The 57,671-nt window shown below is 32.4% G+C and carries 51 protein-coding genes and 1 pseudogene (2 of these 52 cut by a window edge); 19 read left to right on the top strand and 33 right to left on the bottom strand.

Translation table 11 applies throughout. From position 1 onward, the window contains the following. On the top strand, positions 1–1,030 hold the 3' portion of the coding sequence (gene hutI / locus AC3IPI_RS14300) for an imidazolonepropionase (RefSeq protein WP_489153519.1). It extends 209 nt beyond the left edge of the window; 1,030 of the gene's 1,239 nt are visible here — the last part of the coding sequence; the start codon falls outside the window, past its left edge; the stop codon is at positions 1,028–1,030. A gap of 619 nt (positions 1,031–1,649) precedes the next feature. On the opposite strand, the gene AC3IPI_RS14295 is transcribed toward hutI, so the two are convergent. Next, positions 1,650–2,528, bottom strand: a complete 879-nt coding sequence (locus AC3IPI_RS14295) for a hypothetical protein (RefSeq protein WP_039112765.1) — start codon at positions 2,526–2,528, stop codon at positions 1,650–1,652. Between the two features lie 95 nt (positions 2,529–2,623). On the opposite strand from AC3IPI_RS14295, the gene AC3IPI_RS14290 reads away from it, so the two are divergent. Together AC3IPI_RS14290 and AC3IPI_RS14285 are read left to right on the top strand one after the other, a co-directional pair. Continuing rightward, entirely contained in the window at positions 2,624–3,685 is a 1,062-nt protein-coding gene (locus tag AC3IPI_RS14290) for a formimidoylglutamase (RefSeq protein ID WP_086893911.1), read from the top strand. A gap of 87 nt (positions 3,686–3,772) precedes the next feature. Then, entirely contained in the window at positions 3,773–5,026 is a 1,254-nt protein-coding gene (locus AC3IPI_RS14285; protein WP_039112767.1) for a DEAD/DEAH box helicase, read from the top strand. A gap of 83 nt (positions 5,027–5,109) precedes the next feature. Here AC3IPI_RS14285 and AC3IPI_RS14280 read toward each other — a convergent pair whose 3' ends face one another. The 3 genes from AC3IPI_RS14280 to aroC form a co-directional block, all read right to left on the bottom strand. Further along, positions 5,110–7,293: a response regulator gene (locus AC3IPI_RS14280; protein ID WP_489153516.1), complete on the bottom strand. Its 2,184-nt coding sequence runs from the start codon at positions 7,291–7,293 to the stop codon at positions 5,110–5,112. A gap of 200 nt (positions 7,294–7,493) precedes the next feature. Beyond that, positions 7,494–8,786 carry a dicarboxylate/amino acid:cation symporter gene (locus AC3IPI_RS14275; RefSeq protein ID WP_039117399.1) on the bottom strand — a complete coding sequence of 431 codons (1,293 nt, stop codon included), beginning with the start codon at positions 8,784–8,786 and terminating at the stop codon, positions 7,494–7,496. Positions 8,787–8,844: 58 nt separating this feature from the next. Next, the gene (aroC, locus tag AC3IPI_RS14270; protein WP_039112770.1) at positions 8,845–9,903 is read right to left on the bottom strand and encodes a chorismate synthase; all 1,059 of its coding nucleotides are present in this window, start codon (positions 9,901–9,903) and stop codon (positions 8,845–8,847) included. A gap of 189 nt (positions 9,904–10,092) precedes the next feature. On the opposite strand from aroC, the gene AC3IPI_RS14265 reads away from it, so the two are divergent. From AC3IPI_RS14265 to AC3IPI_RS14255, 3 genes are all read left to right on the top strand, one after another. Beyond that, positions 10,093–10,917, top strand: coding sequence for a UDP-2,3-diacylglucosamine diphosphatase (locus AC3IPI_RS14265; RefSeq protein ID WP_039112771.1), 825 nt, complete (start codon positions 10,093–10,095; stop codon positions 10,915–10,917). A gap of 127 nt (positions 10,918–11,044) precedes the next feature. After that, entirely contained in the window at positions 11,045–11,530 is a 486-nt protein-coding gene (locus tag AC3IPI_RS14260; protein WP_039112772.1) for a hypothetical protein, read from the top strand. A 148-nt stretch (positions 11,531–11,678) separates the two neighbouring features. Continuing rightward, positions 11,679–13,124 (top strand): IS1182 family transposase, encoded by a 1,446-nt coding sequence (locus tag AC3IPI_RS14255; RefSeq protein WP_489153512.1) that lies wholly within the window; start codon positions 11,679–11,681, stop codon positions 13,122–13,124. Between the two features lie 213 nt (positions 13,125–13,337). Here the strand turns inward: AC3IPI_RS14255 and AC3IPI_RS14250 are convergent, their stop codons facing one another. The 8 genes from AC3IPI_RS14250 to AC3IPI_RS14215 all read right to left on the bottom strand — a co-directional run bounded on the left by AC3IPI_RS14250 (position 13,338) and on the right by AC3IPI_RS14215 (position 20,861). Beyond that, positions 13,338–13,763, bottom strand: coding sequence for a protease complex subunit PrcB family protein (locus AC3IPI_RS14250; RefSeq protein WP_489153510.1), 426 nt, complete (start codon positions 13,761–13,763; stop codon positions 13,338–13,340). A 23-nt stretch (positions 13,764–13,786) separates the two neighbouring features. Further along, positions 13,787–14,938 (bottom strand): N-acetyl-alpha-D-glucosaminyl L-malate synthase BshA, encoded by a 1,152-nt coding sequence (gene bshA, locus AC3IPI_RS14245; protein ID WP_039112774.1) that lies wholly within the window; start codon positions 14,936–14,938, stop codon positions 13,787–13,789. A 289-nt stretch (positions 14,939–15,227) separates the two neighbouring features. Then, on the bottom strand, positions 15,228–15,674 hold the full coding sequence (locus AC3IPI_RS14240) for a hypothetical protein (protein WP_489153508.1): 447 nt from the start codon (positions 15,672–15,674) through the stop codon (positions 15,228–15,230). 147 nt (positions 15,675–15,821) lie between these two features. Next, complete coding sequence (locus AC3IPI_RS14235) at positions 15,822–16,304, bottom strand: hypothetical protein (protein ID WP_039112776.1); 483 nt, start codon at positions 16,302–16,304, stop codon at positions 15,822–15,824. Between the two features lie 116 nt (positions 16,305–16,420). Continuing rightward, entirely contained in the window at positions 16,421–17,212 is a 792-nt protein-coding gene (locus AC3IPI_RS14230; protein ID WP_035620482.1) for a (Fe-S)-binding protein, read from the bottom strand. Positions 17,213–17,351: 139 nt separating this feature from the next. Then, the gene (locus AC3IPI_RS14225) at positions 17,352–18,686 is read right to left on the bottom strand and encodes a 4Fe-4S dicluster domain-containing protein (RefSeq protein ID WP_086893913.1); all 1,335 of its coding nucleotides are present in this window, start codon (positions 18,684–18,686) and stop codon (positions 17,352–17,354) included. A 9-nt stretch (positions 18,687–18,695) separates the two neighbouring features. Further along, positions 18,696–19,655, bottom strand: a complete 960-nt coding sequence (locus tag AC3IPI_RS14220) for an MlaD family protein (RefSeq protein ID WP_489153505.1) — start codon at positions 19,653–19,655, stop codon at positions 18,696–18,698. A gap of 51 nt (positions 19,656–19,706) precedes the next feature. Next, positions 19,707–20,861 (bottom strand): N-acetylmuramoyl-L-alanine amidase family protein, encoded by a 1,155-nt coding sequence (locus AC3IPI_RS14215; RefSeq protein WP_039117401.1) that lies wholly within the window; start codon positions 20,859–20,861, stop codon positions 19,707–19,709. 82 nt (positions 20,862–20,943) lie between these two features. Here AC3IPI_RS14215 and AC3IPI_RS14210 point away from each other — a divergent pair, with 82 nt between their 5' ends. Together AC3IPI_RS14210 and AC3IPI_RS14205 are read left to right on the top strand one after the other, a co-directional pair. Beyond that, positions 20,944–23,649, top strand: coding sequence for a putative LPS assembly protein LptD (locus AC3IPI_RS14210; protein ID WP_489153502.1), 2,706 nt, complete (start codon positions 20,944–20,946; stop codon positions 23,647–23,649). Between the two features lie 49 nt (positions 23,650–23,698). Continuing rightward, entirely contained in the window at positions 23,699–24,079 is a 381-nt protein-coding gene (locus AC3IPI_RS14205; RefSeq protein ID WP_489153500.1) for a RidA family protein, read from the top strand. On the opposite strand, the gene AC3IPI_RS14200 is transcribed toward AC3IPI_RS14205, so the two are convergent. From AC3IPI_RS14200 to AC3IPI_RS14175, 6 genes and pseudogenes are all read right to left on the bottom strand, one after another. Next, on the bottom strand, positions 24,060–24,434 hold the full coding sequence (locus AC3IPI_RS14200) for a methylglyoxal synthase (RefSeq protein ID WP_489159236.1): 375 nt from the start codon (positions 24,432–24,434) through the stop codon (positions 24,060–24,062). The two genes, AC3IPI_RS14205 and AC3IPI_RS14200, sit on opposite strands and share 20 nt — an antisense overlap. A 163-nt stretch (positions 24,435–24,597) precedes the next feature. Continuing rightward, positions 24,598–24,972, bottom strand: a pseudogene (locus tag AC3IPI_RS14195) (methylglyoxal synthase). A 14-nt stretch (positions 24,973–24,986) separates the two neighbouring features. After that, positions 24,987–25,838, bottom strand: coding sequence for an N-acetylglucosamine kinase (locus AC3IPI_RS14190; RefSeq protein ID WP_039117402.1), 852 nt, complete (start codon positions 25,836–25,838; stop codon positions 24,987–24,989). 136 nt (positions 25,839–25,974) lie between these two features. After that, entirely contained in the window at positions 25,975–26,979 is a 1,005-nt protein-coding gene (gene gap / locus AC3IPI_RS14185) for a type I glyceraldehyde-3-phosphate dehydrogenase (protein WP_039112782.1), read from the bottom strand. A gap of 91 nt (positions 26,980–27,070) precedes the next feature. Then, complete coding sequence (gene pfkA, locus AC3IPI_RS14180; RefSeq protein ID WP_039112783.1) at positions 27,071–28,057, bottom strand: 6-phosphofructokinase; 987 nt, start codon at positions 28,055–28,057, stop codon at positions 27,071–27,073. A gap of 291 nt (positions 28,058–28,348) precedes the next feature. Further along, positions 28,349–32,788 (bottom strand): translocation/assembly module TamB domain-containing protein, encoded by a 4,440-nt coding sequence (locus AC3IPI_RS14175; protein WP_489153497.1) that lies wholly within the window; start codon positions 32,786–32,788, stop codon positions 28,349–28,351. Positions 32,789–33,015: 227 nt separating this feature from the next. Here AC3IPI_RS14175 and tsaD point away from each other — a divergent pair, with 227 nt between their 5' ends. The 8 genes from tsaD (at position 33,016) to AC3IPI_RS14135 (ending at position 40,151) form a co-directional block, all read left to right on the top strand. Continuing rightward, positions 33,016–34,038 carry a tRNA (adenosine(37)-N6)-threonylcarbamoyltransferase complex transferase subunit TsaD gene (gene tsaD, locus AC3IPI_RS14170; protein WP_489153495.1) on the top strand — a complete coding sequence of 341 codons (1,023 nt, stop codon included), beginning with the start codon at positions 33,016–33,018 and terminating at the stop codon, positions 34,036–34,038. 3 nt (positions 34,039–34,041) lie between these two features. Continuing rightward, positions 34,042–34,755: a 16S rRNA (uracil(1498)-N(3))-methyltransferase gene (locus tag AC3IPI_RS14165; RefSeq protein ID WP_489153493.1), complete on the top strand. Its 714-nt coding sequence runs from the start codon at positions 34,042–34,044 to the stop codon at positions 34,753–34,755. Between the two features lie 161 nt (positions 34,756–34,916). Further along, positions 34,917–35,555 carry a DUF4159 domain-containing protein gene (locus AC3IPI_RS14160; protein ID WP_489153491.1) on the top strand — a complete coding sequence of 213 codons (639 nt, stop codon included), beginning with the start codon at positions 34,917–34,919 and terminating at the stop codon, positions 35,553–35,555. Positions 35,556–35,565: 10 nt separating this feature from the next. Next, complete coding sequence (locus AC3IPI_RS14155; RefSeq protein ID WP_489153489.1) at positions 35,566–36,063, top strand: TrmH family RNA methyltransferase; 498 nt, start codon at positions 35,566–35,568, stop codon at positions 36,061–36,063. 158 nt (positions 36,064–36,221) lie between these two features. Continuing rightward, complete coding sequence (locus tag AC3IPI_RS14150) at positions 36,222–37,178, top strand: zinc metalloprotease (protein ID WP_489153487.1); 957 nt, start codon at positions 36,222–36,224, stop codon at positions 37,176–37,178. Positions 37,179–37,307: 129 nt separating this feature from the next. Continuing rightward, complete coding sequence (locus tag AC3IPI_RS14145) at positions 37,308–38,399, top strand: AI-2E family transporter (protein ID WP_489153485.1); 1,092 nt, start codon at positions 37,308–37,310, stop codon at positions 38,397–38,399. Between the two features lie 2 nt (positions 38,400–38,401). Continuing rightward, positions 38,402–39,580, top strand: coding sequence for a THUMP-like domain-containing protein (locus AC3IPI_RS14140; RefSeq protein ID WP_489153483.1), 1,179 nt, complete (start codon positions 38,402–38,404; stop codon positions 39,578–39,580). 4 nt (positions 39,581–39,584) lie between these two features. Then, a complete protein-coding gene (locus AC3IPI_RS14135; protein ID WP_039112794.1) occupies positions 39,585–40,151 on the top strand; it encodes a hypothetical protein in 567 nt (188 codons plus the stop codon). 1 nt (position 40,152) lies between these two features. Here the strand turns inward: AC3IPI_RS14135 and AC3IPI_RS14130 are convergent, their stop codons facing one another. The 15 genes from AC3IPI_RS14130 to AC3IPI_RS14060 form a co-directional block, all read right to left on the bottom strand. Continuing rightward, the gene (locus AC3IPI_RS14130; protein ID WP_489153481.1) at positions 40,153–40,818 is read right to left on the bottom strand and encodes a M15 family metallopeptidase; all 666 of its coding nucleotides are present in this window, start codon (positions 40,816–40,818) and stop codon (positions 40,153–40,155) included. A 127-nt stretch (positions 40,819–40,945) separates the two neighbouring features. Beyond that, positions 40,946–41,410 (bottom strand): SRPBCC family protein, encoded by a 465-nt coding sequence (locus AC3IPI_RS14125; RefSeq protein ID WP_489153479.1) that lies wholly within the window; start codon positions 41,408–41,410, stop codon positions 40,946–40,948. A gap of 4 nt (positions 41,411–41,414) precedes the next feature. Beyond that, entirely contained in the window at positions 41,415–41,891 is a 477-nt protein-coding gene (locus AC3IPI_RS14120; protein ID WP_489153477.1) for an SRPBCC family protein, read from the bottom strand. Positions 41,892–42,131: 240 nt separating this feature from the next. Continuing rightward, positions 42,132–42,434: a hypothetical protein gene (locus AC3IPI_RS14115; RefSeq protein ID WP_039112800.1), complete on the bottom strand. Its 303-nt coding sequence runs from the start codon at positions 42,432–42,434 to the stop codon at positions 42,132–42,134. Positions 42,435–42,542: 108 nt separating this feature from the next. Next, positions 42,543–43,181, bottom strand: a complete 639-nt coding sequence (locus tag AC3IPI_RS14110) for a hydrolase (protein ID WP_086893924.1) — start codon at positions 43,179–43,181, stop codon at positions 42,543–42,545. A 55-nt stretch (positions 43,182–43,236) separates the two neighbouring features. Further along, a complete protein-coding gene (locus tag AC3IPI_RS14105; RefSeq protein WP_489153474.1) occupies positions 43,237–43,875 on the bottom strand; it encodes an isochorismatase family protein in 639 nt (212 codons plus the stop codon). Positions 43,876–43,915: 40 nt separating this feature from the next. After that, positions 43,916–44,440, bottom strand: coding sequence for a YceI family protein (locus AC3IPI_RS14100; protein ID WP_489153472.1), 525 nt, complete (start codon positions 44,438–44,440; stop codon positions 43,916–43,918). 30 nt (positions 44,441–44,470) lie between these two features. Continuing rightward, positions 44,471–45,346 (bottom strand): pirin family protein, encoded by an 876-nt coding sequence (locus AC3IPI_RS14095; protein WP_489153470.1) that lies wholly within the window; start codon positions 45,344–45,346, stop codon positions 44,471–44,473. A 7-nt stretch (positions 45,347–45,353) separates the two neighbouring features. Continuing rightward, on the bottom strand, positions 45,354–45,644 hold the full coding sequence (locus AC3IPI_RS14090) for a GNAT family N-acetyltransferase (RefSeq protein ID WP_039112804.1): 291 nt from the start codon (positions 45,642–45,644) through the stop codon (positions 45,354–45,356). A 262-nt stretch (positions 45,645–45,906) separates the two neighbouring features. Next, on the bottom strand, positions 45,907–46,497 hold the full coding sequence (locus tag AC3IPI_RS14085; RefSeq protein WP_039112805.1) for a Crp/Fnr family transcriptional regulator: 591 nt from the start codon (positions 46,495–46,497) through the stop codon (positions 45,907–45,909). Positions 46,498–46,762: 265 nt separating this feature from the next. After that, positions 46,763–47,794 (bottom strand): NHL repeat-containing protein, encoded by a 1,032-nt coding sequence (locus AC3IPI_RS14080; RefSeq protein WP_489153467.1) that lies wholly within the window; start codon positions 47,792–47,794, stop codon positions 46,763–46,765. After that, complete coding sequence (locus AC3IPI_RS14075) at positions 47,785–49,023, bottom strand: hypothetical protein (RefSeq protein ID WP_489153465.1); 1,239 nt, start codon at positions 49,021–49,023, stop codon at positions 47,785–47,787. Before AC3IPI_RS14075 ends, AC3IPI_RS14080 begins: the two co-directional genes overlap by 10 nt. A 241-nt stretch (positions 49,024–49,264) precedes the next feature. Further along, a complete protein-coding gene (locus AC3IPI_RS14070; RefSeq protein ID WP_489153463.1) occupies positions 49,265–50,671 on the bottom strand; it encodes an efflux transporter outer membrane subunit in 1,407 nt (468 codons plus the stop codon). Between the two features lie 20 nt (positions 50,672–50,691). After that, on the bottom strand, positions 50,692–53,856 hold the full coding sequence (locus AC3IPI_RS14065; protein WP_489153461.1) for an efflux RND transporter permease subunit: 3,165 nt from the start codon (positions 53,854–53,856) through the stop codon (positions 50,692–50,694). Positions 53,857–53,862: 6 nt separating this feature from the next. After that, positions 53,863–55,026 (bottom strand): efflux RND transporter periplasmic adaptor subunit, encoded by a 1,164-nt coding sequence (locus AC3IPI_RS14060; RefSeq protein WP_489153459.1) that lies wholly within the window; start codon positions 55,024–55,026, stop codon positions 53,863–53,865. Between the two features lie 263 nt (positions 55,027–55,289). Between AC3IPI_RS14060 and AC3IPI_RS14055 the strand changes: the two genes are divergently transcribed. From AC3IPI_RS14055 to AC3IPI_RS14045, 3 genes are all read left to right on the top strand, one after another. Then, the gene (locus AC3IPI_RS14055; protein WP_489153457.1) at positions 55,290–56,342 is read left to right on the top strand and encodes a sensor histidine kinase; all 1,053 of its coding nucleotides are present in this window, start codon (positions 55,290–55,292) and stop codon (positions 56,340–56,342) included. Next, positions 56,339–57,070, top strand: a complete 732-nt coding sequence (locus AC3IPI_RS14050; RefSeq protein WP_489153455.1) for a LytR/AlgR family response regulator transcription factor — start codon at positions 56,339–56,341, stop codon at positions 57,068–57,070. The genes AC3IPI_RS14055 and AC3IPI_RS14050 overlap by 4 nt, the downstream gene beginning before the upstream one ends. A 208-nt stretch (positions 57,071–57,278) precedes the next feature. Then, positions 57,279–57,671, top strand: the start of a protein-coding gene (locus AC3IPI_RS14045; protein ID WP_489153453.1) for an oleate hydratase. It continues 1,548 nt past the right edge of the window; 393 of the gene's 1,941 nt are visible here — the first part of the coding sequence; it begins with the start codon at positions 57,279–57,281; the stop codon falls past the right edge of the window.

The raw sequence follows: 57,671 nt of genomic DNA, 5'->3' as shown, positions 1-57,671 counted from the left end.
TCTTCCCTCTTGGTGCGACAGCCATACACATATTGTATATGCTGGCAACAGAGAACAAGAATTTGTAGATAGAATAAATGGACTCTCTTACGAGGAAATCGCTAATCGCGGTGGTGGAATTCTAAATTCTGCAAAAAAGCTTAACGAAACCTCCGAAGAAGAAATATACAACCAATCCAAAGCCAGACTAGAAGAAGTTATGCGTTTAGGAACTGGAGCAGTCGAAATAAAATCAGGTTATGGACTTACTGTAGTCGGTGAATTAAAAATGCTAAGAGTCATAAAAAAACTTGCCGAAAATTACCCAGTAACTATAAAAGCAACTTTTCTTGGCGCACATGCATTCCCTTTAGAATTTAAGGAAAACAAAAAAGGATACATCGATGAGATTATCTACAAAATGCTGCCAGAAATTGCCAAAAACAAGCTAGCAGATTACGTAGATGTATTTTGCGAAACGGGTTACTTCTCTGTCGAAGAAACAGAGCAAATTATGGAAGCAGGTATCCAAAACGGATTAATACCAAAAATCCATGTCAACCAGTTTAATTCTATAGGCGGTATACAAGCAAGCGTTAAATACAAAGCCCTTTCTGTGGATCATCTCGAAATAATGAACCCAGAAGACATTCAGGCATTAAAAAACACCGAAACGATGCCTGTAGCTCTGCCATCGTGTTCTTATTTTCTGAGTATCCCATATACACCAGCAAGAGAAATGATAAAAGCAGGATTGCCAATTGCATTAGCTACAGATTACAACCCTGGCTCTACTCCATCCGGAAACATGAATTTTGTCGTTGCAACAGCATGCATCAAGATGAAAATGACTCCCGAAGAAGCAATTAATGCAGCTACAATAAATGGAGCTTATGCAATGGGAGTTTCAGATACCCATGGTACTATTACAGTAGGAAAAAAAGCTAATTTTATACTAACTAAACCTATTACCTCCTATTACCAATTGCCTTATGCTTTTGGTACTAATTTAATAGAAAGCGTTTTTATCGAAGGTGAAATTTTCGAATAATAAAATCGAAAACAAAAAAAACACAAACTCTTATTTTAAAAGACTCTAAAATAGCTACTTAAATTAGGTAATCCCTAAATAAGTTACTATCTTCATCTTTTTAAAATAAGAGTTTTTTATTCATGAATACATTAGGCCTCATTTTAGATTTATGCAAATTTAGTTTGAAACAAAAAGGTTTCAATACTAGCATAAACTGGGTTCCTAACACAAACGTTCCTATAACGTTTACAAATTCATTTAAACAAAAAATCTTCCCGAATTATTAAGCATCCGCGAGTGTGCTTAATACATCCTATAAACTTTATTTTTTACAATCCCATTTCCAATACAATTTTGGATAATGTTACTCGCTATATAAAGTTTTATTTATATCTATAAATTTTAGGATCAAGGCTATTTTATACTATTTAAATAATTTTAAAAAAAAATAAGATCATGGCTAAGGTTAACAATATGAAAGCACCTTCAAAAGATTTAAAGGCGAAGAAACAAGAAAAAGCATTAAAAAAACTAGAAGATAGTCAGAATAAAAAACGAAAATCCAGATAAATAAACCTAAAGAAAAAGGGCAGCAAAACTAAGTTTTACTGCCCTTTTAATATTATTAAGTACTTTTTTATCTTAAAGTAAAGCTTGTTTTAGAAACCAACTCGTCATTATCAAAAACATTGATAAAGTAAGTTCCTTTTTCAAAGTTTTTACCAGGTAAATCTTCAGAAACATTTACTGATTTGTTTTCGTACTGAACTTTTGTAACAAAGCTATAAACTAACGATTTATCTCCAAAAGATTCTGTTTTTTTATCTCCTAAAACATTGTTTTTACTATCGATAACTTGTACATAATACGTTTTATCTCCAGATTTAGCAATTTGATTTTCAGCAATTGTAAAACTAATTTTTAATACATCAGCTCTACTAGCTTTATCAGTTTCAATTTGTTTTCCTGAGCTTCTTAATTTGTAAGCTGCAGTTTTTGTATTAAGGATAGATAATTTCGATCCTTTTTCAACAGTTTTAGCCAATTCTTCATTTTGACCAACTAATACTTCGTTGAATTTTTTAGATTCTCCTAAAACAACAATTGTGCTATCACGTTGAACTGTTAACACCCCATTTTGTTTTTTCAACTCATCATTTTCTGCAACTAAAACTTTCATTTTACCTTGCATAGCCTGAACCTGAGATCTGAATTTAGACACATCTCCTTTAGATTTATTCAAATCATCCATTAAAGTAACTACTTTGTCTCTTTCCTGAATTAACTCATCAGACATAGATGTATTCTCAGCAATTGCAGCATCATAAGTTGCTTTTAATTCCTGTAAATCCTTCATTACAGACTCTTTTTCTGTCAATGTAGTAGTAAGTTCAGTTTTCACAACATCAGAATCAGATGTCATTTTAAATATATACACTAAACTACCTACTAATAAAATTGCTAAAACTGCTATTACTGCTTTTAGACTTGAGTTGTTGTTCTTTTGATTTTCCATATTTAAATAATTTTTGTAAACAAATTTAATAATTAATATAAGCTAATAACGTAAGTTGCTACAAATATATTATTTTTGGAAAATATATTTTTTTTATGGAAAAACTAATCCCTTTTACTATTAACGACTTAGCTAAAGTTACAAATCACAGAAGTGGCGAAATAAAATTTGGCGAAAAAATGATAATAGTTCCCAAAGGTGCTGACACAATTGATTTTCTTAAAAATTGTGAAGCTAAGTATGTCCTTTTAGGAATTCCAGAAGACATTGGAATACGCGCCAACTACGGAAGACCTGGGGCTGCGTCTGCTTGGGATAGTGCCATAAAGAGTATTGCAAACATCCAACATAACCGTTTTTGCAAAGGAAATCACATTGTAGTTTTAGGTCAAATTGATGTAAAACAAGAGATGAAAGAAGTAGAACATCTTGACTTTAACGACATCGACGACCGATCAAAACTTAGCCAGTTGGTAGAGCGTGTAGACAAAGAAGTTTCACATATTATATTTAACGTTATCAAAGCAGGAAAAATCCCAATTATCATAGGCGGAGGTCATAATAATGCCTACGGAAATATAAAAGGAACGGCACTTGCTCATGGAAAACCTATAAATGCAGTAAACTTTGATGCGCATTCAGATTTCAGAATTCTGGAAGGAAGACATAGCGGAAATGGTTTTTCATACGCTTACGAAGAAGGTTTCTTAAAAAAATACTTCATATTTGGATTACACGAAAATTACACCTCCAAAAGTGTACTCGATATTATTAAAAAAATTGAAGACCGAGTTCGTTACAATACGTACGACAGCGTAAAAATTAGAAAAGAAAAAGATTTTAATGCCGAAATGCAATTTGCTTTAGATTTTGTTAAAACAGACATCTTCGGAATCGAAATCGATTTGGACGCAATTCCAAATATTGCAAGTAGCGCTATGACTTTAAGTGGATTTTCGATTGAAGAACTACGCCAGTTTGTATCTTATTTTGGACAACATAAAAATGCAGCTTATTTACATATTTGCGAAGGTGCTCCAGATTTAGGCGAAGAAAAAAACAATCATTTAATTGGAAAATTGATAGGCTATTTAGTTACAGATTTTATAAAATCGAACTTTGAAAAAATCGAAATAAAAAGCTCAATAACTAAATAAACGCATATTCAAATAAACGATTAAGCGAATAAACCTATCTTTGCACAGAATTTTAGTACTTAAAACTAAATTCTTAATACCGAAAATATGTTATTCGAAGACTTATCACTTTCTAAAAGTATACAAAAAGCCGTATTTGAAGAAGGCTATACAAACCCTACTCCTATCCAAGAACAATCTATTCCGATTGTACTAGCTGGAAGAGATTTAATTGGGTGTGCCCAAACAGGTACTGGAAAAACTGGAGCATTTGCTATTCCTATCATACATCAATTACACAGAATTGTAGGTTCATCTAAAAAAGCCAAAGTAATCCGTGCACTTATAGTTACACCTACAAGAGAATTAGCGGTACAAATTGGGCAAAGTTTTGAAACTTATGCAAAATATACCAACTTAACTCAACTTACAATATTTGGTGGAGTATCACAAAATCCGCAAGTAGATACCCTTAAAAAAGGAGTAGATATTCTTGTGGCAACGCCAGGAAGATTACTTGACTTACAAAAACAAGGATTTATAGATTTAGATCATTTACATGTTTTAGTATTAGATGAAGCAGATCAAATGCTGGATATGGGTTTTATAAACGATGTAAAAAAGATTGTAAAACTTACTCCAAAAAACAGACAAACCTTATTGTTCTCGGCTACAATGCCAATTGCAATTCGTGAACTAGCTGAAATGTTCTTACAAGACCCTGCAAAAGTTGAAGTTTCGCCAGTATCATCTACAGCAGAAAATGTTGAACAACGTGTTTATTTTGTTGAAAAAACAGAAAAAAGAAATCTTTTATATCATTTGATAAAAAATGAAGACTTATCAAATGTTTTGGTTTTCTCAAGAACAAAACATGGAGCTGATAATGTTGTAAAAGCACTTAGAAAAAATAATATCGCTGCCGAAGCAATTCACGGTGATAAATCTCAAAACGCAAGACAACGTGTTCTTGATGCCTTTAAGAACAAAGAAGTTGGAGTTCTTGTAGCTACAGATATTGCTGCACGTGGTATTGATATTGATCAATTGCCATTTGTTATTAATTTTGATTTACCAAATATTCCAGAAACGTATGTACACCGAATCGGTAGAACGGGACGTGCTGGAAACGGAGGAATTGCAATTTCTTTTTGTAGTAAAGACGAACACGGATATTGGAAAGATATACAAAAACTAATAAAAGTTGATGTAAAAACGATAAGTGATCATCCGTACCAATGGCATGCAGGAAGCCCTGAAGCGGCAGCGGCAGCAAAGCCTAAAAACTCAAACCGAAGTGGTGGAGCGCACAAATCAAGAAAATCAGACGCATCTAAGCAAAACAAAAAACGTTGGTATTAATCTTATCGCGTAAACATACAAAGTTAAACCCGAACTCATAATTATCAGTAATTAGCGAAATTCGTGTTTAAAAGCAATCAGATTCAAACGTTGGCACTATAGCCAACGTTTTCTGTTTCTACAATAAGGCAATTTATAATTTTGAATAATTTTACAGACTCAAAAGGCTTTATTATAATATCATTTATCCCTGCAGAGATAGCTTCATCGGTAATTTCATCTTTATCAAAAGCAGTTAATGCCACAATAGGCGTTTTTATGCCTTTTAAGCGTATTTTTCTAGTTGTTTCGAATCCATTCATCATTGGCATATTAATATCCATTAAAACAACGTCAAAAGATTCCGTATCTAATATCTCCAAAGCTGCAAACCCATCATCAACAACAGTACAGCTATAATTATTTTTCTCAATAATCTTTTTAGTCACAAGCTGGTTTATTCGATTATCTTCAACAACCAAAACCCTGAACACCTGATTAGAGGTTAGATCAACCTGAATTTCATTAATTATACTTTTTGTTTTCTCCGGATCATATTCAAAAGCAATAGTAAATGTAAAAGTAGTTCCTTCCCCAACATTACTTTCTAGCGAGATTGAACTACCAAACAATCCTAATAATCGTTTTACAATAGTCAACCCTAAACCAGTTCCTTGATAATCTTGTTCGTTACGACCAACCTGAACAAATTTTTCGAAAATCTTATCCTGATCAACAACAGCAATTCCCATTCCGGTATCTTTTACCTGAAACTCTATAAAATGTGCCTTTCCTGCAACTTTAACTAGATTTGCAATAATAAATACTTCTCCTTTTTTAGTAAATTTTAAAGCATTACTTACCAAATTCATTAATATCTGAGCAAGCCTTAATTTATCACCAATTAAATACTCAGGAATATCCGAATCGATAATTACAGTAATATGATTATTGTTTTTTTGTGATAAAAAAGACAATGAGTTCTTAATCATATTAATCTCATCAGATATATTAAAAGTCAAACTTTCCAGAACAACTTTATTTTCTTCAATCTTATTAATTTGAAGAATATCATTAACCAGAGATAATAAATATCTAGCCGAGAATTTTAAAGAACTTAAATGTGGGCTTCTGGCTAATTCTTTATGTTCCTCCAGCAGCATATTGGTTATCCCTACAACACCATAAAGCGGCGTTCGTAATTCGTGACTTATGGTAGATATAAATTGAGTTTTAAGAACCGAAGCCTCTTCAGCCTGTTCTTTAGCTTTTATTAATTCCTCATTTGTAAACAATAACTGTGCATTAGTTCTCTTTTTAAAAACAACATTTTTATATAATGTAACTATCAGAATAAGAAAAATACAAGAGGTTAAAACAAATAACAAAACGATAATTCTGGACTTCCTTAAATCCTGATACTGAACACCTTTTTCAATTTCAATTTTACCAATTTGTCTTTTATACTCATCCAATTCTAGATTAAAACCAGCCTTTTCAGCACTTTTTAATTTACGCTCATTATAAAGATTCTCCTTAACCGCATTGTGCTTAATAATATTCTGGTAAGCTTGTTTATGATCCCCAATTTTATTCAAAAACTTAGAGTATTCGAGATATGAATACAATAAATCAGATTTTTCCATCCCTGCTTGCCCCTCTTTAATTGCCCGAATAAAATATGCGGCAGCTTTAGCTTTATCTTCGATATGAGAATAATACATTCCGTTAAGCAAATTAAACGCTACAATTGTAGATTCGTTAAGATGATTGCTATGATGTTCATTTATATATTTAAAATAAGGCAAGGCCAATGAAAACTCACCAATATCAAAATACGCCCAGGTAATATTTAAGCTAATCAAATAAACAAGTGAGCTATCTTTCTCTTTCTTACTGTAATCAAGGGATTTTTTATAATACTCTATTCCTTTTTCATATTGCTTTTTTTCAAAACAATACATATTACCTAAGTTATTGTTTATTCTGTTTTTTAAGATGTTATTGGTAGTTTTATTGGCAAAGGATAATGCCTTTTTATAGTAGAATATTGCTTTGTCAAATTCCGAAAACTCGTTATAATTTGCAGCAATGATATTGTATGAAACAGCTATTAGGTTATTATTTTTAGCTATTAATGCTTGTTGTAAAACTATTCTGGAAACAATTAATGATTTTTCAAAATCAGATTCTTTTAGATATTTTAGTGCCTTATCAGCTGTTCTTGTGATATCTTGTTCTGTTGGCAACTCTGTCTTAGCAATTACAGGCTTCGCAACACAAATCATCAAAAATAGCGATAAAATAATCCGAATATTAAACATAAATTAACTATAATTTCATCAAATATACATTTAAAAACAAAAAAGGAGTTGTATTTTATAAATAAAATACAACTCCTTATAATATATTTTGAATAAAAAAGAATACAAGTTACTCTTACAAATAGTACTCTTTTTAAACTATCTCACTATTAAGAATTTCTCTCTTAACTATTAGAATCTACTGCATCAAAATTAATCTCTTTGTCAGCTTCCCATTTTCCTACTACCGATGTAGCAAGTGCATTACCTAATACGTTTGTAGCACTACGGAACATATCACAAAAATGGTCAATTGGCAAGATTATAGCAATACCCTCAATAGGAATGTCAAACATACCACAGGTTGCAGCAACAACAACCAAACTGGCTCTTGGTACACCTGCAATACCTTTACTAGTTAACATTAAAACCAAAAGCATTACCATTTGAGTTCCTATATCTAAATGTACACCATAGAACTGTGCAATAAAAATACTTGCAAAAGTCATGTACATCATACTACCATCCAGATTAAAAGAATAACCTAATGGCAACATAAATGATACAATTTTATCTTTTACACCAAATTCTTCTAACTCTTCTGTTAATTTAGGAAACACAGCCTCGCTACTTGTTGTTCCAAAAGCAATAGCAACAGGTCCCATAATACGTCTTAACAATTCAGTCATTCTTCCTTTAAGGAAAATATAACCTACTATAATTAAAACAACCCATAAAGTACTAATCCCTATTAAAAACGAACCGAAAAATTTAAAATATGTAATTAATAATTCTTCAGCATCTCTTACAGCAAATACACCTGCAATGGCTCCGAAAACCCCAATTGGAGCGAAGTTCATTACATAGTTTACCATTTTAAGAACAATGTGCGACATTTTATCCAGCGCATTAATAACCGGTTTTACACTAGTTCCTAATGAAGCTGCTGCTAATCCGAAGAAAATTGAGAATATTACAATTTGTAAAATCTCATTTGTAGCCATTGCTTCAAAAATACTCTTAGGTACAATATGTGCAATAAAATTCTCAAACGACAACGATTGCGTTTTCCCTGTAACCTCAGTTGCAGCCGACATATCTACGTGGTCTAATTTTAAACCTACTCCTGGTTGCAAAATATTTATATAGAACAAACCAATCAATAATGATATAAAAGAGGCTGTAAAAAACCAAGCCAATGCTTTTCCTCCAATTCTACCTACTGTTTTTATATCTCCCAATTTAGCAATACCAACTACCAAAGTGGTAAATACTAAAGGTGAAATAATCATTTGAACCAAACGAATAAAGATAGTAGCTAGCATCTTTATCTTATTACTAAACTCTACTGCCGCATCATGCGAAATATAATTATGCAATATAATACCCAGTGTTGCACCAAGAAACATTGCAATAAGAATTTGCCCAGTTAAGCCTCTGAAAAAAGATGTTTTTTTGATTTCTGTATTATTGTTCATCAAGTGTTTTTTGTATTATTAATTAAATATAAGACGCTCGCCTGTCTTACGTATCTCTCTAATATGTTTTATTTATCAAATGGAAATCTGCAAGAACTATTGCAGCCATAGCCTCTACAATCGGTACAGCACGAGGAACAACACATGGATCATGGCGTCCTTTACCAGTCATAGGAGTAATATTTCCTTTGTTATCTAATGAATCCTGTGTTTGCATAATTGTTGCAACAGGTTTAAAGGCAACTCTAAAATAGATATCCATTCCGTTACTAATTCCACCCTGGATTCCTCCCGAAAGATTTGTCTTAGTAGTTCCGTCAGGATTATATAAATCGTTATGCTCGCTTCCTTTCATTTCAGAACCCGAAAAACCACTTCCATATTCAAAACCTTTTACAGCATTGATAGAAAGCATTGCTTTTCCTAATTCGGCATGCAATTTATCAAAAACAGGCTCACCTAAACCTACAGGCACGTTTTGAATCACGCAAGACACAACCCCACCTACAGTATCACCTTGTTTTCTTATATCTCTAATATATTCTTCCATAGTCGCTGCAGCAGCTTCATCTGGACAACGCACCGGATTACTTTCTGTTTTAGAAAAATCTAATTCCTGATAAGGAGTATTTAAATGAATTGGTCCTACAGACGAAACGTAGGCATTGATTTTAATAGTAGGTAACATTTGTTTCGCAATAGCTCCAGCAACAACTCTACTGGCAGTTTCGCGGGCAGAGCTACGACCTCCTCCACGATAATCACGAAAACCGTATTTTTTATCATAAACATAGTCAGCATGACTAGGTCTGTAATTATCTTTTATATGAGAATAATCGTCTGATTTTTGATTTGTATTCGGAATAATAAAACCAATTGGAGTACCAGTGGTTTTTCCTTCAAAAACTCCAGATAAAAATTGTACATCATCTGGTTCCTTCCGTTGGGTTACTATTGCAGATTGTCCAGGTTTTCTTCTTGACATCTCAAACTGTATTGCTTCTAGATCTAATGTTATTCCTGATGGACAACCATCAATAATTCCGCCTAAAGCTTCCCCATGCGATTCTCCAAATGTTGTAATTTTAAATAGTGTTCCGTAGCTATTTCCCGCCATTGTAATTAGTTTTGAGCAAATGTAAGTTTTATGAATTAAATTAAAAAATTTTAAATTGGTATTATTATCTAAAGGTTAATTTGCATTATCATCACGATTTCTTAAAATTGAAGAACAATTGATAACTATTTATTAAAAACAAATCGGCAGCAGATTCTTTAAATTTGTTAAACACCAAATCAAAACCAATTGAAAAAAAGAAATGTTGAAGTTGTAGTAATATCAGATGTTCATTTAGGAACTTACGGAAGCCATGCCAAAGAACTAAGCAACTACCTATCAAGCATTAAACCAAAAATTTTAGTATTAAATGGCGACATAATTGATGCATGGCAATTTAGGAGATCTTACTTTCCAAAATCCCATTTAAAGGTAATTCAGAAAATTATCGGCTTTGCTTCCAAAGGAACTAAAGTGTATTATGTAACAGGTAATCACGATGAAATCCTAAGAAAATTCAGCGAAATGACTATGGGAAGTTTTGCCTTAGTCGATAAATTAATCTTAGAATTAGATGATAAAAAAGCCTGGATTTTTCACGGAGACGTATTTGATGCCTCTGTACAACACTCTAAATGGATTGCAAAACTAGGCGGAATAGGTTATGATTATCTAATTTTAACCAATCGATTCATAAACTGGTGCTTATCTAAGATTGACAGAGAACCTTATTCTTTTTCTAAAAAAATTAAAGCCAGCGTAAAAAAAGCAGTTAAACATATATCCGATTTTGAAACAACAGCAACAGATTTAGCCATCGAAAAGAAATACGATTACGTAATTTGTGGACACATTCATGAACCAAAAATTGAAAGAAAAGAAAACAAAAACGGATCAACACTTTATCTAAATTCCGGAGATTGGATAGAAAATTTAACCGCATTAGAATACCATAAAAAGCGATGGAAATTATTTCATTATTCTCAAATGAATTTCTCTGAAGAAGAAAACCTTTTTGAAATGGAAGATAGTTTAAGTAGCCAATTAATGACCTCACGCTTTATCCCTAAATAATTTTATCCTGATTTGCATCAAGTATGATTCAGCAAAGCAAAAATGTGAATTATGAAACATTTAATATAATTTCTATAATTTTAACATTTTGTTTATACAATAACTTTGTCTGAATAAATACTTACTTATGAAAAAAATAATTTTGTCAGCTATCATGTTGCTAGGATTAGCATTTACAGCACAAGCACAAGACATTTCTAAAAATGCGCTTGGATTGCGTTTAGGGGATAACCACGGATTTGGAGGAGAGATTTCTTACCAGAGGGCATTATCTAAAAATAATAGAATTGAAGCCGATTTAGGTTGGAGAAATAGCAACGATGTAGATGCTTTTAAATTAGTAGGACTATACCAATGGGTATGGAACATAGACCAAGGTTTTAACTGGTACGCAGGTGTCGGTGGTGGTATTGGCAGCTGGGATCATGATTACCATGGCTATAGTGACAGTGGAACTTTCGTATTTGCAGCTGGAGATATAGGTATCGAGTACGGATTTAAAGAAGTGCCAATTTTACTTTCACTAGATGCAAGACCAGAAATTGGTTCTGGATATTACGATGATGATAATTTTGGATTTGATATCGGATTAGGAATCAAATTTCAATTTTAATAAATGTATTTATAAAAAATCCTGTCATACTTAAGAGGGCACTGAAAAAGTCCTTTTCACGAATAAATTGTTAATTAAAAGGAGTAGAAGCTAAAAGTTTCTGCTCCTTTTTTTTGTATCTTTTGAGTGTAATCATAAGGCTTTTTAGATGTTAATTCAACAGCAACAAATTCAGTTTAGTCCCTATTCCTCATTATATGATTTAATTGTTCCTCAGGATAATCTCCTTAGAAAAATCAACGAACTCATAGACTTCTCATTCATCTACGATGAGTTGCTAAATAAATATTGCATCACTAATGGTCGCACAGCAGAAAGCCCAGTGCGTATGTTTAAGTATTTACTTCTAAAAACAATTTATGATGTCTCGGATGTTGATGTAGTAGAACGTTCACGTTTTGATATGTCTTTTAAGTATTTCTTAGAAATGACACCAGAGGAGAGTGTTATTAATCCAAGTTCTTTAACGAAATTTCGTAAACTTCGCCTGAAGGATACGGACTTATTAAATCTACTCATTGGTAAAACAGTATCTATAGCCGTCGAAAAGGGAATCATCAGATCCAGGTCTATTATAGTTGATGCTACACACACTTTATCAAGATCAAATCCATTTGCAGCAATTGATGTATTAAGAGAGCGCTCTAAACTTCTACGAAGAACAGTATATTTATTTGATGACCAATTCAAAGAGCATATGCCCGAGAAGAACAATACCAATGAATTGGAAAAAGAATTAGCCTATTGTAAAGAACTGGAGCAGCGCATAGAAAAAGAAGAATCTTTGAGTTCTATACCTGCTGTAAAAGAAAAGCTAAATCTGCTTAAAGAAACTATAGAAGATACTCAGGAAAATTTTATCTTATCAAAAGATATAGATGCTAAAACAGGTCATAAATCCGCAGATAGCTCTTTCTTTGGATACAAGACTCATTTAGCGATGACCGAAGAGCGAATCATCACAGCGGCTGTAGTTACCTCAGGAGAGAAAGCAGATGGTCCAGAGTTACCAAAACTCTTAGAGATTAGTCAGCAAAACGGAATTGATGTAAATACCATTATTGGTGATGGAGCTTATTCAGGAACAGAAAATCTCAAGCGAGCAAACGGGAAAAATATTAGAGTTGTAGCTAAGTTAAATGTTTCAGTAGCAAATGGGACAAGAAAAGAGGAAGATAAATTTCAATATAATAAAGATGCCGATAGAATGGTTTGTCCTGCAGGACATATGGCTATACGAAAAGCTAGACAGGGCAAAAAAAATGTTGGGAAAAATCAAACATATACCTACTATTTCGATGTCGAAAAATGCAAATCTTGTTCTTTAAAACAGGGGTGTTATAAAGGGGCAAAAACAAAAACCTACTGTGTAAGGATAAAATCAGACTTACACCAAGAACAAATCGCCTTTCAAGAAACGGATTATTTCAAAGAAAAAGCAAAACATCGATACAAAATAGAGGCTAAAAATAGTGAGTTAAAAAACGTACATGGCTATGATAGAGCAATATCGTACGGCATTGCCAATATGCAAATGCAAGGAGCAATGGCTATTTTTACAGTCAACTTAAAAAGAATACTGAAATTAATGTAAGAAATTTATAAAATAAGTATGCCTACACAAAATGCCCCCTATAAATCAAAAATCGATTCATATAGCTGCAAATAAAAAACAGATATAAAACGAAAAACGCTTACAACGGATATTTTTAAATCCTGTTATAAGCGTTTTTTCATTGTCTAAAAACAATCCCAATCAAAATAAGGGATGTTTTTCAGTGCCCTCTACTTAATGACAGGATTTTTTTTATTTAATGATAATTTCTTTTTTCGAATTTATTTTTACCACAGCATAAGGATAAGTAATCACTTGCATTACCATACTATCGGGTGCAGGAGCAGTTTCTTTAACAGTTATAATAATATTTTTATCTGTTTCTTCTACTTTTTCAACTCCTATAGAATAACCTCCAGTATTTTTCTCTCCCATATTCAGGACAATATAATTTGACTTTTTTATATCGTCTTCTTTTATTTTTCCTTTTAAGCTCTCATCACTGGTCAACATCTTGATTTCATTAGGTTCGCTCAATATTTCAAAAAAATGAATATTTCCACCACCATCACTTTGCTGAGTCAAAACTTCATACAAAGCAGTATTTTTATCTCCAGATTTTGTTGCCCCACAAGAAATTACAAGAACCGAAACAAATAAGACTAGTATTTTTTTCATTGTTAACTTTTTAAATTAATATTTTACTGTACTCCTTTGTGATCTTTATAATCATTAATCGCTTTTTGATATAATGCTTCATACTTTGGCAAAATATTCTTAATATCAAATTTCTTTGCAACCTCCAGAGCATTCGCTTTAAACACATTTAAAGTCGCATCATCCTTAAGAATCTTAAGTGCATTCACAGCCATTTCTTCAACATTACCTACATCGCTTAAATATCCCGAATAACCATCAAAGTTTACCTCAGGCAAACCGCCCGAGTTACTAGAAATTACAGGAACACTACAAGACATTGCTTCAAGCGCAGCCAAACCAAAACTCTCTGTTTCAGACGGTAATAAAAATAAATCCGTAAAACACAAGATTTTATCTATTTCGTTACTATTCCCAAAAAAGATTACTTTATCATAAATCCCTAATTCCTGGCATAAAATCTCGGCTTTCTCCTTTTCAGGCCCATCACCTACCATCATTAATTTTGCAGGAATCTCTTTTTGGATATTATAAAAAATCTTGATAATATCCGGAATACGTTTTACTTTTCTAAAATTACTAATGTGTGTAATAATACGTTCGTTTTCCTTTGCCATAACATAACGATGACAAGGAGCGTCAGGATCTTTTTTAACCTTATCCAGTTCGATAAAATTAGGAATCACCTTTATCTTATTCTTAATATTGAATAATTTTAATGTATCATCTTTCAAACTCTGAGAAACCGAAGTCACATAATCTGATTTGTTAATACTAAAAGTTACTGCAGGTTTATAAAACGGATGATTCCCAACCAAGGTAATATCCGTTCCGTGAAGCGTTGTAATCATCGGGATATGAATTCCTTCATTTTTAAGCATTTGCTTGGCCATATAGCCTGCATACGCATGAGGAATTGCATAATGTACATGAAGCAACTCAATCTTATACAACTTTACCATATCTACCAATTTGCTTGACAAAGCCAACTCATACGGCTGGTAATGAAACAAAGGATATTCAGGAACATTTACTTCGTGATAGTGTACATTAGGATTCAAAAGTGCCAACCGAACAGGCTGACTATAAGTTATAAAGTGAATTTCGTGACCACGTCTTGCTAATTCAAGACCGAGCTCTGTTGCTACAACCCCGCTCCCACCAAAAGTAGGATAACAAACTATTGCTATTTTCATGTATTAATTTTAGTCTTACGAAAGTACTTAAAATTAGTATTGAATTGAAATTTTAGAATGTTAGATTTTTCAAAAAAAGGTTCTGAGGTTCTGAGATACTAAGGTTCAAAGGGACAAAGGTTTTCCATAGAGGCTCTCAGCAGTACGTCTATCTCACAGAGTTGCAAAAGAACAAAGACAACGTTGCTACATAAACTAACCACATCGTAACCGCAAACTTATCCTCCTGACACAGGAAGAATCTCTGCTAGACAACGACCTTTGTCAAAATTTTGAACTTTGACAAAGATTATTCAAAAATTCGATTATTAAAATTCGGTATTTTTTCAGCACTATTAAACTCCCAACTACCGTAAACGAAGTCTTCTAATTGCTGCAGTACCTGTTTATCAATTATAATTTCTGTTGTTTCTAAAAAAGCCAAAATACCCGTATACCCAATAATCGTAGGGTTTGTATCTGTAACTGGTTTACCAACTACTGCATTTATAGTAATTTTCCAGAACTCTGAACTACAAGAAAGAGCAAACTCCAAACCTGCTATTAATCCTTTCTTCCAAGTTTCCATTCCTTCACGCCCCACATCTATTGAATGATTACTATATCCAATTCCAGAGTAATTTTCTATAATTTGATTTTTAATCTCATCTTTTTCAATACTTAAATTAACTATTGCAAAATATGGTCTACCATTTTTATATTTCATCCAACGATAATCTAAGCCTTGATTTTTCATTTATAATTAAGTCAATTTTATGAATACACTAAATTTATTTATAAAGTCTAATTATTACAGATAAAGAAAGTCTAGTTTCATTTTATCTCAAAAAAAAGGCACAAAATCTAAATTTTATGCCTTTTGTAATTTATCTATAATAAAGATTTAAAAGAATCTACTATGCCAGCTATCTGCTGCTGGAACTTCCCAAGATTCATTAAACTCTTCAATATTGTTTACCAAATTATTAAAAACGATAGTATTTTCAGTAACTGCTTTGTCCTTCACCATTTTCTTAAAATCAATCAATGGCTTGTGAGCAATATGTTCTCCTAATTTAAAAGTAACATTCATCTTATCTAGCAAGTCTACATTGTATTTTTTCTCAAGACTTTGGATAAACTCTACCGATGAATCGATAGAACATCCTGTTGCAGCTTGTACATCTTGATCTACAGCAATAATTATAAATCGGTTGTATTTAAGCAAGTATGATGATTCTAAACTAGTTCCGTGTGCTGCCCAAGATTCAAGGAAACCTTGTAAAGCAGTTTCGATTTCAGAAAATTCTTCGTCCGAGAACTTTCTATTGGATTGATAAATCCAAATCTTTGATTCTCCGGGTAAATTTTCAAAAGGAATATACATTTTTTTTTATTTTAGATTTTAAACAGTTTAAAGTTTCATGTTTAAAGTTCAAAACCTTAGAACTTCAGAACCTTTGCAACTTTGAACCTTTTTTTAAACTTTGAACCTTTCCTAAACTACAAATCCTGTGCATTAGCGATTAACTCGGCAATGTCCATTACTTTGGTTTCAGCTTCTTTTTCTTTATTTTTAATACCATCCGTTAGCATTGTGTTACAAAACGGACAAGCAGCAGCAATAATATCTGGTTTTACTTCCAAAGCATCTTCAGTACGTAATACGTTAACTTCTTTGTTTCCTGGCTCTGCATCTTTAAACATTTGCGCTCCACCAGCTCCACAACATAATCCGTTTGCTTTAGAGCGTTTCATTTCGACCAACTCGATATCAAGTTTCTCAATTAATTCTCTTGGTGCTTCGTATATTTTATTAGCTCGTCCTAAATAACATGGATCATGAAACGTAATACGTTTTCCTTTAAACTGTCCGCCTTCAATGGTTAATCTACCATCATCCAGCAATGATTTTAAGAATTCTGTATGGTGTACAACTTCATATTTTCCACCAAGTTCAGGATACTCATTTTTTATTGTATTGAAACAATGCGGACAAGCGGTAACTATTTTTTTTGCTTCATAAGCATTCAGAACTTCGATATTCATCATAGCTTGCATCTGAAACAAAAACTCATTTCCAGCACGTTTTGCAGGATCTCCAGTACAGCTTTCTTCTGTACCAAGAACCGCAAAAGAAACATCTGCACGATTTAATATTCGCACAAATGCTTTTGTGATTTTTTTTGCTCTATCATCAAAACTTCCTGCACAACCTACCCAGAATAAAACTTCTGGTTGTTTTCCTTGGGCTAGCATTTCTGCCATTGTTGGCACAACTAAACTTTCTGACATGTTCTTTTTTTGTTTAATCGGTTAATCGTTAAGTGGGTAATCGTTATAAAACAAATCTACCATCAAACTTTCACTAAAAACCGAAAAATTATTTTATTCTATTAATTAAACGAATTACCGATTAACCAATTAAACTTTTTTAATTTTCGTTTTTCCAGTTCAATCTATCTTGCTGATTGTACTGCCATGGTGCTCCATTATTTTCAATATTTGTCATCATTGCGTTTAAAGGCATTGGTGCAGCACTTTGCTCCATAACCAGGTAACGACGCATATCCATAATAATAGATAACGGACTAATATTTACAGGACACTCTTCTACACATGCATTACAAGATGTACAAGCCCATAATTCTTCTGGAGTGATATAATCATTTAATAAAGACTTATTATCTGGAACAAAAACTCCTTTATTAGCATCTATATTTTTTCCTACTTCTTCTAATCTATCTCTTGTATCCATCATAATTTTACGAGGAGACAATTTTTTTCCTGTTTGATTTGCAGGACAAGATGAAGTACAACGACCACATTCTGTACACGTATAAGCATTTAATAACTGAACCCAGTTTAAATCCTGAACATCACTTGCTCCAAATTTAGCTGGTGCAGCATTTTCATCTGCCGGAGGTGCCGCTGCAAATGGATCAGCGTTAGGATCCATCATTAATTTAACCTCTTTTGTAACCGATTCTAAATTATCAAATTGTCCTTCAGGTTTCAAATTAGCAAAATACGTATTTGGGAAAGCCAATAAAATATGTAAATGTTTAGAGAAGTACAAGTAGTTCATAAAAATTAAGATACCTATAATATGCAACCACCAAAATACTTCAAACAACAATACAACCAATTCGTTTGACAATCCGTTAAACATTGGTGCTACAAACTGACTCACAGGAAAACTTCCTGCTTTATGAAAAACTCCTCCAGGAACATTTTGCAAATGAAAATCAGAAGCATTCATCAATAAAAACAATACCATCAATACAACCTCAAAATACAAGATGTAATTTGCATCATTTTTAGGAAATCCGTTTAAATCTGGATTAATAAATCGCTTTAGTCGAACAATATTTCTTCTTATCCAGAAAACTGATACTGCAACCAAAACTAACAATGCTAATATTTCAAAAGAAGCAATCAATACATCATATACTGGTCCTAAATATGGCGCAAATACTCTGTGCGTACCAAATAAACCATCAATAATGATTTCGAGTAATTCAATATTTATAATTATAAAACCAACATAAACAACAATATGCAATACTCCTGCTATTGGTCTTTTTACCATTTTAGACTGACCAAGGGCAATCATAGCCATGTTTGTCCAACGTGCCTTTGGATTGTCTTTACGGTCTACATCTACTCCAAGCTTTATGTTTCGGATGATTTTTTTTACGCTAGACGCAAAAAAACCAAAACCAATTATAAGAAGAATGGCAAATAAAATATTATCTAAATAACTCATATCTTAAGCTTATTTTTTAGAAATCGAATCGTTTACTGGTGCTACGTATGGTTTATTTTTCTTACCAAAAAGAGAAACATTTACATAACGTGTTGGCGACAAACGTACATCTTGTAACAACAACTCTAATTCTTTAGATGTTGCTTGTAGGTTATTATAAAGCGCTTCGTCTTTTAGTAATTTACCCATTGTACCTTTACCTGAATTTAATCCATTCATTATACCATCAACTTTAGCCAATGTTTGGTTTAAATTTCTAACCGTTTTTCCTAGATCTGCTTTATTTAATGAATCTGATATTTTAGAAAAATTCCCAGAAACTTTATTAAAGTCAGTTACAATACCTTGAATTTGGTTTTTGTTATTATCTAAGATTGAATTTACACTAGCTGAAGCTTTATGAAATTGAGCCATAGTTTCGCTTAATTCTGCCAAAGTCTTTTTTAAATCTTCTTGCCCTTTTTGATCAAGAATATTGTTTAATCCAGAAACTAGTTTATCTATATTAACTAACATCTTCTCTACTTTATCCTGAACCGGAGCTAATTTATCTGCCAAACCTGCTGTTAAACCAAGTTTAGTAGTTCCTTTTAACATTTGCCCGTCTTCTGCTGGCTCTTTATCATTAAAGTTCGGAATGATTGAAATTTGTTTTCCTCCAATAAATCCAGGCTCATATATAGATGCAGTACTAGATTTAGAGATTGGAAAATCAGTTTTTAACTGTAATTCCACTAATAATTTTCCAGTAGCTTCGTTAATTTTTATACCGTTGATTTTTCCAATTGCTAAACCATTTAGAGTAACAGGTGCAGATGTAGCTAATCCTTCCACATTGTCATATTCAACATAAAATGTTTTGTAGTTTGTAAAGAGGTCTTTGCCTTTTAGAAAGCTGTACCCCCAAATAAATAATAAAATTGATGCGATGACTAAAATAGCCGTTTTAATTTCTCTTGTTAGTTTCAAAATTGTAAGTGTTTGTACAAATTTAATATAAAAATATTGAACTTGTAATTATTATTTAAGCGAGTCTTGGATACTAATTTTTTCTCCATTTTTAAATGCAATCAAAAAAGCAGAGTCAAACCCCTTATCTTTTGCTTCTTGCAAATATTTTTTTGCTTGATTATAATCCGCTGTTTGCTGGTAAGTGTATTTATAAACATTATTCTCATATACTACAGAAACTCCAGATAGTCCCTTAAAGTTAGATGGCGCCAATGGAGTCTTTTTTATACTAGCCAAAAGTTGTACCTTATATATAGAACCTGTTAAATTAGGTTTTACTGTATTTTTTTGAGCTGGTGCAGTATTTACATTTCTTACAGGTGTAGAATCTTTAACTGCATTTTCTATCATCTTAGTAGATGGTTTTTCATCAACAACATCGGCAGAACCAGTACCGAAATATTCTTTTTTATAACTGATAATAGCATCAGCAATTGCTTTTGCATATTCATTTTGTCCAGCATCAGAATTTAAAATATCTCCTTCTGTAGGATTAGAAATAAAACCTGTTTCTACCAAAACTCTTGGCATATATGCTTTATGAAGTACCATAAAAGGAGCTTGTTTTACTCCTCCATGACGTAATTTTTTCCCGAGAATATCAAAACCTTCTTCTATTTTACTTGCTAATGCAATACTATAATCTAAATATTCTTCTTGCATTAAAGTCATTCCGATCATAGATTCTGGCGAATTAGGATCAAAACCTTCGTATTTACGTTTGTAATCTTTCTCTAAGGTAATAACAGAGTTCTCTTTTTTTGCCGCTTCAAGATTCGAAGCAATTTTATTCATACCCATAACATAGGTTTCTGTACCAAATGCAGCAGTATTTTTATTTGCATTACAATGTATAGACACAAAAATATTAGAATTTGCTCTATTAGCAATATTGGCTCTTTCGACCAAATCTATAAAAACATCCGTCTTACGAGTATAAATAACATCAACATTCGGATAAGACTCTAGTAATTTACCTACTTTTAAAACTATAGCCAAAGCAATATTTTTTTCAATTCTTCCGCTATAAACCGCTCCAAAGTCATGATCTCCGTGACCCGCATCCAGTGTTACTTTAAACACATTAGACTGACTATAAGCAGAAATCGATATTATAGTTAGAAATAAACTAAATATTACCCTAATTTTGCTAAATATATTCATAAATTTAAAAGTTAATTTTAATAAAACACAACTGTTATAATTTTTTCAATTGATTATTTTTGACAAAAAATTATATGTAAGTTTGACATGTCAAAAAACAAGCCATATTTTTACAAAAATAGTATTTAAACCTTTGCATACAAACTTATTTAATATCGTTTTATTATCATTTTTCCTAACGCTAGGATGCGGTAATCTATATTCTCAAGAAACAAACAAAAAAAAGAAAGCTGCAAGCGCTAATAAACAGCCAGATAGCATCAAAACTGCAACTATTGATACCATAAAGGTAGATAGTATAAAACCCAAAAAAGCTTTTTTGGATGGCAAAGTAAAATACAAAGCCAAAGATTACGCAAAGATTGATCAAAAGCGTAAACTTATCACCTTATATAATGAAGCTGAATTATATTATCAAGATGTCGAACTAAAATCGGGTATCATTGTTTTGGATTATGAAAAGAATGAAGTTTATGCAGGTCGATTAAAAGATTCTGCTGGAGTTTATACTCAATATCCAAATTTTAAACAAGGCGCAAGTGCTGTAGAACCCGATTCTATACGGTTTAACTTTAAAACCCAAAAAGCTTTAATTTGGAATTCGAGATCTGAACAAGGTGAATTTAGAATAAAAGCTGGTATCACGAAAAAAGAAAACGACTCTGTTTATTTCTTAAAAGGAGCTCGATTTACTACTGCAAAAGATGTAGATAATCCTGAATACTATTTCCAGACCAATAAAGTTAAATTTATTCCTGGAAAAAAAGTAATTACTGGTTTAACCAATATGGTAATTGCCGATGTACCTACTCCTATCGCCTTACCATTTGCCTATTTTCCGATGACAAACGAAAAAAGTGTTTCGGGTTTAATCCTACCAAGTTATAATGACTCTAATACTCGAGGATTCTCATTACAAAATGGAGGTTATTATTTTGCTTTAAGCGATAATTACGACTTAACTGTTCTGGGAGATTATTACACTAACGGAAGTTATGCCATGCGATTTGAGTCGGCATATGCAAAAAGATATAAATATAGAGGTAATATTAATGTTCGTTTTGAAAACCTGATATCCAGCGAAAGAGGATATCCAGATTACTCTAAACAAAACATCTACAACATTCAATGGTCACACTCTAAGGACACAAAAGCAAGTCCTAATTCAAGTTTCTCTGCTTCGGTGAATATGGGTAGTAGTAAATACTTTAAACAATCTATCAATCAGGCAAACATTGGGTCTAGCTTAAACAATACTTTAAGTTCATCTGTTTCTTACAGCAAAAACTTTAATACGTTACCACAAATACGTACATCGATAACTGCCACGCACTCGCAAAACACGCAAACGGAAGTTATTAATATGACGTTACCAACACTAGAAGCAAGTATAGACAGAATATATCCATTTGTTGGTAAAAATGGAGTTAAAAAAGGTTTTATCAAAAACATTAACTTTCAATATAACCTGAGCGGAAAAAATAGTATCGTAACAACCGATTCTCTATTTTTTAAACCTCAAATGTTTGATAATGCAAAAATTGGAGCTAAGCACAGCATTCCTATTAGTACCAACTTTAAAATATTTAAATATTTTAGTGCCAGTACAACTGCCAATTATCAGGAAGTATGGCAAACAAAAACTGTCGAAAAACATTACGATACTGACCAAAGTAAAGTAGTGGAAAATGTTGTAAATGGTTTTGATGCCTATAGAACCTACTCTTTTAGTTCTAGTCTTGGTACAACAATATACGGTACTTTTAATTTTGGCGAGGACAAAAAGATAAAATCGATACGCCACGTAATGCGTCCGTCTGTTTCTTACGGATACACCCCAAGTTTTGAGAAATATTATGATACTTATGCTACTGATGCTACTGGAACTATAACTAAAGAATATAGCCGTTTTGAGGGTGGTATTTTTGGTGCTCCGGGTAATGCTAATTCTAATATTATAGGATTTGATTTAAGCAATACTTTTGAAGCTAAAGTTACAGACAGAGACAGCACAAAAACAGAGCCTAAAAAAATAATGCTGCTTAACAATTTAAACTTCTCTACGAGTTATAATTTTAATGCTGATGGTATAAACTCATTTGCATGGCAACCTGTTAGAGTTAGTGGAGGAACACAACTTTTTCAAGACAAAATGAATGTCAATTTTGGAGCTACTTTAAACCCATATGCAATTGACAATTCCGGGAGACAAATAAATAAATTCAATATTGACAACGGAGGAAGTTTATTCCGAATGACGAGCGCCAATATGACTTTAAACTATTCTATCTCAAATAAAGACAAGGATAAAAAGAAGAAGGATGAGAACAAGCAAAGTGAAAGAAATGGCGGTCGTGAGGATGACTTGTTTGGAACAAATACCGACTTAAATGATCAACGTAAAAGTCAGTTTGATGGATCTGAAGAAGATGATAATGCAATAACTGAATTCTTTAATGCAAAACTTCCTTGGGATATGACACTTGCTTATTCCTTAACTTATGGAAATACTGCCAGAGAAAATAAAATTATCGGAAACTCTATAATGATTTCTGCTAATATGGATATTACTCCTAAATGGAAAGGTGGTATATCTACAGGATATGATTTTGTACAAAAAGGAGTTACTTTTACCCAACTTCGTTTTGAAAGAGATTTATTAAGCTGGAGAATGGATTTTAACTGGACTCCACTAGGTACAAATTCTAACTGGAATTTCTTTATCGGAATAAAATCAGGTGTTCTTAGTGATATCAAATGGAATAAAAGAAGTACTAATAACAGATAATATTATCTTGTTACGAACAAAAATACATTTAATTTAAATTGAGATAATCATGAAAAAAATCATTTTTACCGAAAATGCACCAGCTCCAATTGGACCATATAGCCAAGCTGTTTTAAAAAACGATACTCTTTATGCTTCTGGTCAAATTGCTATTAATCCTCAAACTGGAGAATTAGTAACAGATAACATTCTTGATGAGACAAAACAAGTAATGGAAAACATAGCTGCAATTTTAAAAGCTGCTGATATGACATTTGAACACATAGTAAAAGCAACCATTTTTATTATGGACATGAATAATTTCGCTGCAATAAACGGCGTATACGGAGCTTATTTTGACGAAAAAACAGCACCTGCGCGCGAAACAGTTCAAGTAGCTTGCTTACCTAAAAATGTAAATGTAGAAATTTCTATAATTGCAATACGATAGCATTAAGTAGTAATTGTGCCGAGGCTTCATTTGTAGCCAACGGCACATTATGTACATCACACACCCGCACAAGCATATTAATATCGACCTCATGGGCATGACTCGCTAGTGGATCTTTAAAAAAGAAAACTATCTGGATTTTACCCTCAGCTACTTTTGCAGCAATTTGAGCATTACCTCCCATAGGTCCAGGAAGCATTTTAACTACTTTAAAGCCTGAATTCTCAACATTCCTTCCTAATATTCCTGTTGCTATAAGCTTCATTCTTTCGTCCTGCAAAACGATTCTATTTTTATCTAAAAACTGAACCATGTCTGCTTTCTTCTTATCATGAGCAATAATCGCGATTACTATATATTTTTTCATGAATTAACACTAGATTTAGTATCAAATTTACGCAAAAAAAGACGACTAAAAGTCTAAATCAATAAATACCAATCGATTATACAAAACAAGAAACAAAAAAACCGTTTCAAATAATTGAAACGGTTTTTATATATTTTTAATATCTTGATATTTATAATTGCAAAGCGATGGCATTTAATAATAACTGTGCAGATGCTTCATTAGTTGCCAATGGTACATTATGTACATCGCAAACACGGATTAACATATTAATATCGACCTCATGAGCATGGCTTGCAAGTGGATCTTTAAAAAAGAAAACCATTTACGTTTTACCCTCTGCTACTCTTGCAGCAATTTGAGCATCACCTCCCATAGGACCAGAAAGCATTCTTCGAGCTTTAAAGCCAGCGTTTATAGCCTTGCTTCCTGTAGTTCCGGTAGCGATAAGTTTAATGTTTTCCTGAAGTAAGAGCGTTTTATTTTTATTCAAAAACTGAACCATATCTGCTTTCTTTCCATCGTGAGCAATAATAGCAATCTCCATACTTTTCATGTATCTTATTTATTAGAAATATGATATGCGATAAGTCCATCGATTGGACGTCTCAAAACATTACCTAATTGCAATTCATATTTATCAAAAGTTTCTTGTAACTCATCTTTCAAATAATAAGCAATAGAACCCACAAAATGAACTGGAACTTCTTTACAATTATCAAATTGTTTGATGTAATTCTTAACAAATGATTTCATCCCTTTAAAGATGATTTTTCTACAAAATTCTGAATCTTTATGTTTGATTAAGAACTTTGCAAAAGTTGCCAAATAAGCATTTGGATTTGGCTCTTTATATAATTTATTTTTAATAAAATCTGGATCCATGTTGTATTCTTTTGCAAATTCAACTGCTAAATCCTGAGGCATTTTATTAAAGTAATATTTTCTAATTAATTCTTTTCCAAAAACATTACCACTACAATCGTCCATTGCAATGTATCCTAATGATTGTACTTTTTGGAATAATTCTTTTCCATCAAAATAACTACAATTAGATCCTGTTCCTAAAATACTAACAATTGCTTTCTCTCCTCTTGGGGTAGTAGCATATACTGCTGCATACGTATCTTCATGAACATCTACGATTGCATTAACGAAATATTCCTGAAAAATTTGCGATAGAGCGATTTTCATTCTATCTGTACCACAACCTGCTCCATAAAAGAACAAATGTGTAGCTGTATTTTTATTCTGTAAAATATCAAAACGATCATTTAATCGGGTTACGATTTCATCTCCATTAAGAATTTCAGGATTTAATCCTAAGGTTTGTGTTGTGAATAATATCTTGCCATTATCATCAATTGCTATCCAATCTGCTTTAGTAGATCCACTATCAACTATTAATTTCATTTTATTTTATTTAGTTTTCGGTTTAGTTTTTCATCTTACAATATTAAGTGTAATTATTTACATTATTGGAGAGTCAAACAAAATAATAAAAATCCCGCTATCTATTCAATAACGGGATTTTGAAATGTATATAAAATTATTTAAGACCTGCGATATGCACAGATAAATCAATTAATTTGCTAGAGTATCCGTACTCATTATCATACCAAGATACAATCTTGAAGAAAGTTGAATTTAAACCAATTCCTGCATTAGCATCAATGATCGAAGTTCTTTTATCAGAAATAAAATCTTGAGATACAACTAAGTCTTCAGTATATCCTAAAATACCTTTCATTGTAGTTTCAGAAGCTTTCTTTAAAACAGCCATAATTTCTTCATAAGAAGTTTCTTTAGCTACTTTTACAGTTAAATCTACTACAGAAACGTCAGCAGTAGGAACACGGAAAGACATTCCAGTTAATTTTCCATTTAAAGATGGAATTACTTTTCCAACAGCTTTAGCAGCTCCAGTAGAAGAAGGGATGATGTTTATGCTAGCAGCACGTCCACCTCTCCAGTCTTTTCTAGAAGGACCATCAGCAGTCATTTGAGTTGAAGTTGTTGCGTGAACAGTTGTCATTAAAGCTTCAACAATTTCGAAATTATCGTGAATTACTTTAGCTAAAGGAGCTAAACAGTTTGTAGTACAAGATGCGTTAGAAACTACTAAATCAGAAGCTTTTGCAGTTTCATGATTTACTCCCATTACAAACATTGGAGCATCTGCAGATGGAGCAGAAATAATTACTTTTTTAGCACCACCTTTAATGTGCTCATTTGCAGTTTCGATAGTTGTGAAAATACCAGTACATTCAGCAACTACATCAACATCAACTTCATTCCATTTTAAGTCAGCAGGGTTTCTTTCTGCAGTGATACGGATGTTTCTTCCGTTTACAAAAAGTTTTCCTTCTTTTACTTCTACAGTTCCGTCAAAACGACCGTGTACTGAATCATATTTTAATAAATAAGCTAAGTGATCAACATCTAATAAATCATTGATTGCTACAACCTCTACATTATCTCTATTGAAAGATTCTCTGAAAACAATTCTTCCAATTCTTCCAAATCCGTTTATTCCTAATTTTACTTTTGACATTTTACTAAATTTTTATTTATTTTTTGTTATTCTACTTATTTTCAAAGTCTAATTTCCTCACAATAAACTTCAATTTTTTTATTCTATATTTTTATGTTGACATGATCTCAGAAACGCGTAGCAATTCTCTATCTATTTCAGATTTACCTTTAATTGCTTGTTCCAAAGGCGTTAAAGTAACTTTGTCATTTTGTAAACCAACCATATAATTTGATTTTCCTTCAAGTAAAGATTCTACAGCTTTTACACCTAATCTACTTGCAAGAACACGATCAAAACAAGAAGGGGAACCTCCACGTTGCATGTGTCCTAAAACAGAAACTCTAACATCGTATTCAGGTAAGTTAGCCTCTACATAATCTTTTAGTTCAAATACGTTTTTACCGATTTTATCTCCTTCGGCAATAACAACAATACTTGATGATTTTCCAGATGCTTTACTTTTTTGAAGTGATTCTAATAATCTATCTAAACCTAAATCTTCTTCTGGAATAAGAATTTCTTCTGCTCCAGCTCCGATTCCTGCATTTAGAGCAATATGACCCGCATCTCTACCCATTACCTCTACAAAAAACAGACGGTTATGAGAACTCGCAGTATCACGTATTTTGTCAATACAATCTACAACAGTATTTAGTGCCGTATCGTACCCTAAAGTATGACTCGTACCAAAAATATCATTATCAATAGTTCCTGGGATTCCCATTACTGGGAAATTATATTCAGAGTTAAATAATAGGCCTCCGGTAAAGCTACCATCTCCTCCTATTACAACCAAAGCATCGATTCCTGCTTTTACAAGATTCTCATGAGCTTTTTTTCTTCCTTCTGGAGTTTTAAATTCTAATGAACGAGCCGATTTTAAAATCGTCCCTCCTTTATTCACAATATTATTTACACTTCGAGGTCCCATTTCTTTGAAGTCACCTTCAATCATTCCTTGATATCCTCTATAAATTCCGATACATTCGATGTTATGATAAGCACAAGTTCGAACTACTGATCGAATGGCTGCATTCATTCCTGGTGAATCTCCTCCTGATGTAAGAACACCAACTTTTTTTATTGTTTTTGGCATTATTTAAGTATTAAAGTGTAAAATTAGCAAACATTCACCACTATTCGGGCTATATTTATAATAAGTTAATAAAATATGTTAAATTCAAACGTTTTCGTTAATAAGTTTTCGGATAGTAAAAAAAATCAATAAAATAAAAAAAGACATTTATTTTAATTGATAATTTAAAAATAACAATATACGGTTGAAGTGTTACAAAAAATGGGATGTAACTAAACAGAAAGATAAGGAAATTGTAAGGCTAAAAAAAATCATTAACAAAACTAAAACACATTAGTAACTTAAAGTGTGTTAATCTTCTTCAGGAATATATCCCTGATCATTAGTTTTCACCTTTTCTTTTTCCTTTTTATTATTCTTTTTTGACTTTGAGAAATCAATATAATCTGGATTTATAGCAGAATCGGGAACATCATTATTCTGGTTCGAAGTTTTAATGGCACGTTCTAGTTTATGGTCTTTAAAGATTTTATTTACCAATTCTCTAAAAGTATCAAAATCTACTTCATAAGAAACCCCTATACCTTGTGTATAACCAACTCCCTGACCTATATAATTAATATCGTTTTCTCGGTTAAATAAACGTAAGTTCATACTTCCGTCTTCATTAACTCTGTATTGCACCTCTACGTCGCCCACAATTGCCGATTCGTTGATTCCTCCTACTGGTACTCCTACTTTACCGTTTATGGTAATTCTCTCATTGATCTGAGATGAAATTGTCGCTGCAAATTGACCATCGGCTTCCTGACCAAGTCGTCTGTCGGCAGAGGTATATGTAAAACCAATATCTATCTTATCACTATCAGAATGAATTATTCCTCCCAATAGGTTGGTGGCTGTTTCGAATAAACTACTAGAAAAATCAGATTGACTCACTCCCTCAGGGCTTAAGAATCCTCCAGAAGACAGCAAATAAAGCGCTTGTGTTTGTCGAACATCTTTATCGACTAACTTATACTGAATCTCCGATTTTAATACATTACTTACTGTTGGGAACTCGATATTAAAATCTGGTTCTGGGCTCGTTAAATCTCCACGAATACCAATAACTACCTCTACAGGTACTTTTTTGCTAAATGAAGAATTCTCTAATAATACTGCAGGATTTGCAGATGTTTTATAAACTGCTTCAAGATTTAACTGCGCTTTCATCGGGTTACCTTCCCAAGAAATCGAACCTCCTTTTTTTACAACAAATTTCTTATCGATTAATCCACCATACTTAAAGTTATAGGTTCCTTCGTATGCCTGGAAATCCCCCCACATATTAAATTTACCAAGTGTATTAATTTTAAATAATAAAGACCCAAATCCTTTTCCTTTCATTCCGTGTCCAGAATTTCTATCTAAAATTACTTCGACCTCGGCGTCTGGAGTAATATCAAAATCAAACTCTAATTCCAGACCATTATAGTTTCTTGTCTTTTCGACAATACCATTAGCAAGATTATACTTTTCTTTGGCTGTGATAAAATGAATAAAGTTATTATCACTCATTGTTTGCGCATCATTAATCGGGATCTTCACAGATGTTCCTTTCTCTGATTTTGCATCTACTTTTATAAATAATGCCGTAGTTGGTCCTTTAATGGTTGCTCTACCATTAATAAATGCTGTACCAAAATAAGCCGCATCTTCACTGTCTTTAGTATCTAATGCTAACAATCTTTTTGAACTGATATCTAAATCTAATTTCCAATCGCCAAAATTATTATGCTCGACAGTACCATTTAAAATCCCTTTAGTTCCGTATTTAGAATCAGTGATAGTATTATTTCGTAACAAGAATTTCTCATCGGTTACATCGACAATAGTTTTATCACTCAGTTCATAATCTATGTTTAAATAAGGAATAGTCATTCCGGCTTTATCCAGATATAAACGCCCATTAACATCAGGTCTTTTTAAATTCCCGATAATAGCCGCGTTACCAGAAACATAGCCTCGAATATTCGACAATACTTCTCCTCCCAAAGAACTAAGCGAGGCTAAATTAAATGTATCAAATTTAAGCTGTAAATCAAGTATTGTTTCTTTATTAATAATTTCGAAGCTTCCGAATAACTTAAACATCTCCAATTTATCATTTTCGATAGAAGAATTTATCGTAAACTTTCTAAGGTTTTCATCACCTACAATATCAAATTTTAGCCCTCCTAAATCGGTCTTATTTACATTTAGCTTATCGATAAAGATGGAAGCTGTTGGCTGGAAGACATTCTTTTTCTGTTTAAAATTAATCTCTCCGTTAATATTACCATTTAAAACAAGTTTATCATTGGTTGGTGTAATTTTATTAAGATCTACATCTTTAAAACTTAGTTTCAAATCTTTAAAATCGGCATCTTTTATTTGCCCGACTAATTCTATCTTTTGATTTTCATGAGATAGAATAATATTATCTATGTCAAAATTCTTAAATTTTTTATCAAAAACGATTTTATTATCAGGTTCATCATTTTCATTTAAATACCACAAATAGTCTTTAAATTTCAATTCGGATTTATTGATTCCGACAACGTTGTTCTTATCTTTATCAATAGTATGATATAAGTTGAAGTTAAAATAATCTTCTCCTTTTGAACCTCCTTTAAACTCAGACCTTACAAATAAGGTATCTTTCATGGTTACGTTTATCAAACTAAAATCACGTACCTTATAATACTTCGTTTTAATACTATCTAACTCGATATAGGTATTATACAATGGGTTTTTATTATCTACAGCAACTCTTATATTGTCAAATGTATTTTGTGCTGCTTTAATTTGAGGGGAATTAAACTTAAACTTGAATTCATCCTTATCGGCATCGATTTTCCCTCTCACAACCGTATTGGTTGCTACCTCTATCTCAGGATAAAAGATTTCGATAATCTTATTGTATATGGTAAAATTAAAATGTAAAAACTGTCCTTTACTTACTTTAAGTGGTTTATAATTGGCATATAAACTACCTACAGAATTTGTAACTAAATTTTCTAATTGATTAAATTTAAACTTCCCTACAATTTCACCATCAACAACATCGGTAGAGCTTATTGTTATTGTACGTATTTTATCGGCATCAAAATTTGAGCTTACTTTTACCTGATCAAAAACATAAGTCGATTTTGGATTTTGATAAACCGCATCATTAATCTCAATATCCCCCTGAAGATTTTCGATTGTATTTCCTGATACGTGAACCGCTACATCACCTTTAAAAACAGATATAGAATCTTTTATGAATTTAAGTTTGTGTAAATCGGCATTTTCTACCTTAATATGAAAATCATAGTCACTATCTTTTCTACTTAAATCTATCAAACCATCAAATATCATACTCAGGTTAGGATCATTCACAGAAAGCTGTCCTTTATAATGTGGCAATTTAAAATTACCATTTAAGACTATATTATTATAGGTATAGTTATTATAATAAAATTTCTGAACATCTCCTTTTATAACTGTGTTCAGGTATTTCTCGGTAAATCCTTTTCCATCTACATCCAGATTAAGGGTTGTTTTACCAATATCTTTTCGACCAAGCAAAGTGCCTACATCAAAATTCTCTAAGACAATATTTCCCGAATACGAAGCTTTATCGATAACATCGATATTATTCATATTCAAATCAATAAGCCCATTTCCTAAATCAGTTATCATTGTAAAATCGGTGTCCAAAGCTGTCTTAGACACTTTTGCTCTACCTACAATCGAGAACTTACCAATACGCTGTAATTCTTTAGGCAATTTTTTTCCTAGTACATTTGGCAACAAAACAACCAAGTTATCATAACTAGACGAAAGCTTATCGAATTTACCATTCATAAGAAACTCTTGTCCGTTTTTACCAAAAAGATTTTTGAAATTAATATTTCCATTTATAACCGATTTATGCAAATCAGACAACCTAAGATGTTTTAAATTTAAATCGTTTAAAGTTCCGTCAATTTTAGACTTAACACGGAAGTATTGGTCTTTTCCTAGTTCTTTATAAAAATAACGAATATCGTTAGATCCAATATTAGCAGAATCTAAAACTACATCAAACTGAACTTTATCGGTAAACTTAGCAAAATCTTCTATTCGATAATTTAATGTAGCCGCTCCGTATATTTTAGAGTACTTGGTAAGAATAGACAATTTTTCAAGCTTTATTTGCTTTTTAGTATAGCTAAATCTTGATGTTAAATTGGCTACATACAAACCTCTATGATCCAAAAACGATAATTTATGAATCCTTGTACTTACATCGGGTCCATAAAGTTTAAAATCACTTATGTGAGCATTAAGTTTTGTAAAATCGACATCTTTAGGAACTACTCTATTTTCGTCTGTTAGAATAAAATGTCCGTTGGTAATGTAAGCATCTTTTGCGGTAAGCAAGAAACGTTTTGCTGAAGGCTTTTTTGGTGGTCCAGTTTCGAAAGCCTGAATGAATACATCAAGATTGGTTTTCTTTTCGTTTTTATAGGTTTTTAAATTAAAAAGTAAACCTGTCATACGAATTTCACCAAAAATCAAATCGCCATCAAGAACTCTCTTAACGGCCAAAATATTAGTTTTAATTAAATCAGAATAGATTAAAGTATCTTTATGGTGATCCATTATTAATACTTTCCTGAGTTTTACTCCACCAAAAACACTTACAGAAACTTTCTCTACAGATATATGTGTACCAAAATCTGAGTTTAAAGTATCGGTAATATAATTTGCAATTTTTGTCTGAACGACCGGTAGAGACAATGCGATAGCCAGTACTAACAAAAGTAGAATTAGTCCGATTAAGGAACGAGATACTATTTTTTTTATTTTTCTGATACTGGTTGTTTTTTAGTTTTTCTTTAAATTTAATTTTAGAGCAAACAAAGGAAGGTTCCTTTGATAAAAATTCTTTAATTTTGGCTTCTGCTTTTAAATAAAAAAATTTAAAATTTGATTCGTCAAATATAATTCAAAATTCGTGCCTTTACATGCAAAATCCTGAGGTTTTTATTCTAGCTATCGAAAGTTCTTGTGATGATACTGCAGCGGCTGTTTTACATAACGATAAAGTCCTGTCAAATGTTGTTGCCAACCAACTGATACATACGCAATATGGCGGCGTAGTACCCGAACTTGCGTCTAGAGCTCACCAACAAAATATTGTTCCTGTGATTGATGCTGCTCTTCGCAAAGCAAATATAAAAAAAGAACAATTATCTGCAATAGCATTTACACAAGGTCCCGGACTTATGGGGTCATTGCTAGTAGGAAGTTCTTTTAGCAAATCGATGTCTTTGGCTTTACAAATTCCCTTAATTGCTGTTAATCATATGCATGCGCACATATTAGCTCATTTTATTGATGAAGATGGTTATGACAAACCTACATTCCCATTTTTAGCATTAACAATAAGTGGTGGCCATACTCAGATTATTAAAGTAAATGGCTTTTTTGATTTACAAATTATCGGAGAAACTACCGATGATGCCGTTGGAGAAGCATTTGATAAAAGTGCCAAGATTCTTGGACTTCCCTACCCTGGCGGGCCACTAATAGATAAATACGCACAATTAGGAAACCCAAAAGCTTTTGCATTTACAAAGCCAAAAGTACCTGGATTAGACTTTAGTTTTTCTGGTTTAAAAACGGCTATTTTATATTTTATTCAGAAGAAAAAACTAGAGAACCCAAATTTCATCGAGGAGAATCTTAATGATATTTGTGCTTCTATACAATATACAATTATCGAAATTTTAATGGATAAATTAAAATTGGCGGTAAAAGAAACTGGAATCAATCAAATTGCGATTGGCGGTGGTGTTTCGGCTAACTCGGGCATTAGAAACAGACTGAAAGAAAGCGAACAAAAATACGGTTGGAAAACTTACATTCCGAAATTTGAATACACTACCGATAATGCTGCAATGATTGGAATTGTAGGTTATCAAAAATTTTTATCAAAACAATTTGAAACAGCTGCTGTTGTTTCTAAAGCACGAATACAATTTTAAACTATGCAATTATTTTACAACCCAAATATTGACGAAACAACTCAGGAATTTTCTTTTGATAAAGAAGAAAGTAAACACATTATAAAAGTATTACGAAAAAAAGATTCTGATATATTACATGTAACAAATGGATTGGGTTATTTATTTGAAACCGAAATCACACTGGCTTCTGATAATAAATGTACTGTCAAAATAATTTCTGTTGAGAAAGCTCAAGATCCAAAATACCGTTTGCATCTTGCAGTTGCTCCTACTAAAATGAATGATCGTTATGAATGGTTTCTAGAAAAAGCTACCGAAATAGGTATTCATGAGATTACTCCAATTATTTGCGATAGATCAGAACGTAAAGTGATTAATATGGAGCGTTTCGAAAAGATTATTTTATCGGCAATGAAACAATCAAATGAATTGTATCTTCCTAAACTTAATGAAGCTATCTCGTATAAAGAATTTATAAAACGCAAAAACGAAGGTTTACAATTAATTGCGCATTGTGAGGAAACAGATAAAAAATCATTAAAATCAGTTTTAAAACCAAATGAGAACGTAACATTGCTTATTGGTCCTGAAGGTGACTTTTCGGAAAAAGAAATTGCTTTGGCTATCGAAAATAATTTTCAGCCAGTATCTTTAGGAAACACAAGATTACGTACCGAAACAGCTGCAATGGTAGCTTGCCATAGTGTTGCTTTTTTTAATGAAATTTCTAACTAAAAGTTAGTTATAACAATTAAGACAAAGCTTTGTCATTTCGACGAAGGAGAAATCTTCGCTAGAAACTCCGCTAACAAATGTCAATCTTTGTCGATTTTGCAACGAAGATTTCTCCTTCGTCGAAATGACAAAAAAGCGAAATACCAGATAATATAAATTATATGAAAAGAATATTCTACTTATTGTTACTTTTATCGGTTTCTTCTTTTTCGCAAGAAATTGCATTACTAAAATATAGTGGTGGTGGCGATTGGTATGCAAATCCTACTTCATTACCCAATTTAATCAAGTTTTGTAATGCTAATATTGATACCCGTATAAAAGCAAAACCCGGAACTGTAGAACCTAGCAATCCTGACTTGTTATCCTATCCTTTTGTACACATGACTGGACACGGAAACGTAGTTTTTAGCGATGCTGACGTTACTAATCTTCGTAATTATTTATACGGTGGAGGATTTCTTCATATTGATGATAATTACGGAATGGATCAATACATTCGAAAAGAGATAAAAAAAATATTCCCAAACAATGATTTAGTAGAACTTCCTGCCAATCATGCTATTTTTCAGAAACCGTTTCTTTTTCCTGCTGGGTTGCCTAAAATTCATGAACACGACGGGAAAAGACCACAGGCATTTGGGATTTTTATCGAAAATAAATTAGTGTTACTTTATACATTTCAATGTGATCTTGGTGATGGCTGGGAAGATGCCGAAGTACATAACGATCCTCTCGAAGTGCGCCAAAAAGCTTTAAAAATGGGCGCCAACATTATCAATTATATCTTTACCAATTAATTTAAGTCAAGTGCAATTAACACACGAAGAAATACAATTCGAAAGAAAGACATTCCCTATTACATTAGTTTGCGATCATATTTATTTTCAACAAAACATTGGTTCCCTTTTTAGAATAAGTGAAGCTTTTGGAGTTGAAAATATTATTTTTTTAGGTAAAGACATTCCACTAAACCCAAGAAAAATAAATAAAACTTCTCGTAATACCCATCTTCATATTCCATATACAGTAATAGAAGAAACACAAGATTTAGTTACACATCTTCTGGTTGATTTAAAATGTGAAATCATTGCATTAGAAATTACAAATAGTAGCAAACCTTTAAAAGAAGTTATACTACCTGCTGATAAAAAAATCGCATTAATAATTGGAAGTGAAATTAATGGAATTTCAGAAGAATTATTAAAAATTTCGAGTCAAATAGTTCATATTAATATGTTTGGAAAAAACAGTAGCATGAATGTTGTACAAGCTGCCAGTATAGCATTGTATGAATTTACTTCTTAAAAAATAAACTTATTTTTTTGTAAGAACTAAGCTATACAAGGGTTTTTAAAATTCTGACAAACAAAATAATAATAAAATTTTGTCTGTTAAAATATTTGTTATAAAATTGTTTTAATTATTAACTAATCTAAAATTTTATAACAAAACCCCAAACTATTATGAAAAAGATTGCTTTATCCGCATTTGCAGCGCTGCTGCTATTCTCGTGTCAAAACAACGACCAAGCAGAATCTACTACTCCAGAAGCTTCAGCAACAATTACTCAACGTGGTTGTGCAACTCAAGATGTTCTTGAAGCTCAATTAAAAGCCGACCCTACTTTGGCTATTAGAATGAATGAAATCGAAGCATTTACTCAAAACCAAATATTAACTGGTAAATTGGTAAATGGAAAAGTTCAAATTCCTGTTGTAGTTAATGTATTATACAGAACTGCTGCAGAAAATATTTCTGATGCACAAATCCAAACTCAAATTGATGTCTTGAACAAAGATTTCAATGCTGCTAACTCTGATTACAATAGCGTTCCTGCTTTATTCGCTGGAGTAAAAGCTAATGTTGGAATTAGTTTTGTTTTAGATCAAATCATCAGAAAATCAACAACAAAAACTTCATGGGGAACTAATGATGCCATGAAAAAAACTGCTTCTGGCGGTCTTAACCCAACATCTCCAACTACTAAGCTTAACTTATGGGCTTGTAAAATTGGTGGCGGAATATTAGGTTATGCTCAATTTCCTGGTGGATCTACTGCTACTGACGGTGTTGTAATTGACTCTCAATATTTTGGATTATCTGGATCTGGTGCTGCTCCTTATAACTTAGGAAGAACTGGAACTCACGAAGTGGGTCACTGGATGAACTTACGTCACATTTGGGGAGATGCTAATTGCGGAAATGACCAAGTAGCTGATACTCCAGTTCATAACACTGCTAACTATGGTGTACCTGCATATCCTCATTATAGCACTTGTACAGGAACTCCTGTAGAAATGACAATGAACTACATGGATTATACAGACGATGCTGGAATGTATATGTTTACAACAGGTCAAAAAAACAAAATGGCTGCTATTTTCTTAACAGGTGGACCTAGAGCTGCTTTTGGCATCTAAAATTAAAATCATATAACTAAACAGGTTAATAATTATTAAAAGCGAGATATTAAATCTCGCTTTTTTTGTTTTATAAATGTAATCTTTCCCTCATTTTTTCTATATTTATGCTCTAAAGAAAGATAAACTATGATTACATCTAAAGTAATTTCAAACGGGATTTTAAGGGCTATCGCAACTATTTTGGGAGTATCGCTGATTTTGTATTTTTTATATCAAATACAAACTGTGATTGTTTACTTGTGTGTTTCTCTCATACTGTGTTTAATAGCAAACCCATTTGTAAAATTCTTAAAGGAAAAATTAAAATTTAATAGCTCATTTGCGGCTATAACTACTATCGTATTTTTTATATTATTAATGATTGGGTTCATACTTTTATTTGTACCGTTAATAATATCTCAGGCTAATAATTTATCACTTCTTGATACTGATAGTCTTCAAAAACAATTTATGCTGATAGAATGTGATTTCGAAAATTATTTCAACTTGCAACATCTCGATTTACAAGCACTTTTAAAAAAACCTGAAATAACGTCTAAACTGGATTTTAGTTATTTTACGGCTTTTATAAACTCAATCCTAAACATGCTTGCAGGTTTTGGAATGGGATTAGTATCTGTTTTCTTCATTACTTTTTTCTTTATCAAGGATCAAAACATTTTTAAAGAAAATGCAAAAAGAATACTTCCTGATAACAATGAAGACAAAATTATAAACTCGATTACTAAAATAAATCATTTGCTAACACGCTATTTTGTAGGCTTGTTGTTACAATTAACAGTTGTATTTATTCTTTATTTTATTGTGCTAATAATTTTTGGTAGCCAGAATGCATTTGTAATTGCTTTTTTATGTGCTGTCTTAAATATCATTCCTTACGTTGGACCTATTATAGGAACTATTCTTGCGGCTATATTAACTATGTTGAGTTTAATTGGTGCAGATTTTCAAACAGAAATTTTGCCTAAAACTATATATATAGTAATTGGATTTTTATTGGTTCAGGCAATTGATAATAATGTTAGCCAACCTATTATTTCCTCAAAAAGCGTAAATTCGCACCCGCTGGAAATATTCTTAATTACTTTAATTAGCGGAATAACTTTTGGAATCGTCGGAATGATTATTGCAATCCCGTTTTATACTTGCCTTAAAGTTATTGCCAAAGAATTTTTTCCTAACAATAAAGTTGTTATTGTATTAACCGAAAAAATATAACCTTGAATTTAGCCCTTTTACATAATTCTGTTCAGGATTTTATAAATAAAAAAGTAAATGAATCTATTTCAAAATTAGCACTTCAAAAAAATCCTTTTCCAGAAATAGAATGGATTGCAATTTTGAATCAGATTGAGGCTAAAACAAAAGCTAAGGATAAATTACCAACTTGGTTTGCGACAGAGAATATAATTTATCCAAGTAAAATTTCGGTTGAACAAACCTCATCAGAGAAAACAGCTCTGTATAAAGCCAATTTAGTTTCGGGTGAGAGCTTAATAGACTTAACCGGAGGTTTTGGTGTAGATGACTATTATTTCTCCAAAAAAATAAAAAATGTAGCACATTGCGAGATAAACACCGATTTATCGGCAATTGTGCAACATAATTTTAAGCAATTAAAAATTGACAATTGTACTTGTTATCCCGAAGACAGTTTTGATGTTCTTAAAAAACTAAACCAAAAATGGGATTGGATTTATATAGATCCTTCCAGGCGAAATGATGCCAAAGGCAAAGTTTTTATGCTAAAGGATTGCTTGCCAAATGTACCTGACTTATTAGATTTCTACTTTGAAAACTCTAATTCTATTTTAATAAAAACGGCTCCTTTATTAGATATTTCCGCAGGTCTTTCGGAATTAAAAAATGTAAAAAACATTCATATAATTGCTCTCGATAACGAGGTTAAGGAATTACTGTGGGAAATTCATAAAGGCTATTCTGGGAAAATTACGCTAAAAACGGCTAATATATTAAAGGATAAAACGGAAACTTTTGAATTTGCATTAAATGAAGAACCTGAATTTGTAAGCTACAGTTTACCTCATAAATATTTGTATGAGCCTAATAGTGCAATTATGAAATCGGGAGGATTTGACGAAGTAAGTACTTTTTATAAAATAGATAAGCTACAGAAACACTCTCACTTATATACCTCGGCCGATTTAATTACATTTCCTGGAAGAACATTTGAGATTCTGGAAACTATTCCTTACTCTAAAAACGAAATAAAACTCCATCTTTCTAATAAACAAGCAAACATTACTACTAGAAATTTTCCTGATAGTGTAGAAACCATCCGAAAAAAATGGAAAATAAAAGATGGTGGAAATTTGTATTGTTTTTTTACAACTGATAAAAATGATAATAAAATAGTTTTAATTTGCAGAAAAATATAATAAAATGAAACAACTAATTACTTTAACTTTATTCTTATTAACTTTTAATTTATTTGCACAAAAAGATTGTGAATACACTGTAAACGTTACCGATTCTATAGGAACATACAAATCGACTAAAGAAACCATGATTTCCGAAAAAAACTTTGCAGGAACTGCGAGTTATATCTTTTTCTCTTTAGCACAAACAGATGGTCTGCCAACACTTAATGTACAATTGATTAAAAAAAGTAAAGAGTTTACAGCTGCAAATTGCTTTGATAAGAATTCGAAATTATTTTTACAATTAAGCAATGGAAAAATTGTTACACTTATCCATATTGACCAAGAAAACTGCGGTACATTAATTCGTGATGACAAAGGATTTGATAATCGCGTTACTCCAGGTATTTTTATGTTCTTAAAAGATAATTTTGAAGATTTAAAAACTTCACCTATCTCGATGATTCGTATTAAATACTTGTCAGATACTGAAGATTATGTTATGAAAAAAGAATTCACATCTGAACTAAATGATAAAACATACCGACCTGAAACATTCTTTATTGATAATATAAGATGTGTCGAATAATCTAATTACAATCCCATTTTGTATTAGAAACTTTATCGTTTAAACCTGCTTTTAAATTATAATGCCACCACTCTGAATCGAATGAATTAAAATTATGTTTTATCATTATTTTTTTCAACAACAGGCGATTGGCTTTAATAGTATCTGATAAATTCATATAGCTATGACTGGCTTCTTTTCCGAAAAAATCAAAAGAAGTTCCCATATCTAACTCTTTACCATCACGGTCTACAAGAGTAATATCTACGGCTCCTCCTCTATTATGGATGGAGCCTTTTTTTGGATCAGCCACATATTTAGGGTTAGAAACTATTTCCCACATTCTTTTTTGGATAAATAGAGGTCTGTAACAATCAAACAACTTGATTTTATACCCTTTCTTCATAAAACTTTTATTAGCTTCTACTAGTGCTTTTACTGTTTTTAAACGCAAGAAACATTCGGCACAATCGTACACTTTTGCTTTAAGAAAATTATCTTCTGTAGCATATTTCATATCATACACAAAATCGTTACTATAATCTTTTAAATTAACAAAAGTAGTATCGGCAATTACCTGATTGGCTTCGCTTGCATATGACTCATTTTGAGCATTTGAAGAGGCAGTAAAGAAAAATATTATGATGAAAAATAAAGATTTAATATATGAAGTTGTTTTGATTATCATGTTTGGAAATTTATTGTAAAAGTAAATGTAAACAAAAGTAAACCATATAAGTTATGTAAGAAAATATAAGCGTGACTAATCAGTGCAAAACTTACATAAGTTATATGGTTAAAATCCCCTTGTTTCATTACTGCTTACTTTCTACTTCTTCTTTTAAATTTGGTTGTCCTTTACCTGTAGTAATTAAATTGTATAAACTATTTTGTATGTAATTGGTCCAGGCGTTAAAGCAGATATCGTAACATTCGTAATCTGGAACTAAGCCTTGATGTGTTAAACGAACTTCTGTTTTATTGTCTTTCTGATTAATTTCAAAAATAACTTTTGTACCTACCCATTCGCTTTTATCTGTAGTAAAATTAAAATCATTTTCTAAGACATCCCAAACTACTTTTTTGTTAGGAATAACTTCTATTAATTTCATTTTACAAATATGAACGTCTTTATAATGATACTTAAATACATCACCTAGTTTTGCTGTACCTCCTTCTATTTCTTCTGACCACCATCCTCTAACATTCGTTATAGCATCAAATGCTTCTTTGGGACTTTGGTCTACCAAAATACTTGTAGTAAAATCTTGATTATCCATGATATTATTTTTTAATTGATTTATCTTCTATTTCCTGATTCAATACATTGAGATTTCCTTTACCAGTAGTTATCAAACTCAATAAACTATTCTTTAAAAATTGATTCCATCCATTTGAGCAATCGCCAAAACATTCTATTTTTGGCACTAATCCTAAATGAGTAAACTGAATTTTTGTTTTATCATTTTCTCTAGAGATTTCAAAAACAATTTTAGTATCATTCCATTCTGATTTATTTTTGAGGAAACTCAATTGACTGGCTATAACGAGCCAAACAATCTTTTTTTCGGGTACTAGCTCAACTATTTTTTGTTTGGAATAATGAACATCTCCAAAACGAACTTCAAATTCATCATTAAGCTTTTGTGAATCTCCTTTAAAATCTTCCGACCACCAACTCCGAACTTTCATAATAGCATCAAATACTTCTTTGGGAGTTTGGTCTACCAAAAAAGTTGCATTAAAATCTTGATTATCCATGATATTAATTGTTTAAAAAATTAAAACCTCATTTGAACTAAACAAAGTTAACAATCTCATTTACAAATAATAGGATGTAAAACAGACTTTTACAGGGTTAATTAAGACATATTAATGTTTAACTTAATCTTCTTGAGTTAAAATTTTATTTTTAAACTAAAATTATTCAAACAGTCTAACAATTATCCGCTTTACATTTCAAAATTATAATCTAAAAACAAATTCTCTCTTATTGATACTTTAGATTGTCTTTAATTTATTCAGCATTTCATTTGTAATATCATCTGAATAAATTCCATAGCCATTTATTAGTATTCCTTTCAAATTATACTTTTCCGATTCTATAGCATACAAAATGGACTGGTCTGAAGGATCTTCATTTACATCAAAGTGAAATGATTTATTAATTACAAACTCCTCATGAAAGATTTTATATTTTCCGTTTCGGCATTCAATACAATTTTGTTTTAAATTAAAATCTTCTACATAACCTTGAGCCCTCAAAGCATCTATTCCTTCTATAAGTGTATCGTACGTTTCCATTTCTTTATAATTAAGTTTTATTTTAATTAATTTCTGTTCTTTATTTATAACACCAAAACAGCATCACAAAATGCAATACTGTTTTGGGTTAATTAAAAATAAAAAGAATTATTCTCTATCATAAGAAAACTGAATTCCTGCTGTACCTCCTGTTTTAATAAACAATTGCATAAATTCCTGAGCCGTTTCAGAACGTCCCCAGTCGCGTTGCAATTCACAAAATAATTGTGGCGCACTAACTAAGATTGCTCCAGCTTGCTCCATTCTTCTTAATGCTGCATTATGCGCCTCTAAAGAAGTTCCCCCTACAGCATCAACTACTAAGTAAACATCATATCCTTCTCTTAAAGCATCTAGTGCAGGAAATGAAAGGCAAGCCTCTGTCCATAAAGCAGTCATTATTAGTTTTTTCTTTCCGGTTGCTTTAACAGCTTCTAAAAATTCTTTGTCTTCCCAAGAATTTATAGTAGTTCTGTCATAAGACGGTATTCCTTCTAATTCTCTTTTTAATTGAGGAATTGTTTCTTTATTAAATCCTGTTTTTACATTCACCGTCGAAAGTACAATCGGTAAATCATAAACTTTAGCCATTTTGGCTACACCACAAATATTATTAATAAGTATCTGTCTATCCATTGAAGCAATGGAGTTAACTTGTACTGGTTGATAATCGATAATGATTAATGCTGAATTTTCTGGTGTTAACAAATGATCACTTTTCTGATCACGAATTGGTAAACTGCTCATAATTTCTATTTTTTATGTTAATCTTAATTTATTATTACTGCCTATTATAATCTCTTTACTTTTTAGATGTTCCTATACTTTCTGCTTTTAAGAAACTTTCGATTACTGCCTGGTAATTTGGCATAACCGCTGAATAAGCTTCTGCAAATTGTAAAGCATCAGGACGATTCCATGTTTTTTGAATTTCGCTACAAACAGCTGTTGTAGTGATTGGAACTACTCCTGCAAGTGTCAATCTGGCAAGTGTTGTTTGTGATGATAAAGGACTCATATCGCCAGAAGCATCAATGACAGCAAATACTTCATAACCTTCTGTTACTGCCGAGATAGAAGGAAAAGCAACACATACGCTAGTTAATATACCTCCAATAATTATTTTTTTCTTACCCGTTTTTTTAACTGCTTCAACAAATGCTGGCGTATCCCAAGCATTAATTTCACCATTACGAGGTACATAAACAGCATGTGGAGCATATTTATGAATTTCAGGCATTAGCGGTCCATTAGGTCCATTAGGCTCAGAAGCTGTTGTTATTACAGGAATATTTTCTATTGCTGCAATTTTAGCTAATGTGGTTACATTGTTACGCAATGAGGTAACATCAATGTCTTTTACGGTTTGAAACAAACCACTTTGATGATCGATAAGTAAGATTACTACATCGTCTGAATTTATTCTAGTTACTACTGACATGTTTTTTAAGTTTATTTGTTATTATTATGTTTATCTTAATTTATTCCTTTGGAAATTCTCCATCCATTTTTATTAGTACATCGTCCTTAAGTCCATCAAAAGGTAAAATCAACCCTACTTTAAAATCAGAACGTTTTAACGTTACCAAAACCTGAAATCCAGATGTGATTTTGTTCGAATTCGGATTAAGCATTGTTCCTCGATAAATAAAATCTACCGTAACTTCTTTTGTAAAACCATGCATGCTAAGATTTCCTGTAACTTTATAATTGTTTTTGCTACTTTCTTTTATCGCATTACTTTTAAAATTTAGAGTAGGATATTTTTCCGCATCAAAAAAATTGGGACCACGTAAATCTTCATCTCTTCCTTCTGAATTTGTAAACACTGAATTTATTTCTGCTGATAATTCAAAAGAGGCATCACTAAAATCTGATTTGGACGTTACTACCGTCAAATCAAAATTGTTAAACTGACCTACAATATCATTAATCATCATATGTGTTACTGTAAAGCCAAGTCTTGAATGCTCATGATCATTTCGCCATATTGTTTGATTTTCCATATTCTTATTATTTAATTCTTAATCTATTAATTACTCTAAATACCCGAACCTCCCCATATTTACATCATCGAATGCCTGAATGATTTCTTCCTGGGTATTCATAACAAAAGGCCCATGAGCAACTATTGGCTCATTTATCGGTTCCCCACTCAATATCAACACTATCGAATCTTCAGATGCTTTAATTGTAAATTCTTCACCTTCATTTGCAAAAAGCAAAAAATTATCTGCAGGTACATTTTCACTATCATTAACCCTAATACTTCCCTCTATCACTAAAAGTGCTGAGTTGTGATTAGCAGGGAAATTAAAAGTTGTAGTAGCTCCTTTGTTCAATTTTGCATTAAACAAATTCACAGGAGTAAATGTTGTGGCTGTTCCTGGAGTACCATTATATTCACCTGCAATAACTTCTATAATACCATCATCATTAGGCAGTTTATGCTTATTGATTTCGCTATTAATAATCCCCTGATATTTGGGTTTTGTCATTTTATCCTTGGCTGGAAGATTTACCCAAAGCTGTACCATCTGAAAATCACCTCCTTCTTTGCTAAACTGCTCTTCGTGATATTCTTTATGTAAAATTCCAGAAGCAGCAGTCATCCATTGTACATCTCCTTCACCAATTACACCACTGTTTCCAGAACTGTCATGATGTGCTACTTTCCCTTTGTAGGCAATCGTAACTGTTTCAAAACCTCTATGAGGATGTACTCCAACACCTCTTAATTCATCTGTTGGCGAAAAATAAAATTTAGAGTTATAATCCATCATTATAAATGGACTCATTCTCTCCATGCTCATCCCTTTTCCGTAAGGAATAAAATTATGCACTCTAAACCCGTCTCCTACCATATGTGGTGCAGGCGGTGCTAATACTTGTTCTATTTTTTTTGTTTTCATTGTGATATTATTCTTTATTATGAAACAATGAGTTTGCCTGATATTCAGGATGCTTATCGATATAGGCTTTTATGTATGGACAATAAGGTTTTACTTTAAGATGATTCTCTTCTGCATAATCCAAAACATATTTAGCGATATACGCTGCTATGCCCCTTCCTCCTAATTCGGGCGGAACTTCTGTATGTATATAAGCAATACCGCCATCAAACAATTTGTATTGTTCAAACGCTATCTTCCCATCTAAATGAATCTCAAAACGTTTGTCTTTTTCGTTATTTATAACTGTGTATTCCATGATCTAGTTTTTTAGTATTGTAAAATTAGTAAGGATAAAAAACTAAGTACTTGATCTATGATAAGAAATATAAAAAGGGAGAATAAAAATATAAATCAATGATTATCAACTTATAGAAATGCAGAAACATGACAGTATTATGCTTCAAAATTTAATTTGAAACAAATACTCTCTATTGTAAAGAATCGGCTTTGAGCCTAAAAAATATTATGAGGATGTTATTGTATTAATAACAACTATTATGGAGTCTGTACTGAATAACTTAGTACTTGAAGTTTTTTCTGGCTAGTTCTTTTCGGACTCTACTCAAACTTTCGGGGGTAATGCCAAGATAAGAAGCAATCATTTGAAGTGGTAATCTAAAGGTAATTTCGCGATGCGTTTCTATAAAATCTAAATATTTTTTCTCAGCGGTGGCTGCCAATAAATAATTTATTCTTTTCTGCATCTGGCGAATATTTTTTTGCAAAGCGAGGGTATTAAAAGAAACAAAATTTACAGAGATTTTCTCAGCATTTTTAAGAAACTCCTTTTGGATATAAATTATCTCTGCATCTTCAATTACATCAATAAATAAATCTGATGGTTCATCAAAGTAAAAACTGCTCCTGTCTGCAATCCACCAATTTTCTGAAGCAAACTGGATAATATGATCCTTTCCCATTTCATCCACAGTATAGGAACGTAACAAACCTTTACACACAAAGAATGCTCTGTCACAAATTTGATTTTCTTTTAATAAAATTGTTCCTTTTTTTATTTTAAGAGAATGTACCAAATGCTCTAACTCTTTATACTGTTCCTCTGATATATCAGTATTACTTAGCATATATTTTTTAAATTGTTCCAGCATTTGTATAAAGAGATTAATTTGTAAAGTGAATGTATACAAAATTAATTAAAATGATAAAGTCTTGTAAATAATACCTAATTTAAATTTAAGGGAGTAATCATATGTAAAGAGATTACATTTTAATATTCATGTATTCTTCTCAAGAATAATCCATTACACATTATTTCTTGCAAAATTGGAAATGAAATATTAGACACAAAAAAGCCCACTCGATTGAGTGGGCTTAAATATGAATATTTTCAATAAAAAAATATTACAATCGTTATTATCTTTGTTCTGTAATTGCAGATTGGTTAAGTTTAATAACCCTAATTTTCTGGTTTGTATTATCCGATAAAAAAAGACGGTCATTAAGTTGTGCTGTACTTACAATAGTTCCAAAATTATTTTGTCCCATAACATCCGAAGCATTTACTCTTGGATTGTAAATTTTGTCCATGAATTCTCTTCTAGGATAAATACGCAAATAATTTAAATCCTTAACATTTTCTGAGGTAATAGCCCAATCTGCACTAATAGCAAGTGCAAGAGGTTTTGCCTCTCCAAACGGAATTACTGTAGCTTGTATAGGAACTGTAAGCGAAGCCGCTCCATTGGCACGAATACCAGCAATGTTGTAATACAAATACCCTTTTGCGTTTCTTCCTGCTACAACTAGATTCCCATCTGCAACATCCATTGAATACACCTCATCATAACCTTTTAAAGTATTTAACTTGGCCATAGGAGCTAAATTCCAATTACTTTTATCCGTAATTTGCGATGCCTCAAAAACTTTAATACTCGTTTCTTTTTCTTTAACGAATACTAATCCGTCTTTTACTACAACTCCAAAAACGTGTACAAAAGTTTCCCACCAGTTACCGTTTCCTACTGTACTAATTCCAGCATTTGTCGTTTCGTCAATAACAAAAAGTCTTGAATCAACGCTCCCAATATAAATTCTGCCATTATCTACACATACCGAAGAAAGTTTGGTTAACGCAATTGTAGTAGCTCCCTTAGTGTAGTTTGCAATTGTTTTTATATGAGCTAATGTTTGAGCGTTAAAAATCTCAAGTACATCACCATTACAAACATATAATTTGTCATTTGCTACAGCGATACCTTTAGGATTAAATGTCCCTTTTCCGTCTCCAATTTGACTTACAGTTATTGATGCTTCGTCAGTAGGATAATAATAACTATGATTAGGAGATGTCCCCTCAAAAGAATCCTTACTGCAGTTTGTAAAAACGCAAAGCAGTAGTATAAAAAAAGCTATTTTATTCATTGTAGTTTTAGGTGTTAATTCCATTTTCCGTCTCCTTTATATTTTATTAAGAATGGATTTTTGGGATCAATTTTAAAAACAGGTTTTTTGTAAGTTCCTGTTAAGTAGTTTGTTTTAGTATATCCTTTTAAAACATCTGGATCTGTAAAAGGAAGATCGTTTAGGTAAATCAAGTATTTGTAAAAATGAGTCAACATCTCTTGTTGTCCCCCACCTTCGCCACTATTGGCTAAATTACTACTATGGCTAAAACCGATATGATGTGAATATTCGTGTGACCAAACCGACATATCCCCTTTCCAGTGTCCAGTTACATAACTTGACTCCCATTGAGAAGCCAAAGCTCCGCCACCCCAAGCAGATCCTCCACCTACCATTGCCATATCAACAGTTCTGCTATCAAGATAATTCCAATATATTTTCTCTATTTCAGCTTTAGAAAGATAATCATAAACACCACCAACATCATCAACATTTCCATGCCAATAAATAGCACCATTTATTGCTGTACCAGCTTGAGCAGCTTGTTCTTGCTTGTATCTATCAAAATTAATAAAAGTGTCATAATATATTGGGTGACTTAAAGCATACGAATAGTTGATAATCATTGCTATTGCTTCTTTAGCCAAAACAGGATTCATAGGCAAATACACATAAGACGCATCACCGCTAAGATGATACCAATCGTTAAATTGAACTAAATGTGAAGACTTAATCTTTTTGAATTTTGCAAATAATGGATCGCTAGATTCTACTGAAAATTCGATTGCTCCAGAAGAGAAACCATCAATTTTATCAATTGTTACCGCATTACCACTTTCTAATAAATAATCATTTTTGCCAGCAACCAAAGGAAGTTGGTGAAACGAACGATGAAAAGCTGGAACTTTACTAAAATTATAAATTAAGAATCGCTTGTCATAATTAGGCAATTTTGCATAGATTCTTACATCTGTAAGTCCAACAGGAGAGTAAAGAGAAATTTGTACTGAATCTTTTCCTTTTTGAATTACTTGCATTGGTTGATTTACTCGAAACCAACGATCTTTTTTGTCATACATTTTTGAAGGACTTTCGTCGTCTTCAAACATAGTCATAGCTCGATTACCTGGTTGTAAATTTGTTGCATCAATGCTTGGCAAATAGTTGGCTTCATAAGCCGTAGATTGGTCATCCTTATCACAACTTGTAGATATAAGAAAACCAGTAAGTAGTAAGCTGGCATAGAGCCACCTCTTGATGTTTGTAATCATTGCTTGTAGGTTAATTAAAATTGTTTTTAGTCTTTGGGATATTAGATTTAAAAATCTAATGGGTGCAAATATCTTTTATTATTTTTTAAATAAAAATTTATTTTTATTATTTATAAAAAAGGATAATCTTTAAACAATTCTTGTCAGAAAAACGATACTGTTACGAAGATTTACAAAAACCAAAACTCGCTAAATTAGCGAGTTTGTGTTTTGACCTTTATTATTTTATTACATTAATTGCTTATTTCCAACCACCTCCTAAAGCGCGATACAAGTCTACAACAGCCTGTAACCTCTGTAAATTATCATTTACTCCGCTCAATTGTGCTGCCAAAAGATTTTGTTCTGAAGTCAGTACATCTGTATAATTGGTAGCCGAACTGTATTCTAAAAGTTGTTGTGTAAAGTCAACTGATTTTATCAATGCTTCAATTTGTTTCTCTCTCGAATCTTCTTTTTCAACCGCCATCTCATAAGCATACAAAGCATTAGAAACTTCCTGACCTGCAACAAAAAGACTTTGTTGGAAATTATTTAATGCCTGAACTTGTTTTGATTGTGCCGATGTTAATCTTGCTTTATTAATTCCTTGGTTAAACAATGGCTGAGTCAATCCTCCAACTAAAGAGTAAAAAACAGAATTAGTAAAGAAATCCGTCAATTGCAAATTCGAAAATCCACCACTTGCTGTAACGGTCAAACTTGGATAAAAATATGTTTTTGCCATATTAGTATTTTCAAAAGCAACTCTGAAATTAAATTCTGCCTGACGAACATCTGGACGATTTTCTAACAATTGAGATGGTAAACCTATTGCTAAATTTTCTGGAGTAACCTGACTTTCCAAACTAGATCTTTCTATTGGTCCTGAAGCTTGCCCTAATAAAATATTCAAAGCATTTTCGGTTTCACGAATGCTTCTTTTTAAATCTGGAATCAAAACTTCGGCTGCATGTTGATTGGCTTCACTTTGTACTACTGATGCTCCGGTAACTACAGCTCCTTCTTTTAACGCTTTTATAACTGCTACATTTTTAATACGACTTTCTAGTGTCGCTTTTGTTATTGCTAATTGTTTATCATAAGCCAACAATAAAAAATAATTATTTGCAATATCAGCAATCAGTTGTGTCTGAATTGCTTGTTTTGCAGCATCTGTAGAAAGATAAGTTGCCAGAGCAGCTCGTTTAGAACTACTCAGTTTACCCCAAATATCAGCTTCCCACGAAGTGCTCAGACCTAATTTATAAGTTGTTGTTAACGTATTAATATCAATTCCGGCAGGAAAATTAAGTCCCGCTTCCGATTGTTTACTACGCGTTGCATTAGCATCAATATTTAGAGTTGGATAATAAGCCAATTTAGTCTGGCGTAAAGCTGCACGTGACTGAACAATATTTTCTATCGCATTTTTCAGATTAATATTCTGAACTAATCCTTTCTGAATCAAAGCATTTAGTTTACTGTCTTTAAAAACGCTCTGCCAAGGCATATTTGCCAGCGTAGTCGAATCGGCAGGAGCCTGATCACGATATAACTTATCCGTAGAAATTGTCGTCGGACGATCGTACTTTTTAGTAATTGAGCACGCACTTAATAGTGTAGCTGCAGTTACTAGTATAATATATTTATTTGCACTATGAGTCATCTCTCTTCTTAATTAAATTACTACTCTTTATGAGTTTCTATCAATTGTACTTCGTCATCGTCTTCATCATCATAACCATCTTTGGCTGGACCACTAATATTTTCCTGCAAGGTTTGAAAAATGATAAACAATACCGGAATTACAAAAACTCCCAAAATTGTTCCGATTAACATTCCTCCAACTGCTCCTGTACCAATTGATTTATTTCCTACCGCTCCTGCTCCTGAAGAAAACATTAAAGGTGTAAGTCCTAAAATAAAGGCAAAAGAAGTCATTAAAATTGGTCGCAAACGCGCTACAGACCCTTCAATTGCTGCTTGTACAATTGGCATTCCTTTTCGCCTTCTATCAAGTGCAAATTCTACAATTAAAATCCCGTTCTTCGCCAGCAACCCGATAAGCATAATCAATGAAATCTGCAGATAAATATTACTATTGATTTTAAATACGATAGAGAATAAATAGGCTCCTGCTAATCCAAACGGAATAGATAGCAACACTGCAAAAGGCAAAATGTAACTTTCGTATTGTGCACTCAACAAGAAATAAACGAATACCAGACACAATATGAAAATAAATACGGTTTCGCTTCCTGATGCTAATTCTTCACGTGTTAATCCCGAGAATTCATATCCATAACCTGCAGGAAGATTTTCGGCAGCTACTTCCTGAATCGCTTTAATAGCATCTCCCGAACTGTAACCCGGATTTGGTGCTCCTGTAATAGAAATCGAAGTAAATAGGTTAAACCTGGAAATTGATTCTGGTCCAAAAACTCTGGTCATAGTTACAAACTCCGTAATTGGAGCCATTGTTCCAGCGCTATTACGAACAAATATTTTGTTCAATCCTTCTTTATTGGTTCTAAATTCTGGCGATGCCTGAATCATAACACGGTATTGTTTTCCGAATTTATTAAAATTTGAAGCATACAAACCTCCGTAATACCCTTGCATCGTAGACAAAATTCCATCAACTGTAACACCTGCTTCTTCTGCTTTTGCCAGGTTGATATCCATCATATATTGTGGGAAACCAGGATTAAATGGCGTAGTTGCATATTGTATTTCTGGGCGCTTAGATAGTTTTTCTAAAAACTCGTTATTTATTTTATAAAATTCTGCTGTACTATGCCCTCCTTTATCCTGTAATTGGAATTCAAATCCTCCACTTTGTCCAAATCCCGAAATTGTTGGTGGAGAAATAAAGAAAATACTAGCTTCACGAATACCGCTTGTTTTTGCAAAAAGTTGCCCAATTACATCATTTACAGTTGCCTCACGATCTTCCCATTTTTTTAATCGAACAATAACCATACTATAAGCACTACCTGCTCCAGCTGTAAAATTCTGTCCAACAATTTGAAGCGTTGTCTGAACTCCAGGAATCGTATGTGCAATACTATCTACTTTCTTTGCTACGATTGCAGAGCGCTCCATAGACGATGAAGGTGGTAAACTAATATTGGCAAAAACTACTCCTTGATCTTCTGCAGGAACAAAAGCCGATGGTGTCGTTTTCATCATATAAAACAATCCTGCTCCAGCAATAAAGATTGCGACAAGTACAATCCATTTTTTTACCGAAAGGAAACTAATCGAACGTTTATATTTACCCGTTAAATTATCAAAAGCGACATTAAAAGAGGTATAAAATCGTTGTATAAAACTTTTATGTTTATGATCGTCTGCATGTGGTTTTAAAAGTAAAGCACATAAAGCGGGACTCAGGGTCAATGCATTTACTGCCGAAAGAATAATGGCAACGGCTAGTGTAATACCAAATTGCTTATAAAAAACTCCTGTAGATCCTGCAATAAATGTTACTGGAATAAATACTGCTGCCATTACAAGTGTAATCGAAATAATGGCACCCGAAATTTCATTCATGGCATGAATTGTCGCTTTCTTAGCTGATTTATAACCACTATCGAGCTTGGCGTGAACTGCCTCGACGACCACAATAGCATCATCGACCACAATACCAATAGCAAGTACCATCGCAAAAAGCGTCAATAAGTTAATCGTAAACCCGAATAAATCAAGGAAGAAGAATGTTCCCACAATAGCAACCGGAACTGCAATTGCCGGAATTAAAGTTGATCTAAAATCCTGAAGGAAAATAAATACTACAATAAAAACAAGGATAAAAGCTTCGATCAATGTATGGATTACTTTCTCTATCGAAGCATCCAGATTTTCATTAACATCAACTAAAGTCGTATATTTTACTCCTTTAGGAAAACTTTTTACCGCTTCATCAATAATTTTTTTAGAGTTATTAATTACATCACGTGCATTAGAACCTGGCGTTTGGCTAATAGCAATTGCTACCGATTGAAAACCATTGGTAATATTTGCCGAAGCATAACTTAAAGATCCTAACTCTACTTTTGCCACATCTTTTAATCGTAACAATTGTCCGTTTCCGGCAGATTTAACAACTATATCTTCAAATTCTTTTGCACTTGTTAAACGCCCTTTATATTTGATAACATATTGAAAAGCCTGTTTTCCGTTTTCTCCAAACTTCCCTGGCGCTGCTTCAACATTTTGTTGCGCCAAAACTTTAGATATATCACTCGGAATCAGTTTGTATTGCTGCATTACATCTGGTTTCAGCCAAATCCTCATAGAATAATCCATGGATCCAAAAACATTCACATCTCCTACTCCAACTACACGCTGGATTTGAGGCACTAAATTAATCTTAGCATAGTTCTGAAGAAACGTCTGATCATACGCTTTATCTTCACTATACAAGGAGAATATCAATAAATTACTACTCTGGCTTTTAGTTACTGTAACCCCAGCCTGAGTTACCTCAGCAGGCAATAAACTCGTAGCTCTCGAAACTCTATTTTGTACGTTTACGGCAGCAAGATCTGGATCTGTACCTACTTTAAAATAGATTTTTATCGAAGCGTTTCCATCATTAGTAGCAGATGAAGTCATGTAAGTCATGTTCTCCACACCATTAATTTGCTCTTCTAGCGGAACTACGATACTCTTAAGTACCACATCTGCATTGGCTCCTGTATAACTCGCTGACACATTTACTGTAGGTGGAGCAATGTCAGGATATTGCGCAATAGGAAGTGACGCAAGTCCTAGAATACCTAAGATTACGATAATAACAGATATTACCGTAGAAAGTACTGGTCGTTGTATAAATATTTTAAACATTTCTTTTTATTTTAAGTCAGCATAAACAGTTTCGGCACTCTGATTTTGAGGTTTGATTTGAGTACCTTCTTTAAGTGAAGCAACTCCTTCTAAAACAATTTGATCTCCCGATTGCAAACCACTTGTTACTACATAATAATTTCCAGCAGAATTTTCTAATACTGAAATATTAGCATTTTTTGTTTTTCCGTCTTTTCCAACTGTGACTGCAAAAATTTTATCCTGAAGTTCAAATGTGGCACTCTGTGGAACCAACAATACCTCTTTTACTTCGTTTGGAATTCTTACTGTTGTGCTACTTCCGCTTCTGATGATACCTTTAGTATTAGGAAAACGTGCTCTGATATTTACTGAACCAGTTTCTGTATTGATTAATCCATTTATGGTTTCGATACGTCCTTTTTCATTATAACTTGAGCCATCTGCAAGAAGCAATGAGACTGCTGGCATCTTTTTAATTTTTTGCTCTAATGATGCTTCAGAATTATCCGTTTTGGTAAAGTCCAGAAGCGATTTTTCGTTTAGAGCAAAATATGCATACACATTACCTATACTAGAAACAGTTGTTAATGGGTCGGCTGTAGAAGAGCTCACTAAACTTCCTAAACGAAACGGAATAGAACCAATAACTCCATCAACGGGACTGGTTACTGTAGTATAACCCAGATTTGTTTTGGCATTTACTAAACTTGCATTAGCCTGTGCCAATGATGCCAAAGCCGATTCATACGTATACTGTGCCGATTCAAGTTCATATTTACTAATGATTCCTTTTTCTACCAAAGGCTTAACTTTATTTACCGCCAGTTTTGCTGTACTTAAATCTGCCTGAGCACTTTTTATGCTTGCTGCTGCCGTACGAACTTGTTGCTCATATTCGGGCGCATTAATTTTAAACAAAGGCTGTCCTTTTTTAACAACAGCACCTTCATCAACATAAATCTTATCGATATAGCCTTCTATCCTAGGGCGAATTTCTATATTTTGCTGTCCCTGAATACTCGCGGGATAGTCCGTATTTAATGTTGCAGATTTTGGCTGTAAAGTCAGCGTTTTATATTCTTTAACTTGCGGTGCACCTCCGGCTTGAGCCGATTTATCGTTTTTATTACCACATGATGCGATAACAATAGACGCTGCAAGGATGCTTAAAAGAGATTGCTTATTCATTGTAAACTATGTAATTATCATTTATATTAAAGCAAATGAACTAAAACATAACACACAAAAATGAGTTAATAGATGTAGCTCCTATAGATAATCGACAGAGAGAACATTACAATCGACAAAAGTTATTATAAGTAAAATAATACGTTTAAAGTAATCTCATCGACTCTAAAATGGTTTTTAAAGGTTATAATTCCATTTCTGACGATTGGTTTTATATCACGTTTAAATAAAATGTAATATTGTCATTAAAATCTTAAATCATAATGGTACTAAATTTTTTTAAACCGTATTTATTTACTGGATTGCATATCCTCGTTTGGTTATTACTAGGGTTTATCTTGCTATTTTACATACCATTAACTTGGAATATAGCAATACCTCCATTTTTTTGGCTGTGGCAATGTACCGTACTATTTATTATGATTGTTCTCTTTTATGCTAATGCAAAAATTATAGTTCCAAAAACTATTATAAAAGACAAAATAGGTCCTTTTTTATTATGGATTTTTCTAGTTATATTTTCATTACAACTTATCGCCTATCTATACACTTCGCAAACAGATATGCACAATAAGATTGCAGCATTACTGGGTTTTCAGAAATATAGAAATCGGTATTTCGACAACTTCATTTTTACCATAACCTTATTAGTTTTAGGAATTAGTACCAGTTGGGCCATGTTACAACATTGGCAAAAAGCAGCACAGCATAAACAAAAACTCGAGCAAGACAAAACCGTGGCTGAACTTGCGATGCTTAAAGCACAAATAAATCCTCACTTTTTTTTCAACTCACTCAATAGTATCTACTCACTTACCTATTCTAACATAGAGGATTCTCGTAGTGCACTCCACACCCTAAGCCATATGATGCGCTACTTACTTTATAATACTGAAGGAGAAAGGACAACATTACTCAAAGAAGTAGATTTTCTAAAAAACTATATAGTGCTAATGAGGCTGCGTGCCAACAGCAAATTAAATATTACAACAAACATTCCCGAAAATTTAATAGACTATCCCATAATTCCAATGTTGCTATTGCCATTGGTAGAAAATGCCTTTAAACATGGCGTACATGCAACTGATAAAAGCGAAATCAATATCACAATTAATCAGGATAATAACAATCTTGAACTTGAAGTAGAAAACACTTTTTTTGAAAAAATAAGTACCTCATTAGATCAGGGAGGAATTGGATTAATCAATACCAAACGCAGACTACAACTCGTTTACCCAAACAAACACACTATGAACGCTGGTACTACCCAAGATGGTAAATACAAAGTAAACCTGCAAATAACTTTAGAGCAATGAGTATATTAAAATGTATAGCTGTAGATGATGAACCTCTGGCATTAAAACTAGTAGAAACGTTTATAGAACAAACCCCTTTTTTACAATTAATAGATAGTTGCGATAATGCAATTGAAGCTATGGCATTAATACGAGAGAAACAGCCAGATCTTATTTTCTTAGACATAAATATGCCTAACTTAACTGGTATGGAACTAGCCCGCCTCTTACAGCAACAACCAGGTCCTATTCCTAAAATTATTTTTACTACAGCTTATAATCACTATGCAATAGAAGGTTATAGAGTAAATGCAGTAGATTATCTTTTAAAACCATTTAATTACGAAGAGTTTTTAAGAGCATCTCACAAAGTATTAGAATTGTTTGAAGAATCATCAAATCACTCTCAGGCAAATGTTATTGATGATGAATTTATTTTTATAAAAGTGGAATATCAATGGGTAAGAACTAGCTTAAAAGATATTTTGTATATAGAAAGTTTAAAAGATTATGTAAAAATACACCTCGCAGATTCTCAGAAATCATTACTATCTCTAATATCCTTAAAAGCGCTTGAGGAAAAACTCCCTTCTTCAAAATTTATGAGAATACACCGTTCTTATATTGTTTCTCTGGAAAAAATAACTGCAATTAGTAAAAACTCAATATTCGTTGGCAAAACAGAAATAACTGTTGGCGAACAATACAAAGAAATGTTTAAAGTTATCGTCGATAGATGGATAAAATAAAAGACGATTATCCAAAATAGGCAGATATGTCACTAATCCTTTCTATATCAATCAGATTAATCAAATCCTTAACTGACTTTGTAAAACGCCCGATTATGTTCTGTTCGAAAAGAAGAGAAGCTTAAATTTAACGAAAGAGAAACCTTATTTCACATTGTCTTTTAAGAGAAAATACTTAACTTTATTTGATTCTTAAAATAACAATCAAATGAAAGGAATCACATCTAAATTCGATAAAGTTTTGAATGCCTCTACAGAAAAAGGGAAAGTAAATCATGAACCCGATTCTAGCAAAGAGCAGCAACGTAATACTCCAGAAAAGTCCATGCCGTTTTCAGATCAAATTGGAAACTATCAACGCAACATAGGAATACCTACAAAATCCTATAAAGACAGTAAAGTCTACATTATAGGTAGCGGAATAGCTGGTATGGCAACTGCCTATTACTTTATTCGTGACGGACAAGTTCCCGCCAAAAACATCATATTTCTAGAACAATTACCTATTGATGGAGGCTCACTAGATGGTGCCGGAAATCCTAAAGATGGTTACATCATTAGAGGTGGTCGGGAAATGGATATGACTTATGAAAACCTTTGG

It is taken from the genome of Flavobacterium sp. GL_143 (genome assembly GCF_057834355.1).
This window is presented reverse-complemented; position numbering and strand designations above follow the sequence as displayed.

Bases quoted from the DNA above. Each gene is read 5' to 3' on its own strand.
- AC3IPI_RS14070 (WP_489153463.1), bottom strand. From the start codon at position 50,671: ATGACTCATAGTGCAAATAAATATATTATACTAGTAACTGCAGCTACA.
- AC3IPI_RS14100 (WP_489153472.1), bottom strand. From the start codon at position 44,440: ATGGAAAATCAAACAATATGGCGAAATGATCATGAGCATTCAAGACTT.
- AC3IPI_RS14285 (WP_039112767.1), top strand. From the start codon at position 3,773: ATGTTATTCGAAGACTTATCACTTTCTAAAAGTATACAAAAAGCCGTA.
- AC3IPI_RS14240 (WP_489153508.1), bottom strand. From the start codon at position 15,674: ATGAAAAATCAAGGCTTAGATTATCGTTGGATGAAATATAAAAATGGT.
- gap (WP_039112782.1), bottom strand. From the start codon at position 26,979: ATGTCAAAAGTAAAATTAGGAATAAACGGATTTGGAAGAATTGGAAGA.
- AC3IPI_RS14205 (WP_489153500.1), top strand. From the start codon at position 23,699: ATGAAAAAAATCATTTTTACCGAAAATGCACCAGCTCCAATTGGACCA.
- AC3IPI_RS14095 (WP_489153470.1), bottom strand. From the start codon at position 45,346: ATGAAAACAAAAAAAATAGAACAAGTATTAGCACCGCCTGCACCACAT.
- AC3IPI_RS14250 (WP_489153510.1), bottom strand. From the start codon at position 13,763: ATGAAAAAAATACTAGTCTTATTTGTTTCGGTTCTTGTAATTTCTTGT.
- AC3IPI_RS14290 (WP_086893911.1), top strand. From the start codon at position 2,624: ATGGAAAAACTAATCCCTTTTACTATTAACGACTTAGCTAAAGTTACA.
- pfkA (WP_039112783.1), bottom strand. From the start codon at position 28,057: ATGCCAAAAACAATAAAAAAAGTTGGTGTTCTTACATCAGGAGGAGAT.
- AC3IPI_RS14160 (WP_489153491.1), top strand. From the start codon at position 34,917: ATGAAAAGAATATTCTACTTATTGTTACTTTTATCGGTTTCTTCTTTT.
- AC3IPI_RS14225 (WP_086893913.1), bottom strand. From the start codon at position 18,686: ATGAGTTATTTAGATAATATTTTATTTGCCATTCTTCTTATAATTGGT.
- AC3IPI_RS14055 (WP_489153457.1), top strand. From the start codon at position 55,290: ATGGTACTAAATTTTTTTAAACCGTATTTATTTACTGGATTGCATATC.
- AC3IPI_RS14190 (WP_039117402.1), bottom strand. From the start codon at position 25,838: ATGAAATTAATAGTTGATAGTGGATCTACTAAAGCAGATTGGATAGCA.
- bshA (WP_039112774.1), bottom strand. From the start codon at position 14,938: ATGAAAATAGCAATAGTTTGTTATCCTACTTTTGGTGGGAGCGGGGTT.
- AC3IPI_RS14110 (WP_086893924.1), bottom strand. From the start codon at position 43,181: ATGAGCAGTTTACCAATTCGTGATCAGAAAAGTGATCATTTGTTAACA.
- AC3IPI_RS14230 (WP_035620482.1), bottom strand. From the start codon at position 17,212: ATGTCAGAAAGTTTAGTTGTGCCAACAATGGCAGAAATGCTAGCCCAA.
- AC3IPI_RS14145 (WP_489153485.1), top strand. From the start codon at position 37,308: ATGATTACATCTAAAGTAATTTCAAACGGGATTTTAAGGGCTATCGCA.
- AC3IPI_RS14080 (WP_489153467.1), bottom strand. From the start codon at position 47,794: ATGGAATTAACACCTAAAACTACAATGAATAAAATAGCTTTTTTTATA.
- AC3IPI_RS14215 (WP_039117401.1), bottom strand. From the start codon at position 20,861: ATGAATATATTTAGCAAAATTAGGGTAATATTTAGTTTATTTCTAACT.
- AC3IPI_RS14085 (WP_039112805.1), bottom strand. From the start codon at position 46,497: ATGCTGGAACAATTTAAAAAATATATGCTAAGTAATACTGATATATCA.
- AC3IPI_RS14235 (WP_039112776.1), bottom strand. From the start codon at position 16,304: ATGTATATTCCTTTTGAAAATTTACCCGGAGAATCAAAGATTTGGATT.
- AC3IPI_RS14125 (WP_489153479.1), bottom strand. From the start codon at position 41,410: ATGGATAATCAAGATTTTACTACAAGTATTTTGGTAGACCAAAGTCCC.
- AC3IPI_RS14065 (WP_489153461.1), bottom strand. From the start codon at position 53,856: ATGTTTAAAATATTTATACAACGACCAGTACTTTCTACGGTAATATCT.
- tsaD (WP_489153495.1), top strand. From the start codon at position 33,016: ATGCAAAATCCTGAGGTTTTTATTCTAGCTATCGAAAGTTCTTGTGAT.
- AC3IPI_RS14075 (WP_489153465.1), bottom strand. From the start codon at position 49,023: ATGATTACAAACATCAAGAGGTGGCTCTATGCCAGCTTACTACTTACT.
- AC3IPI_RS14115 (WP_039112800.1), bottom strand. From the start codon at position 42,434: ATGGAAACGTACGATACACTTATAGAAGGAATAGATGCTTTGAGGGCT.
- AC3IPI_RS14090 (WP_039112804.1), bottom strand. From the start codon at position 45,644: ATGGAATACACAGTTATAAATAACGAAAAAGACAAACGTTTTGAGATT.
- AC3IPI_RS14050 (WP_489153455.1), top strand. From the start codon at position 56,339: ATGAGTATATTAAAATGTATAGCTGTAGATGATGAACCTCTGGCATTA.
- AC3IPI_RS14295 (WP_039112765.1), bottom strand. From the start codon at position 2,528: ATGGAAAATCAAAAGAACAACAACTCAAGTCTAAAAGCAGTAATAGCA.
- AC3IPI_RS14120 (WP_489153477.1), bottom strand. From the start codon at position 41,891: ATGGATAATCAAGATTTTAATGCAACTTTTTTGGTAGACCAAACTCCC.
- AC3IPI_RS14165 (WP_489153493.1), top strand. From the start codon at position 34,042: ATGCAATTATTTTACAACCCAAATATTGACGAAACAACTCAGGAATTT.
- AC3IPI_RS14130 (WP_489153481.1), bottom strand. From the start codon at position 40,818: ATGATAATCAAAACAACTTCATATATTAAATCTTTATTTTTCATCATA.
- aroC (WP_039112770.1), bottom strand. From the start codon at position 9,903: ATGGCGGGAAATAGCTACGGAACACTATTTAAAATTACAACATTTGGA.
- AC3IPI_RS14150 (WP_489153487.1), top strand. From the start codon at position 36,222: ATGAAAAAGATTGCTTTATCCGCATTTGCAGCGCTGCTGCTATTCTCG.
- AC3IPI_RS14105 (WP_489153474.1), bottom strand. From the start codon at position 43,875: ATGTCAGTAGTAACTAGAATAAATTCAGACGATGTAGTAATCTTACTT.
- AC3IPI_RS14255 (WP_489153512.1), top strand. From the start codon at position 11,679: ATGTTAATTCAACAGCAACAAATTCAGTTTAGTCCCTATTCCTCATTA.
- AC3IPI_RS14280 (WP_489153516.1), bottom strand. From the start codon at position 7,293: ATGATTTGTGTTGCGAAGCCTGTAATTGCTAAGACAGAGTTGCCAACA.
- AC3IPI_RS14135 (WP_039112794.1), top strand. From the start codon at position 39,585: ATGAAACAACTAATTACTTTAACTTTATTCTTATTAACTTTTAATTTA.
- AC3IPI_RS14275 (WP_039117399.1), bottom strand. From the start codon at position 8,786: ATGAACAATAATACAGAAATCAAAAAAACATCTTTTTTCAGAGGCTTA.
- AC3IPI_RS14060 (WP_489153459.1), bottom strand. From the start codon at position 55,026: ATGAATAAGCAATCTCTTTTAAGCATCCTTGCAGCGTCTATTGTTATC.
- AC3IPI_RS14260 (WP_039112772.1), top strand. From the start codon at position 11,045: ATGAAAAAAATAATTTTGTCAGCTATCATGTTGCTAGGATTAGCATTT.